Source organism: uncultured Metabacillus sp., from assembly GCF_947503125.1.
Lineage (GTDB): Bacteria > Bacillota > Bacilli > Bacillales > Bacillaceae > Metabacillus.
On record NZ_CANNCR010000005.1, the window covers coordinates 57,672 to 114,634 of the forward strand.

61 protein-coding genes (2 of these 61 cut by a window edge) are annotated in these 56,963 nt (G+C 36.2%); 11 read left to right on the forward strand and 50 right to left on the reverse strand.

Going from position 1 to position 56,963, the window contains the following annotated elements:
* The 5 genes from Q1B07_RS05750 to Q1B07_RS05770 all read right to left on the reverse strand — a co-directional run.
* Positions 1 to 252, reverse strand: partial view of a M14 family metallocarboxypeptidase gene (locus Q1B07_RS05750; RefSeq protein ID WP_299087939.1) — the 5' end (the start) only. It extends 873 nt beyond the left edge of the window; 252 of the gene's 1,125 nt are visible here — the first part of the coding sequence; its start codon is at positions 250 to 252; the stop codon falls past the left edge of the window.
* Positions 253 to 493: 241 nt separating this feature from the next.
* A complete protein-coding gene (locus Q1B07_RS05755; RefSeq protein WP_299087937.1) occupies positions 494 to 2,398 on the reverse strand; it encodes an LTA synthase family protein in 1,905 nt (634 codons plus the stop codon).
* A 392-nt stretch (positions 2,399 to 2,790) separates the two neighbouring features.
* Positions 2,791 to 3,753, reverse strand: coding sequence for an ROK family glucokinase (locus tag Q1B07_RS05760; RefSeq protein ID WP_299087933.1), 963 nt, complete (start codon positions 3,751 to 3,753; stop codon positions 2,791 to 2,793).
* Positions 3,754 to 3,908: 155 nt separating this feature from the next.
* A complete protein-coding gene (locus Q1B07_RS05765) occupies positions 3,909 to 4,103 on the reverse strand; it encodes a YqgQ family protein (RefSeq protein WP_299087931.1) in 195 nt (64 codons plus the stop codon).
* 272 nt (positions 4,104 to 4,375) lie between these two features.
* Positions 4,376 to 5,839, reverse strand: a complete 1,464-nt coding sequence (locus Q1B07_RS05770) for a spore germination protein (RefSeq protein ID WP_299087929.1) — start codon at positions 5,837 to 5,839, stop codon at positions 4,376 to 4,378.
* A gap of 180 nt (positions 5,840 to 6,019) precedes the next feature.
* Between Q1B07_RS05770 and Q1B07_RS05775 the strand changes: the two genes are divergently transcribed.
* Together Q1B07_RS05775 and Q1B07_RS05780 are read left to right on the forward strand one after the other, a co-directional pair.
* Positions 6,020 to 6,571 (forward strand): hypothetical protein, encoded by a 552-nt coding sequence (locus tag Q1B07_RS05775; protein ID WP_299087927.1) that lies wholly within the window; start codon positions 6,020 to 6,022, stop codon positions 6,569 to 6,571.
* A 107-nt stretch (positions 6,572 to 6,678) separates the two neighbouring features.
* Entirely contained in the window at positions 6,679 to 6,897 is a 219-nt protein-coding gene (locus Q1B07_RS05780) for a hypothetical protein (RefSeq protein ID WP_299087924.1), read from the forward strand.
* Here the strand turns inward: Q1B07_RS05780 and Q1B07_RS05785 are convergent.
* The 7 genes from Q1B07_RS05785 to Q1B07_RS05815 form a co-directional block, all read right to left on the reverse strand.
* The gene (locus Q1B07_RS05785) at positions 6,887 to 8,440 is read right to left on the reverse strand and encodes a rhomboid family intramembrane serine protease (protein WP_299087921.1); all 1,554 of its coding nucleotides are present in this window, start codon (positions 8,438 to 8,440) and stop codon (positions 6,887 to 6,889) included. The two genes, Q1B07_RS05780 and Q1B07_RS05785, sit on opposite strands and share 11 nt — an antisense overlap.
* Positions 8,441 to 8,638: 198 nt before the next feature.
* A complete protein-coding gene (locus Q1B07_RS05790; protein ID WP_299087919.1) occupies positions 8,639 to 8,806 on the reverse strand; it encodes a hypothetical protein in 168 nt (55 codons plus the stop codon).
* Between the two features lie 112 nt (positions 8,807 to 8,918).
* Positions 8,919 to 9,710, reverse strand: coding sequence for a DUF92 domain-containing protein (locus Q1B07_RS05795; protein ID WP_299087917.1), 792 nt, complete (start codon positions 9,708 to 9,710; stop codon positions 8,919 to 8,921).
* Position 9,711: 1 nt separating this feature from the next.
* Entirely contained in the window at positions 9,712 to 10,269 is a 558-nt protein-coding gene (locus Q1B07_RS05800) for a 5-formyltetrahydrofolate cyclo-ligase (RefSeq protein ID WP_299087912.1), read from the reverse strand.
* Positions 10,270 to 10,559: 290 nt separating this feature from the next.
* Positions 10,560 to 10,709: a 50S ribosomal protein L33 gene (gene rpmG / locus Q1B07_RS05805; RefSeq protein ID WP_046590706.1), complete on the reverse strand. Its 150-nt coding sequence runs from the start codon at positions 10,707 to 10,709 to the stop codon at positions 10,560 to 10,562.
* Between the two features lie 92 nt (positions 10,710 to 10,801).
* Positions 10,802 to 12,019, reverse strand: a complete 1,218-nt coding sequence (locus Q1B07_RS05810; protein ID WP_299087899.1) for a glycosyltransferase family 4 protein — start codon at positions 12,017 to 12,019, stop codon at positions 10,802 to 10,804.
* A complete protein-coding gene (locus Q1B07_RS05815) occupies positions 12,012 to 12,476 on the reverse strand; it encodes a hypothetical protein (protein WP_299087897.1) in 465 nt (154 codons plus the stop codon). The genes Q1B07_RS05810 and Q1B07_RS05815 overlap by 8 nt, the downstream gene beginning before the upstream one ends.
* Before the next feature lie 245 nt (positions 12,477 to 12,721).
* On the opposite strand from Q1B07_RS05815, the gene Q1B07_RS05820 reads away from it, so the two are divergent.
* Both Q1B07_RS05820 and Q1B07_RS05825 read left to right on the forward strand, forming a co-directional pair.
* Positions 12,722 to 13,081 (forward strand): hypothetical protein, encoded by a 360-nt coding sequence (locus tag Q1B07_RS05820; RefSeq protein ID WP_299087895.1) that lies wholly within the window; start codon positions 12,722 to 12,724, stop codon positions 13,079 to 13,081.
* The gene (locus Q1B07_RS05825; protein WP_299087892.1) at positions 13,078 to 13,587 is read left to right on the forward strand and encodes a hypothetical protein; all 510 of its coding nucleotides are present in this window, start codon (positions 13,078 to 13,080) and stop codon (positions 13,585 to 13,587) included. The genes Q1B07_RS05820 and Q1B07_RS05825 overlap by 4 nt, the downstream gene beginning before the upstream one ends.
* Before the next feature lie 92 nt (positions 13,588 to 13,679).
* On the opposite strand, the gene phoU is transcribed toward Q1B07_RS05825, so the two are convergent.
* The 9 genes from phoU to Q1B07_RS05870 form a co-directional block, all read right to left on the reverse strand.
* Entirely contained in the window at positions 13,680 to 14,339 is a 660-nt protein-coding gene (gene phoU, locus Q1B07_RS05830; protein ID WP_299087890.1) for a phosphate signaling complex protein PhoU, read from the reverse strand.
* Positions 14,340 to 14,445: 106 nt separating this feature from the next.
* Positions 14,446 to 15,258 carry a phosphate ABC transporter ATP-binding protein PstB gene (gene pstB / locus Q1B07_RS05835; RefSeq protein ID WP_299087888.1) on the reverse strand — a complete coding sequence of 271 codons (813 nt, stop codon included), beginning with the start codon at positions 15,256 to 15,258 and terminating at the stop codon, positions 14,446 to 14,448.
* A gap of 26 nt (positions 15,259 to 15,284) precedes the next feature.
* Positions 15,285 to 16,163, reverse strand: a complete 879-nt coding sequence (gene pstA / locus Q1B07_RS05840) for a phosphate ABC transporter permease PstA (RefSeq protein ID WP_299087886.1) — start codon at positions 16,161 to 16,163, stop codon at positions 15,285 to 15,287.
* 1 nt (position 16,164) lies between these two features.
* A complete protein-coding gene (gene pstC, locus Q1B07_RS05845) occupies positions 16,165 to 17,112 on the reverse strand; it encodes a phosphate ABC transporter permease subunit PstC (protein WP_299087883.1) in 948 nt (315 codons plus the stop codon).
* A 70-nt stretch (positions 17,113 to 17,182) separates the two neighbouring features.
* Complete coding sequence (locus Q1B07_RS05850) at positions 17,183 to 18,166, reverse strand: PstS family phosphate ABC transporter substrate-binding protein (RefSeq protein WP_299087882.1); 984 nt, start codon at positions 18,164 to 18,166, stop codon at positions 17,183 to 17,185.
* A gap of 298 nt (positions 18,167 to 18,464) precedes the next feature.
* Complete coding sequence (locus Q1B07_RS05855; RefSeq protein ID WP_299087881.1) at positions 18,465 to 19,754, reverse strand: MFS transporter; 1,290 nt, start codon at positions 19,752 to 19,754, stop codon at positions 18,465 to 18,467.
* A 209-nt stretch (positions 19,755 to 19,963) separates the two neighbouring features.
* Positions 19,964 to 20,572: a superoxide dismutase SodA gene (sodA, locus tag Q1B07_RS05860; protein WP_299087880.1), complete on the reverse strand. Its 609-nt coding sequence runs from the start codon at positions 20,570 to 20,572 to the stop codon at positions 19,964 to 19,966.
* Between the two features lie 162 nt (positions 20,573 to 20,734).
* Positions 20,735 to 21,217, reverse strand: coding sequence for a DUF456 domain-containing protein (locus Q1B07_RS05865; protein WP_299087878.1), 483 nt, complete (start codon positions 21,215 to 21,217; stop codon positions 20,735 to 20,737).
* A gap of 77 nt (positions 21,218 to 21,294) precedes the next feature.
* Positions 21,295 to 22,926, reverse strand: a complete 1,632-nt coding sequence (locus tag Q1B07_RS05870; protein ID WP_299087877.1) for a Na/Pi cotransporter family protein — start codon at positions 22,924 to 22,926, stop codon at positions 21,295 to 21,297.
* Positions 22,927 to 23,167: 241 nt separating this feature from the next.
* Here Q1B07_RS05870 and Q1B07_RS05875 point away from each other — a divergent pair, with 241 nt between their 5' ends.
* A complete protein-coding gene (locus Q1B07_RS05875) occupies positions 23,168 to 23,947 on the forward strand; it encodes a DUF1189 domain-containing protein (protein WP_299087875.1) in 780 nt (259 codons plus the stop codon).
* A 23-nt stretch (positions 23,948 to 23,970) separates the two neighbouring features.
* Here the strand turns inward: Q1B07_RS05875 and Q1B07_RS05880 are convergent, their stop codons facing one another.
* Complete coding sequence (locus tag Q1B07_RS05880) at positions 23,971 to 25,737, reverse strand: methyl-accepting chemotaxis protein (RefSeq protein ID WP_299087873.1); 1,767 nt, start codon at positions 25,735 to 25,737, stop codon at positions 23,971 to 23,973.
* Positions 25,738 to 25,975: 238 nt separating this feature from the next.
* Here Q1B07_RS05880 and Q1B07_RS05885 point away from each other — a divergent pair, with 238 nt between their 5' ends.
* Entirely contained in the window at positions 25,976 to 26,311 is a 336-nt protein-coding gene (locus Q1B07_RS05885; RefSeq protein WP_299087871.1) for a hypothetical protein, read from the forward strand.
* A 145-nt stretch (positions 26,312 to 26,456) separates the two neighbouring features.
* A complete protein-coding gene (gene ispG / locus Q1B07_RS05890; RefSeq protein ID WP_299088079.1) occupies positions 26,457 to 27,554 on the forward strand; it encodes a flavodoxin-dependent (E)-4-hydroxy-3-methylbut-2-enyl-diphosphate synthase in 1,098 nt (365 codons plus the stop codon).
* A gap of 77 nt (positions 27,555 to 27,631) precedes the next feature.
* On the opposite strand, the gene Q1B07_RS05895 is transcribed toward ispG, so the two are convergent.
* Together Q1B07_RS05895 and Q1B07_RS05900 are read right to left on the reverse strand one after the other, a co-directional pair.
* Positions 27,632 to 27,847, reverse strand: a complete 216-nt coding sequence (locus Q1B07_RS05895; RefSeq protein WP_299087869.1) for a hypothetical protein — start codon at positions 27,845 to 27,847, stop codon at positions 27,632 to 27,634.
* Between the two features lie 121 nt (positions 27,848 to 27,968).
* Positions 27,969 to 28,364, reverse strand: coding sequence for a DUF308 domain-containing protein (locus tag Q1B07_RS05900; protein ID WP_299087867.1), 396 nt, complete (start codon positions 28,362 to 28,364; stop codon positions 27,969 to 27,971).
* 143 nt (positions 28,365 to 28,507) lie between these two features.
* Between Q1B07_RS05900 and Q1B07_RS05905 the strand changes: the two genes are divergently transcribed.
* Positions 28,508 to 29,080, forward strand: a complete 573-nt coding sequence (locus tag Q1B07_RS05905; protein ID WP_299087865.1) for a hypothetical protein — start codon at positions 28,508 to 28,510, stop codon at positions 29,078 to 29,080.
* Positions 29,081 to 29,130: 50 nt separating this feature from the next.
* On the opposite strand, the gene Q1B07_RS05910 is transcribed toward Q1B07_RS05905, so the two are convergent.
* From Q1B07_RS05910 to Q1B07_RS05920, 3 genes are read right to left on the reverse strand one after another with little or no spacing between them, the layout of a single operon-like run.
* Positions 29,131 to 29,541: a Fur family transcriptional regulator gene (locus Q1B07_RS05910; RefSeq protein WP_299087863.1), complete on the reverse strand. Its 411-nt coding sequence runs from the start codon at positions 29,539 to 29,541 to the stop codon at positions 29,131 to 29,133.
* Entirely contained in the window at positions 29,538 to 30,380 is an 843-nt protein-coding gene (locus tag Q1B07_RS05915) for a metal ABC transporter permease (RefSeq protein ID WP_299087861.1), read from the reverse strand. The genes Q1B07_RS05910 and Q1B07_RS05915 overlap by 4 nt, the downstream gene beginning before the upstream one ends.
* 15 nt (positions 30,381 to 30,395) lie before the next feature.
* On the reverse strand, positions 30,396 to 31,157 hold the full coding sequence (locus Q1B07_RS05920) for a metal ABC transporter ATP-binding protein (protein ID WP_299087859.1): 762 nt from the start codon (positions 31,155 to 31,157) through the stop codon (positions 30,396 to 30,398).
* A gap of 188 nt (positions 31,158 to 31,345) precedes the next feature.
* Between Q1B07_RS05920 and Q1B07_RS05925 the strand changes: the two genes are divergently transcribed.
* The gene (locus tag Q1B07_RS05925; protein WP_299087857.1) at positions 31,346 to 31,600 is read left to right on the forward strand and encodes a DUF2624 domain-containing protein; all 255 of its coding nucleotides are present in this window, start codon (positions 31,346 to 31,348) and stop codon (positions 31,598 to 31,600) included.
* A gap of 143 nt (positions 31,601 to 31,743) precedes the next feature.
* Here Q1B07_RS05925 and Q1B07_RS05930 read toward each other — a convergent pair whose 3' ends face one another.
* Together Q1B07_RS05930 and Q1B07_RS05935 are read right to left on the reverse strand one after the other, a co-directional pair.
* Entirely contained in the window at positions 31,744 to 32,637 is an 894-nt protein-coding gene (locus tag Q1B07_RS05930; RefSeq protein WP_299087855.1) for a deoxyribonuclease IV, read from the reverse strand.
* On the reverse strand, positions 32,600 to 33,964 hold the full coding sequence (locus tag Q1B07_RS05935) for a DEAD/DEAH box helicase (protein ID WP_299087854.1): 1,365 nt from the start codon (positions 33,962 to 33,964) through the stop codon (positions 32,600 to 32,602). The genes Q1B07_RS05930 and Q1B07_RS05935 overlap by 38 nt, the downstream gene beginning before the upstream one ends.
* 206 nt (positions 33,965 to 34,170) lie before the next feature.
* On the opposite strand from Q1B07_RS05935, the gene vrrA reads away from it, so the two are divergent.
* A complete protein-coding gene (gene vrrA, locus Q1B07_RS05940; protein WP_299087852.1) occupies positions 34,171 to 34,818 on the forward strand; it encodes a VrrA/YqfQ family protein in 648 nt (215 codons plus the stop codon).
* Positions 34,819 to 34,976: 158 nt separating this feature from the next.
* Positions 34,977 to 35,918: a 4-hydroxy-3-methylbut-2-enyl diphosphate reductase gene (locus Q1B07_RS05945; RefSeq protein ID WP_299087849.1), complete on the forward strand. Its 942-nt coding sequence runs from the start codon at positions 34,977 to 34,979 to the stop codon at positions 35,916 to 35,918.
* A gap of 121 nt (positions 35,919 to 36,039) precedes the next feature.
* On the opposite strand, the gene Q1B07_RS05950 is transcribed toward Q1B07_RS05945, so the two are convergent.
* From Q1B07_RS05950 to yqfC, 21 genes are all read right to left on the reverse strand, one after another.
* Entirely contained in the window at positions 36,040 to 37,161 is a 1,122-nt protein-coding gene (locus Q1B07_RS05950) for a Nif3-like dinuclear metal center hexameric protein (protein WP_299087845.1), read from the reverse strand.
* Positions 37,158 to 37,874 (reverse strand): tRNA (adenine(22)-N(1))-methyltransferase TrmK, encoded by a 717-nt coding sequence (locus tag Q1B07_RS05955; RefSeq protein ID WP_299087842.1) that lies wholly within the window; start codon positions 37,872 to 37,874, stop codon positions 37,158 to 37,160. Before Q1B07_RS05955 ends, Q1B07_RS05950 begins: the two co-directional genes overlap by 4 nt.
* Positions 37,875 to 38,001: 127 nt before the next feature.
* Entirely contained in the window at positions 38,002 to 38,361 is a 360-nt protein-coding gene (gene cccA / locus Q1B07_RS05960) for a cytochrome c550 (RefSeq protein WP_299087839.1), read from the reverse strand.
* A 323-nt stretch (positions 38,362 to 38,684) separates the two neighbouring features.
* Entirely contained in the window at positions 38,685 to 39,227 is a 543-nt protein-coding gene (locus Q1B07_RS05965) for a hypothetical protein (protein WP_299087836.1), read from the reverse strand.
* Between the two features lie 196 nt (positions 39,228 to 39,423).
* Positions 39,424 to 40,539 (reverse strand): RNA polymerase sigma factor RpoD, encoded by a 1,116-nt coding sequence (gene rpoD, locus Q1B07_RS05970; protein ID WP_299087833.1) that lies wholly within the window; start codon positions 40,537 to 40,539, stop codon positions 39,424 to 39,426.
* A gap of 147 nt (positions 40,540 to 40,686) precedes the next feature.
* Positions 40,687 to 42,495, reverse strand: a complete 1,809-nt coding sequence (gene dnaG / locus Q1B07_RS05975) for a DNA primase (RefSeq protein ID WP_299087831.1) — start codon at positions 42,493 to 42,495, stop codon at positions 40,687 to 40,689.
* Between the two features lie 32 nt (positions 42,496 to 42,527).
* Entirely contained in the window at positions 42,528 to 42,980 is a 453-nt protein-coding gene (locus Q1B07_RS05980) for a YaiI/YqxD family protein (protein WP_299087828.1), read from the reverse strand.
* A gap of 722 nt (positions 42,981 to 43,702) precedes the next feature.
* Positions 43,703 to 44,518 (reverse strand): pyruvate, water dikinase regulatory protein, encoded by an 816-nt coding sequence (locus Q1B07_RS05985; RefSeq protein WP_299087825.1) that lies wholly within the window; start codon positions 44,516 to 44,518, stop codon positions 43,703 to 43,705.
* A 27-nt stretch (positions 44,519 to 44,545) separates the two neighbouring features.
* The gene (locus Q1B07_RS05990) at positions 44,546 to 45,178 is read right to left on the reverse strand and encodes a helix-turn-helix transcriptional regulator (protein ID WP_046590651.1); all 633 of its coding nucleotides are present in this window, start codon (positions 45,176 to 45,178) and stop codon (positions 44,546 to 44,548) included.
* Positions 45,179 to 45,394: 216 nt separating this feature from the next.
* Complete coding sequence (gene glyS / locus Q1B07_RS05995) at positions 45,395 to 47,458, reverse strand: glycine--tRNA ligase subunit beta (RefSeq protein WP_299087819.1); 2,064 nt, start codon at positions 47,456 to 47,458, stop codon at positions 45,395 to 45,397.
* The gene (glyQ, locus tag Q1B07_RS06000) at positions 47,451 to 48,341 is read right to left on the reverse strand and encodes a glycine--tRNA ligase subunit alpha (protein WP_299087816.1); all 891 of its coding nucleotides are present in this window, start codon (positions 48,339 to 48,341) and stop codon (positions 47,451 to 47,453) included. Before glyQ ends, glyS begins: the two co-directional genes overlap by 8 nt.
* 341 nt (positions 48,342 to 48,682) lie before the next feature.
* Entirely contained in the window at positions 48,683 to 49,435 is a 753-nt protein-coding gene (gene recO, locus Q1B07_RS06005) for a DNA repair protein RecO (RefSeq protein ID WP_299087813.1), read from the reverse strand.
* 33 nt (positions 49,436 to 49,468) lie between these two features.
* On the reverse strand, positions 49,469 to 49,612 hold the full coding sequence (locus tag Q1B07_RS06010) for a YqzL family protein (protein ID WP_066334717.1): 144 nt from the start codon (positions 49,610 to 49,612) through the stop codon (positions 49,469 to 49,471).
* Between the two features lie 192 nt (positions 49,613 to 49,804).
* On the reverse strand, positions 49,805 to 50,716 hold the full coding sequence (gene era / locus Q1B07_RS06015) for a GTPase Era (protein WP_299087809.1): 912 nt from the start codon (positions 50,714 to 50,716) through the stop codon (positions 49,805 to 49,807).
* Positions 50,709 to 51,140 carry a cytidine deaminase gene (locus Q1B07_RS06020; RefSeq protein ID WP_366945146.1) on the reverse strand — a complete coding sequence of 144 codons (432 nt, stop codon included), beginning with the start codon at positions 51,138 to 51,140 and terminating at the stop codon, positions 50,709 to 50,711. Before Q1B07_RS06020 ends, era begins: the two co-directional genes overlap by 8 nt.
* 154 nt (positions 51,141 to 51,294) lie before the next feature.
* The gene (locus Q1B07_RS06025) at positions 51,295 to 51,669 is read right to left on the reverse strand and encodes a diacylglycerol kinase family protein (RefSeq protein ID WP_299087803.1); all 375 of its coding nucleotides are present in this window, start codon (positions 51,667 to 51,669) and stop codon (positions 51,295 to 51,297) included.
* Positions 51,641 to 52,123, reverse strand: a complete 483-nt coding sequence (gene ybeY, locus Q1B07_RS06030; RefSeq protein ID WP_299087801.1) for an rRNA maturation RNase YbeY — start codon at positions 52,121 to 52,123, stop codon at positions 51,641 to 51,643. The genes Q1B07_RS06025 and ybeY overlap by 29 nt, the downstream gene beginning before the upstream one ends.
* Positions 52,120 to 54,246 (reverse strand): HD family phosphohydrolase, encoded by a 2,127-nt coding sequence (locus tag Q1B07_RS06035; RefSeq protein WP_299088078.1) that lies wholly within the window; start codon positions 54,244 to 54,246, stop codon positions 52,120 to 52,122. The genes ybeY and Q1B07_RS06035 overlap by 4 nt, the downstream gene beginning before the upstream one ends.
* A gap of 259 nt (positions 54,247 to 54,505) precedes the next feature.
* Positions 54,506 to 55,471: a PhoH family protein gene (locus Q1B07_RS06040; protein ID WP_299087798.1), complete on the reverse strand. Its 966-nt coding sequence runs from the start codon at positions 55,469 to 55,471 to the stop codon at positions 54,506 to 54,508.
* A gap of 3 nt (positions 55,472 to 55,474) precedes the next feature.
* A complete protein-coding gene (gene yqfD, locus Q1B07_RS06045; protein WP_299087795.1) occupies positions 55,475 to 56,662 on the reverse strand; it encodes a sporulation protein YqfD in 1,188 nt (395 codons plus the stop codon).
* Positions 56,663 to 56,784: 122 nt separating this feature from the next.
* Positions 56,785 to 56,963, reverse strand: partial view of a sporulation protein YqfC gene (yqfC, locus tag Q1B07_RS06050; RefSeq protein ID WP_299087793.1) — the 3' portion only. Its footprint extends 109 nt past the window's final position; only the last 179 of its 288 coding nucleotides appear in the window; its start codon lies beyond the right edge, outside the window; its stop codon occupies positions 56,785 to 56,787.

The following is a 56,963-nucleotide window of genomic DNA, read 5'->3' on the forward strand; positions in this document are numbered from 1 at the left end:
CTTTGTATTAAGAATTGTATCATGCCCGCTGTCATCCTGCACCATTGTCGCTGGTTTGTTCATAAGATCTACAAATTCACTTCTTTCAAGCTTCAAACCAGATTGAGAAGGGATCTTGATATGTGTATTTGCTTCAATTATACCTGTTTCAAGCTCTATTGTTCCATTACTATCTATAATTAGTTCTTTAGCAATACATAAGTGATTAGCAAGCCGTTCAAGCGAGAGTTCTTTCCTCGTACTTATGATCATTATAACTTCTCCCTCCTAATAGCCCATTTATGATTAGTTTATGTAGAAAGAGATGGAATGTTGATATCATGAAAAGTTAAAACAAAAGCTTAACACCTTGAACAGCCCCGACCTCGAGGCGTTAGACGCTGTAGGTGGATGCCGAAGCGCTTATCCTCAGATTAGAGCCATTCATAAACTCCTTATAAACAACAAAAAAGCTGACTTGAAGAACATCTTGCTTTCAAGTCAACTTTAAAGGTTATTTTGATTCTGTTGTTGATGTTTTTTGCTCAGCATCTTCAGCTTCGGCTTCTTTACCATAGAAACGTAGCAGATCGCCATAAATGATTTCATCAGAATAATTAAGCTCTTGCTTTGCTTTCTCCATATACGGATCGCAAACAGCTAAATCTGTTTCTTCACCAGTTGCCTTATCATAGCATACTCCGCGAGTATAGACATTGTTTTCTGTAATAAAGCTTCCGTCTCTTAGTACCGTAAATGAAAGTTTATCATCTGAGAATACATCGGTACCGAATTGAATTTGTTCACTAGTATCAATTCCAAGCAAGCTCATGATCGTTGGTCTGATATCGATTTGACCAGCAACCTTTGAGAAGGTTTGTGGGTTTTTATCTGTCACGCCAGGGATATGCACAATAAATGGTACCCTTTGTAATTGAATGGTTTCAAATGGCGTAATTTCTTTCCCCAGGAATTTTTCCATTGCAACATTATGGTTCTCAGAGATTCCGTAATGGTCACCATATAAAATGATTATTGAGTTTTCATACACATCTGTTTGCTTTAATTTATCGAAGAAATGTTTAACAGCTTCATCCATATATCGTACTGTTGGGATGTACTGATTTAATGTTTTACTATTCGAGTCAAATTCTTCAATCATTTTATCCTCTTCACCTAATTCAAATGGGAAGTGGTTTGTTAAGGTAATCAGTCTTGTATAAAATGGCTGTGGAAGCTCATCGATATGTTGAACGGTTTGCTCCATAAAATCGATATCTTTTAATCCCCAACCGACTGAATTTTCTTCAGTAACCTCATAATCATTCACATCATAGAAACGGTCATAGCCTAAAGTCTCATACATAATGTCGCGATTCCAGAAGCTTTTATTGTTCGCATGGAAAATCGATGAGTAATATCCATAATCCTTTAAAATCTCTGGGCTAGCTGTGTACTCATTGCTGCTATTGGTAAAATAAACTGCACCGCGACCTAATGGATAAAGAGAGTTATCAACAATAAATTCGGAATCTGACGTTTTACCTTGACCGGTTTGATGATAAAAATTTTCAAAATAATAACTTTCTTTAATTAGATCATTTAAAAACGGCGTAATTTCTTGACCATTTAATTTTTCATTGATCACAAAGTTTTGCAGTGATTCTAATGAAAGTAAAATAACGTTTCTTCCTTCAGCAATACCGTTCAAATCCTGTGAAGGTTCTTTACGGTTTGCATTGACATAGTTCTCAATCTCAGTAAGGCTATTGCTATCGGCTAAAGCACGTTGAGCCGAAGTTTTCGATTGTAAAATGACATCGTAAATATGAAAGTTGAACACACTAATATTTTTTACAAGCATTTCACGGTCAAAGGAACGAGTTAACAATTGTGGACGCTCTGTTTCGGCTAATCCAAGATTAAAGAAGAAGACAGCTGCAACTAATAAGAAGTATGCCGATCTTTCTTTTCTTGTTAGTTGTGATGAAGATTTAAAAGTTGGCTTTTTTAATAACCAGAATAATACGGCAATGTCAACAAACATTAAGAGGTCTGTCGGCAAAAATAAACCGCTTATACTGCTCCCTAAATCTCCCATATTGCTTGTCTGAAATAAAACAGGAATGGTTAAGAAGTCATTGAAGAAGCGATAGAAAACCATGTTTGCTAATAATAAACCTGTTACAAAAATACTGGCACCGAATATATACCTGTTTCGGTTCTTTTCTTTCATGAATAACCCAACCCCAAAAATTAACAACAGAAAGCTGATAGGGTTAATGAATAAGATAAATTCTTGGGTAAAGTTTTCAATTTTAATATCGAAGCTAGTTTTATAGACAATATATGTTTTGATCCACATGAATAACGTTGCTAATAGCAAGTATGAAATTTTCGAAAAAGATTTCTTACGCATCCAAATACCTCCTCATCCCTTGGAACAATCGCACTTACACTCTCTAATATCTCTAATGTAATTTTTTCCATATATTAGTCAGCACCAAATAACTAAATCATATCTTAATACTTCTTTTACAAAAAATCAATCATTTTTAACATTACCCCAACAATAGCATGCTAGAATTATAATGTTTAGCTTATTCTTTTTACCCTACTATTAGACGTATGAAACCTTAAAAAGTTTCGTTGGTGTTAAAGTTAAAAAATTCAGAAAACTATTATCGACATATTGAGATATTTATGTGCATCTACAACATCCTTTGGAACTTTGGAATTTCATATTTCAATGAACAAAAGGAGCACCCTGTCGTTAGAGGCTCCTTTTTATTATCCCGAATTAGTCATTGTTTATTTATCAGTTAGCTTAGTTTTTGCTAACCATGCACCACCAATTACCCCGGCATCATTCCCTAATGTTGCAATTGCGATTGTGGCAGCATCGCCTACTCTTGGGAATGCAAAGCGTTTAAAATAATGCTCCACTTTGTTTATTAATTGATCTCCTGCCTTCGATACTCCACCGCCAATAACGATTTTTTCAGGATTTAAGCCATTCGATATATTCGCTAGCATTAAACCTAGATGATATGTAACATAATCAATAATTTCCTCTGCTACCTCATCACCCTGCCCAAGTGCATCAAAAACATCCTTTGAAGTTAATTCAGATTGGTTTAGTTTATGTAAAACACTTTCTTTGTCAGTTGAAGCTAACTTTTCCTTAGCCACTCTCACAATTCCAGTTGCCGAAGCAATCGTCTCAATACAACCGTTCTTTCCGCAATTGCATGGTGCGCCTCCTTCTGGCACAACTGTGATATGGCCAATTTCACCACCAGCGCCGTTTACACCATGAATGACCTCACCATTTGCGATAAGACCTCCACCTACACCTGTTCCAAGTGTGACACAGATTAAGTCTTTTGCACCATCTCCAGCACCCTTCCACATTTCACCAATTGCTGCTATATTTGCATCATTATCAATAACAGCAGGAAGTCCTGTTTCCATTTCGAGATGATCTCTTAGAGGATAATCTTTCCAACCTAAGTTTACAGTTTCATAAATAAGTCCGCTTTCTAGGTTAACCGGTCCAGGAGCACCCATTCCAATGCCTGAAAGCTTTGATTTCGGGTACCCGAGTTCTTCCAACTTCGTATCAATTGCTTTTGCAATATCTGTCGTAATTTCTTTACCAGTTTTGTCTGTAGGAATCTCCCACTTTTCTACAATTTCTCCATAATAATTAATAAATGCCATTTTAATTGTCGTTCCACCTAAATCAATACCAACTAACCATTTTTCATTCAACAAAATCACCTTTTTCTACTATTATATATGCTTTTCGTAACCGTTTTCATTTGAGCTATTTTTACCTATCTTTTTAATATAAAATGTAGGATTCCTTATCATGAGGATAGGTATCTAGTCATGTCATATGACGAACGAATTACGTTTTTACTAAATTAACCTTTTAGTCTTTGAACTTCCTGTCTTAACAAAAGAATGGCCATTTGGAAGTCCTTTGGATCAATCAGATTTGATTCGTATAGCTGCCGTAATTCCTCTTCCATTAATTCTAAATCAGCGATTCGATCCCCAATATAAATGATCGTTCCAAATTTTTTTAGAAGCTGTTGTACATCGTAAACTGTTTTCATCTAATCACCTGCTTCCATTTGTCTTTCCTATTTCGCATTAATTTGGAATCGTTTCATTCCGCTAAAGAATGTAGCTCCTTCTTTAAAGTATAAAGGAATTGCACCCTGCGTCAAGAAAACGTTTTTTATTTTAAAACTTTTTAAAAATTATTGCTTTTTTAATTCAAGGTTTATATGTATTACTTAACAATTGAGTTAATGATAATTAAAACAAAACAAATAAAGCTGTCTCAAAAAGGTCAGAGCCTTTTGAAACAGCTTTAACTTTATTATTATCTATCTGGATCCTTAGGATGTAAAAATGGGGGACGTCTGTTTTTTAAGGGCATTGGAGCTCTTAATAAAACATCTCTCATTCCTCGATAATTAAATGGGATTAATGGATAAAGATATGGTACGTTAAATGATTTCATCCGTGCAAGCATAATCAGCCAGCAGGTGATTCCAGCAACAAAGCCAATAACCCCTAGCCATGCTGTAAAGAGCAAAAGAATAATTCGAAACATCCGATTTGCGAGACCAAGCTCATAGCTTGGTGTTGCAAACGTACCAATTGCGGCGATCGATAAATAAAGGACAACCTCGTATGTTAAAAGACCAACCTCAACTGCTACCTGACCAATCATTAAAGCGGCGACTAATCCTAAAGCAGTAGCTAATGACGACGGTGTATGGATTGCTGCCATCCTTAGCACATCAATCCCAATCTCCACGAGCAAAAATTGGATTAGCAGGGGAATTTGTCCTTTAACATTAACCCCGATAAAATCCATTCCTGGTGGTAACAACTCTGGATTTATCGCAAATAAATACCATAGGGGCAAAAGAAAAAGCGAGGCCCAGACGCCTATAAAACGTACAATCCGTAAGTAAGCTCCAACTACTGGCTTATTTCGATATTCTTCAACATGCTGAAGATGATGCCAAAAGGTTGTTGGTGTAATGATGGCGCTTGGTGAACCATCGACAAAAATAATCACATGCCCTTCGTACAAATGGGCTGCAGCGGTATCAGGCCTTTCCGTGTACCGAACCATTGGATAAGGGTTTAAATGCCTGCCAGCAATAAATTCTTCTATCGTTTTCTCTCCCATCGGCAATCCGTCAGTATCGATTGCTTTGAGCGATTTTTTAAGATCCTCGACATGATCTAAATCAGCAATATCTTCTAAATAACAAATAACCACATCAGTCTTAGAGCGTCTGCCAACCTGCATGTATTCCATTCGCAAAGAACGGTCTCTTATTCTTCTTCTTGTTAAGGCAGTGTTAAAAACGATTGTTTCCACATAACCATCTCTGGAGCCGCGTACTACCCGCTCCATATCAGGCTCTTCCGGACCTCTGACTGGATATGTTCTGGCATCAATTAAGATGACTTCGTCAATCCCATCAACAACTAGTGCGGTTGGGCCTGCTAAGACTGTATGAACAATTGAATTTAAATCATTTATTTTTTCTATTTCAACATATGGAATATATGTTTTTAAAAGCTTATCAAGTGTGTTTTCCTCAAGCTGCTCTGGCTCAAGCCGTGATAAATATTTCATTAAATAATGTAGAATATCATCCTTCACAAAGCCATCAACCATGAATAATGCCATTTTTCGTCCAGCATATTCAAGATCGAGGCGAATTACATCAAAGCTTTTTTTAACACCTAAACGTTCAGACAAATAATCGATATTTTCCTGAAAGTCTTTTGAAACGTATTTCTTTTCTCCCTCATATGTCATAAGATGTCTCCATTTCGTAACACAATTTGTTACTCATCCTAGACGAATAAATGGAAAAACATACCTTGAATAACGATTTTGTTTTGTTCTTTTTGTTAAGATAAAAATTAATGTTTAATCATATTTTAAATGGATTTCTCATACATTTTATCAACCTGTCCTACGTTGGAGTTGATGCAAATGCAGCCAAAATGGATCTTTCTTCTATTATTAGCCTTTATAACCTCAGGTTTTCTTTATGCTTATTATCATGGGAAATCGGTTCGTGAGAGCATTATTTTTTTCCCAATCGATGACTCAGTAAACTTCGAAAAAGCTTCTACTTCACTTCAATTTGTTGGAAAAAAAGATGCTGACGAATATACCATTGAATGGGAAGTTACCTCAATTACTAATAAAAAAATCTTTTTAAGACAAGATATTTCATTGTTATTTGCAGATGGTAAATTGCTGGATACTCTTTCTGAGTGGGAGGATCAAAGCCAAAAGCTTTCACAGTTCAAAAAGGTATCTGGAAAAGACAGCAGCCATTATCAGGCCATCAGCTTGCATTATGGAGAGATCCATTTAGAAAATAACCTTATTCGCAGTACACATTACATTACATATGATCATTTATATGTTATCGATTCTGAATTTACAGAACTGTTTTCATTTAAAAAACCGCATACAGAGGAAGAACAAGAGTGGAAAGATATTCTTGATAAAGTATCAAACAGCATCTTGAAGTAAGTTGGAAGCAATTAATTAATTTTTATGATATTAATCAAGCTGATTATGAAGCGGTACCGTTAATCGAGCTTGCCAAATACAATACAAAGCCTATATTAGGTCTAACTATGGCTAAAACACAGGAAGTGATTGGCAGTCTTTGGGAGGGATTATACAAGCATTATTTTCTTGGACTGAAAACAAAAGAAGGCAAGGTGATCTCCCCAATTGGCAGCACAATGCCTCTCCTCTTATTTGCTAAAGATTATTCACATATTGTCATTCTTATCCAAGCTGAAAATAGCCAGCCTTTTAAACTGTTGCAAAATATTCAGCTTAATGATTAATTTTTTCTTTAAAAGCCTGGTAATTTTCATTTGATGGATCAAGTTCCAATGCTTTGTTTACTTGTTCCAAGGCTAAAGATATATTCCCTTCGTTTGCATATAACACACTTAGATTATAATGTGCTTGGTGGTATGTATCATCATTAGCAACAATTTGTTTTAAATGGTCCTTCGCCTGATCATATTTTTTTAATTCAATTTCGGCAACTGATAACAGAAATAAGATATCATTTGAGTCATTATTCGTTTTGACCGCCTCACTTAAATAGCTATAAGCTTCCTCATATTTTTCATCCTGTATAAGCTCTTGTCCCTGAAGAGCCATATACTGCGAATGCTGGTCTTTGGCATCTTTGAGACCGTATTGAATCATGCCGCCCAATAATGCAATAGTTGCCATTACTCCTAAAAGTCGCAGGGAAATCTTTTTAGTCTTAGGCAGTTGTACAATAAGGGCCGCTAAAAATCCGCCGATTAAACCGCCAATATGTCCGGCATTATCAATATTCGGAATCGCAAACCCGATTGCAATATTAATGGCAATGATTACTAAAAGGTTTGATCCCATCGTTCTAAAAAATACTTTAGGATTTTGCACCCCGATGTATAATAGTGCACCAAAGCAGCCAAAAATCGCTCCTGAAGCTCCTGCAGAAAGGAATGGACTAAATGCAAAGCTGACAACTGAACCGGAAATGCCGGCAACTAAATAAATAAACAAAAACCTTAATGAACCATATGCCCGTTCCACTGCAGGACCAATATAATAAAGCGCAAAACTATTCATTAATAAATGAAGAAACCCAATATGCAGAACAATAGGCGTCACTAACCGCCACCATTCACCTTCATAAATAAGCGGATTAAATTTTGCTCCAAATCGAATTAATGATTCTGTATTGGTGCTTCCGCCAAATAGTTCAAGAACAAGAAACATGATAATTTGCAAGCCAAGAAATACATATGTCCAAAACGGTTTACCATATTGGAAAACTTTTCGTTCTTCTTCTCTTTGTTGATTATGATAAGAAATGACGTGATTCCTTATTTGCTGAATATCTTCCATTTCAATCGATTCTTGCAACCTCTCAAAGTCAACTCTAATCGGCACATGTAAAGCTTCTGATAAATCTGTCAGTCCTTCCTCCACTTCATCCTTTACCAGCAAAAAGGAGGTAATGTCTATCTTTCCTTTTGATCTGCTATATCCCTTTACAAATATCTCTGGTAAGTCATCTACAGGCGGCAAGGACGTTACATAAATATTCATTACCTGAATCGGGCCTCTAACACCGTTTCTTAACAGATGCTCAAACTTTTCCCCTGCTTGTTGAATATCTTGTGCAATTGTATTTCCCCAATCAATGTCCATTCTTCTCAACCGAACAAGTGTAAATTGCTTTTGCCGAAACGGTTCAAGCAAAACCTCATGACCATCCTGAGATAAAGCCAAAATGGTATACTTCTGTTCAATAACCAGCTGTTCGATTAATCTCCAATATAAATAATCCTGTTCTAACACCATATTATCCGCTCCGACCATCTGTTTTCTCCATTATATCAAGAGATTAAAACGAAAAGGAAGAATCCTGCTTAAGTCTAATTCAAAGAAAAGAGACTGCCTCAAAAAGGTCTGCCCCCATCAACTACGATTATATAGGACTACAGTTTTTTTAGATCCTATATACTCTAAGGGATTTTGATCCTTTGCCTATGAGGCAGCCTCTATTCAGACTTTTATTTAATGGAAAGCGCGATTGACAAAACGATCTCTCAAAAATGGAACTCGCAGTGATAATTGAATAAAAAATCGGCGGAGTTCCGGTTGACCTAATACAAAATTCACAATTCGATATCGATACCGATATATAGCAAATGATCCTACCGCTAGCATAATAAGTCGTCTCATTTACATCCCTCCTATTCATATCATGAGTAGGAAAGAGCATTTTTATCCTTTTTTAATCGTAATATTGTTATTAACATTAGATCTTATTATTATGTATGTTCATTATTGAAGCTTAGAAAAAAATGAATGCCATTAAAGTTGACAATATTATGGATAAGAAGTTAACCGCATCATTATTTAGGAAACTGAATTTCGTCTGTTTTATTCCAAGTGTTTCACAGTGATTTTGTTTTTCAGTTACTTTTTCACACACTATACATTTATATTTAAGTTGAAATGTTTGCCCAAGAAGTGTATCCAAAAGATTCCCAAGAAAGCCAAAGACGATGATCAGCAGGGTAAAAAAGAGTGGCAGGGAAAACATAATCCAAGCAACAACACTAATAAAAGCAGCTCCCCCAACAGCAGCACTAGTACCAAGTAATGATACGGCACCTGATGTACCTCTTTCAACCTTTTTCAACGTTAACAGCAATCTTGGCTCTTGTTTGCTTAGCGTGCCAATTTCTGAAGCCCATGTATCTGCATTTGCTGCAGCAATGGAGCTGCAAAAGCCTAGTAATATCGTTTGCTCTGAGGAAAATTGTTCAGAAAATTGCATTAGGCCAAGTAGTGCTGGAACACCGCCATTTGCCAGAACCTGAATGATATCTCTACGATCCCCTTTTACTAGCATGTCTTCGAGGGATGACTTTTTCGAACGTTGAAACTTACTAAGCAAACTTGAGCTTGCAAAGAAACTCCCTAATAATAGTAGCCCCTGAAAGGAAAAACCGAGATAAACTAGAAAACCAACAATAGAAGCACCAACTGCACCGCTGACAGTTAATGATTTCACTTTCAAACCGCCATAGGCGATCACCAGGATAAATAGTACAGCCAGTATGTGACGAGCATCGAGCATTTTAGCTTATTTCCTCACATTCTGTTAGTATTTTTGATACAGGGATATCATGTTCCTCTCTTGGAACCTTCTCAACCATTTGCATGGAAAATGCCAGTGATAATGTATCATTCGTATATTTTGTTAAATAGCGGTCATAATACCCGCCACCATACCCAATTCGGTACCTTTTACGATCAAAGCAGATCCCAGGTACAATTATCAAATCTATTTGCCTTGGGCCCATTTCAACCGTCTCTTCTATTTTTGGCTCTAATAATCCAAAGAAGGCAGGTTCAAGCTGGTCAAAGGAGGTAATTTGTCGAAAAGCCATTGTTTTTCCAGCAGGATCACATTTTGGAACAACTACACGCTTCTTTTCTTCCCACGCCATTTCAATGATCCTTTTTGTATCAACCTCTCGCCCAGTTGATATAGTCACTGCTATGGTATGTGCATTATTCCAAGCAGGCAAACAAAATAATCTTTGCTGGATGTCTTTTGAAAAATTCCAATACTCATCTTCCGTCATTTCAGCTAATTTATTTTTAATGAGCTTTCGCAGATCTTTCTTCTCCATTTAGTTTCCTCCTCTCCTTCATTATAGCTGGTAATGTGAATGCATATCACCGATTTTACACAATATGTACAACGTAAAGTTTAACCATAAGAAAAGTGCAAGCGCCTTGATCAGCCTAGGGCAAATAAGACGCTCATGAATAGAAGGCGTTCTTTGCCTTCAATTCCTGTTTGACTAGACCCTAGAGCCGATGGCGCCTGGAGCTAGATTCAGAAACGCAAGCTATGTTAAGAAAATATATAAATTCTGATATTATAAAAGAAAAACAGTAGGAATAAACATTCCTACTGTTACTTTGTTTCACGGTGTAAAGTCATTTTTTTCTCTCTTGAGCAATATTTTTTAAGCTCAAGACGATCTGGGTTATTACGTTTATTCTTTTTAGAAATATAGTTACGTTCGCCACAATCAGTGCAAGCTAAAGTAATATTCACACGCATGTTTCTTTCCCTCCAAACTTAAAAAACTAAATAAAACAAATCAGACTTTAATATAATAGCATTTTTACAAAACAAATTCCACATCATTTTCATTATATTTTATTTTCACTCGAAAAACCTTCAATTTTCACAGTTTTTGTATAAAATTCAAAAACCCTATGGATCAAATTTGACCAGTTATAGGTTGTATTTGCTGCCATATACCCTTTATGTGCGATCATTTGAAATCGTTTAGGATTTGTCAAATAATCACGAAGACACTCCATAAGGCTGACAGAGGTTGTTTCTTGGACTAATATGCCTCTGCCATCTTTAAGGATTTCAGTTAACCCCCCTATTTGAAATGCAACAACAGGCTTAGAAGCAATCATTCCTTCTAGTGCGATAATGCCAAATGGTTCATAAATACTTGGAACCACTACTAGTTCACAATTCTTTATTAATGTATTACGTGCTAACTCCTGAACAAAACCTGTAAAATAAACATTCTCTTCTATATGAAGGTTTTTTGTTAGTTCCTTTAGTTCATCTTCATAAGGTCCCTCTCCCGCAATAACAAGTTTAATTTCTGGGTAATCCTTATGAATATCAGCAAATGCCTGAATCAAAAGCTGAAAGCCTTTTTCTTTTACAAGTCTTCCCATGCCAAGAAAATACTTAGATCGCTTAAACGGAAATACATCCTTTCTATTAATTATGTCCAGATAGTTTACGGGGATGATCCCATTTGGAATGATTTCAAGTTTGTGTATCGGACAGGCAAATTCTTTTTGCAAGACAGTTCTCATAAACTGGCTGCATACGATAACTCGATCAGAAACCTGAATTAGCTTAGATTCATAATCAGTGATTTGTTTAGTTAAAAAATTGTCCACCCCTTGCTTTCTTCCCCTTTCAGTAGCATGAATTGTTGCAATGAGTGGTTTATGAAGGATTTGTTTTATTTGCTCTCCTGCGAGCCCTGTTAACCAATCATGTACATGGATAAGATCAAAGGATAACGGCAATTCCTGTATAACAAATTGAACAAAACGGAAATTCATATTTCGAATGTGATCAACGAAGTCATGCGGTCTTCTTTGCCATGATAACAGACGGAAAACATGAATTCCATTTTCAATCATATAGGATTCCTCATGTGTGTTCGATGATGTAACAACAATAAAGTTTATTCCCTGCTTAGAGCCTACTGAAGTTAAATCAGTCACATGCCGGCCAAGTCCGCCAATGATGTTATCTCGATACTCGCTTGTAAGAATTAACACAGTAGGATTAGACTCTTCTCCCATGATGACACCTTCTTTATTCATAAAGTGTATATCCAGCATAGCCCTTTAGCCAAACAGGATCTTCATGAATGACTTGCTTCCATCGATAATGATGATGGCCGTTTTCTTTAGATTGGATATAGTGCAATGAATTAGATCGTTTTACAGTAATCATTTCATTATGTGAATTGGAAACAACCACTTCACAATCATACACACCTGTTGATAGATGCTCCAAACGTAAAACCCCGCTCGACTCACTGATTGGAAAATCTGTTGTATACTGCTGTTCACAGTTTTTATAAAGAATGATTCTTATATATAAATCATCAAACTTTTCCCCTAACATATTCTCTAGTAAAATTTTCGTTGTATCTCCAATATTCCAAGTAATAAGCAGAAAAAAAGGATAAGCAATAATTTTTACGAGGTCCTCACAAATAGTCGACTGTGCTCGAATATTATAAATATTGGTATGACTGTTTTCATTTCTTTTCATAGCAGCCCTCTTCCTTCTGTTCACATGCTTATCTTTAACTTTTTCCCATCTTAACAGGAAGTATAATTATATTCTAAGATTCAATGGAAGTCTCACTTTATCTTATCATGTAGGCTAGGTTTAAATTGTGAACACATTTCAAAGAAAAATCGTCAAAAATCTACATTTTTAGAAAAATCCCTTCTTTAATTTGGCAATTTATGATATAAAGGTAAAGGGAAATAATCAATTAGAAGGTGAATAAAATGACAGTCATGATTATTATCTTGTTTATCATAAGCATTGCGCTTATCGGCATATCATTTTTCCAGCGTGACAATGTAAAAGAACTTGAACAAGAGCTAGATCATTTACAAATGTCATCGATGCAGGAAATCTACAAACTTAAAAAGAAAATGAGAGTCCTGGAAGAAGAGCTCTTACAAAATGATACGCCGCTTAAGGAAGATCCTAAATCAGCTTCAGAGGACAATCAACTTAACACATCACGTATTTTAGCTAAATATCGCCAAGGTATGTCTATTGAAGCAATTGCATTATCAGAAGGTACTTCCGTTAAGGAAATCCGTACAATTGTTGAAAAGAATGAGAGGGTTTTAACATGAGTAAAACAGGATTTCGAGCATTTGCAGCTGGCATGATTGTAGCTACATCTGTCCTTGGTGGAACATATTTATTATCTGATAACCAATCTGCATCAGCAGATGATGAGAAAAATGAAATGTCCCAAAGTGATGTTGAATCATACCTAACAAGTAATGGGAAAATCGCCATAACAACTGGAGAATATGAAGAATTATTAGCTGCAAAGGATAAAGCTGTACAACAACCTGCTGCAAATAATAATTCACAACAAAAAGAAAGTACTTCTACAGAGAATACGACTGAACAATCAAAAGAAGAGGTTATAAAATATAATCTAGTTGTTAAATCAGGTATGACAACTAGTGAGATATCTGATTTATTAGAGCAAAATGGGATCATCGAGAATTCCTTTAATTTTGATCAGTTTTTAATTAAAGGGAAATATCATCAAAGAATTCAGCTTGGAACCTTCGCTGTGCAAAAAGGGATGACTTTCCAACAGTTAGCAGATGTTTTAACAAGGTAAACAATAGAGCATATTAAAAACAGCCATTTAATTCGATGGCTGTTTTTAATATTTTTTATTAATTTGTAATCAACATATAAAAACTAACTTTTTTAACTATTTAAATCATATCGTTGACCTTTTACTAAGTACATGATATTTTCTGATATGTTTGTTGCATGATCTGCTGTTCGTTCAATATAACGGCAAATAAACAATAGCTGGGTAAGTTGTTGTGAATTTTCTTTTTTTGTTTCCATAAGATCTAAGATATCCCGGATTGTTTCCCCATATAGCTCATCAACTTGATCATCCATATCAGCTACTTTTTTAGCTAGGACAATATCCTCTTCATTAAAGGCTTTAATGGAGAGAGAAAGCATCTCAGATGCAATCTTATGCATCTTTTTTATACTATGAATCGGCTTTACCAAAGGTTCATCACCAATTCTAATTGTTGACTTTGCAATGTTCACCGCAAAATCTGCCATTCTTTCAATGTCACTTGATATTTTGATGGCAACAATTATCCTCCGAAGATCAACAGCTACCGGCTGTTGCTTAGCAATTAACAGGATGGCAATATCATTAATCTCCTCATCTAGCTCGTCCACCCTATTGTCATCATCAATAATTTCTAATGCTTGTTCAATATGTTGATTTTCCAGAGCATCTATTGCTTTGCTAAGTGCGATCTCTGTTAAACTTCCAATTTCAATTAATTTATCTCTTAAGTTTTTCAAATCAAATTCAAATCTTTCTCTTACAGACATTCTCATACCTCCTTATATTATCTTATTCCCTAAAAATGAGATTTCATAACATAGAAAGCTAGTAAAAAAGCCGTGCCAGTTGGGATTAGCACGACTTAATTTTTCATTAACCAAATCGACCGGTAATGTAATCCTCCGTTCTTTTATCAGAAGGATTTGAAAATAATCGATCTGTATCCGTATATTCAACAACCTCACCATTCAAAAAGAATGCTGTACGATCTGAAATACGAGCTGCTTGTTGCATGTTGTGAGTTACGATAATAATACTATAATTTTGTTTTAATTCTTGAATCAATTCTTCTATTTTCAATGTAGAGATTGGATCAAGTGCAGAGGTCGGTTCGTCCATTAGGATAACGTCAGGTTCAATCGCAAGACAACGTGCAATACATAAACGCTGCTGTTGACCACCTGATAGACCATAGGCATTTTCTTTTAAGCGGTCTTTCACTTCATCCCAAATCGCCGCACCTCGTAAACTTCTCTCAACAATTTCATCGATAATTTTTTTATCTTTAATTCCATGGATTCTAGGACCGTATGCGATATTGTCATAAATTGATTTAGGAAAAGGATTTGGTTTTTGAAAGACCATACCTACCTGTGTTCTAAGCTCTTCTACACCATAAGACTTATCAAAAATATTCTTCCCTCGATAAAGAATTTGTCCAGATGTACGAACAATTGGAATCAATTCAACCATACGGTTAAGTGTTTTGATATACGTAGATTTTCCGCATCCTGAAGGTCCAATAATAGCTGTTACATCATTTTCAAGAATATCTAATTCAATATTTTTTAGGGCTTGATCTTTTCCATACCACAAATTTAAATTATCAGTTTTATATACAACATTTTTATTTTGGTTTAATTGTTCATTTTGTGTAGTTTCTCTTTTAATTTTTACACTTTCCATATGAAAACCCCTCCAGATAAAGCTTTTTAATAACGTTTTTGGAACTTATTCCGAATTAACACGGCAACAGAATTCATTACAATTAAGAAAATGAATAGCACAATAATACCAGCAGCTGCAACATCCTGGAATTCAGGCTGCGGTCTCGCCGCCCAGTTATAAATTTGAATCGGCATGACTGTAAATGTGCTCATTACGTTTTCAGGCAGGTAGTTTACGAAAGCAAATGCACCAACTACTAATAATGGAGCTGTCTCCCCTATTGCACGTGAGAACGCTAAGATGCTTCCAGTAATGATACCAGGAATTGCTGCCGGTAACACAACCCTCATAATCGTTTGCCATTTTGTTGCACCCATTCCGTAGGAAGCTTCACGAAGTTCCTTTGGAACCGAGCGAATTGCTTCCTGTGAAGCTACAACAATTACTGGAAGTACAAGTAGGGCCATTGTCAATCCACCTGCTAAAATGCTTCGGCCAAAGTCAAAGAAACGAACAAACACAGTTAAACCTAATAGTCCAAAAACAATAGAAGGTACACCAGCAAGGTTTGAAATATTTGTTTGAATAAATGTATTGATTTTACTTTTCTTCGCATATTCTTCCAAATAAATGGCGGTTCCAACAGATAATACCAATGCAATTGGAATGGTAACTGCCATTACCCATAATGAGCCAACAATAGCAGCTTTAATCCCGGAACGTTCTGGTCTTCTTGATGCATAATTTTGGAAAAATTCAAGTGTAAAATAGCTAGATCCTTGAGTGAATATCCGATATAAGAGTACCGCTAAAACCACTAATGCTATAAAAGTAGCCGCAAAGAAAATCCATCTAAACGTCTGATTTAACGCTAAGCGTCCACCCATATTGTTTTTTACAATATTTTGATCTATTAATTTCATATTAGTATTCCTCCCTAAAGCGTCGAGAAATATATTGTGCTAAAAGGTTAAGAATGAGTGTAAACAAGAATAATGTCATCCCTACAGCATAGATGCTGTAATAAACCGTTGTTCCAAAACCAGCATCCCCTCCGCTAACCTGAACAATATACGCCGTCATTGTCTGAATTGATTCAGTCGGGTCAAAAGTTAGTTTAGGAGTAGCTCCGCCAGCTAAAGAAACAATCATTGTTTCACCAATAGCACGAGAAATACCTAATACGAATGATGCGACAATACCTGACATTGCAGCTGGAACAATTACCTTCATCGTTACTTCGAACTTAGTAGCTCCTAAAGCTAAAGCTCCTTCCCTCATGGAATTCGGAACTGAGCTCATTGCATCTTCTGAAAGAGATGCAATCATTGGGATAATCATGATTCCAACCACAATTCCAGGACTTAATGCATTGAATAAACCCAAGTCAGGAACCATTTTTTGCAATAATGGTGTGACGAAGGTTAAAGCGAAAAATCCATAAACAATTGTTGGTATACCAGCTAAAACTTCTAATATCGGTTTAATGATTCGTCTTGTACGATCTGATGCATATTCACTCAAGAATATAGCAGCTGCTAATCCAATTGGAACAGCTACAATGATGGCGATTACTGTAATTAATAGTGTACCTGATACCAATGCACCAATTCCATATGTTGCACTCTCTTCAAAGAAAGGATACCATTCCTTTGCAGTAAGGAATTCAACAACTGATACTCTACTGAAGAAGGTAACTGTTTCAAATATTAATGTTAAAACTATACCTATTGTAGTTAAAATAGATATTAGTGCTAAGATAAACAAAATTCCAGGAACCATTTTCTCTACGATTTGATTAGTGCTTTTTTTTGATTTTTTCTCTCTGATTAACTCTCGCACACTAATATTTTGCTGATTTGTTAAAGCCATTTGAAATACCCCTTTCCAAGCATAGGAAGAAAGATGAGAAGCAATGCTCCTCATCCACATTATTTAGTAATTATTTTAAACCTTCTAGAGTTTCAAGTTGTTTTGTATATTCTTCTTCTGGAAGAGAAACATAACCAACTTCTTCTGCTAATGCTCCAGCATTCTCAAGATAGAATTTCACATATTCATACACAGGACCATCTTCTTTAATAGAAGCATTGTTCACATAAATGTATAATGGACGTGAAAGTGGGTTGTACTCACCAGATTCAACTGATTCATTTGTCGGCTCAACAGCTTCCCCAGCTTCATTTACTATTGGAACTACCTTTAAGTTATCTTTGTTTTCTAAGTAATACGCATATCCAAAGTATCCAATTGCATTTGTATCACCAGTTACACCTTTAACTAATGTGTTATCATCCTCTGATAATGTTGCAGCTTTTACAATCGGTGCGTCTTCTAGAATAACTTCATTGAAATAATCGTAAGTACCAGAGTCAGCTCCAGGAGAGAAGAATTTCACTTCTTCAGCTGGCCATTCAGGGTTAATATCAGACCATTTTTTTGTTTTTCCATCTTCAACCCAAAGTTTCTTTAAGTCTTCAACTGTTAATTGATCAACAAAATCATTTTCTTTGTTTACAACAATTGAAAGACCATCGAAAGCAACTTTAAATTCTGTGAATTCAATTCCATTATCAGCAGCTGCTTGTTTTTCTTCTTCTTTAATTGGACGAGATGCTTGAGAAATATCTGTTTCACCTACTGTGAACTTTTCAAAGCCGCCACCAGTTCCAGATACACCGATTGGAGCTTGTACATTTGGGTTATCAATTGAAAATTCTTCAGAAATTGCTTCACCGATTGGAGCAACAGTTGATGATCCATCAATACCAATTTCACCTTCTAATTGAGCAGCTGAATCTTCACCTGCAGTTTCATTAGTTTCAGTTTCACCTGAAGCCGCATCATCACCGTTTCCACAAGCTGCAGCAAATGCTACAAGTGAAGAAAGGATGATTGATAATGCTAGAAATTTAAAGCTTTTCATTCTTTAATTCCCCCTAGAATATTGGTTGTTTTGTCCTACGTTTATTAGAATAACGCTTGAGTATTAATAACGTTTTAACTGAATGTAAAGGTTTTGTAAATTCGTGAAGCAGTTTGTCATATTTTGTATAAAATTGGGGATATAAGGCGTTAAAACAGTTATTTCTAGAAGCATTTTCATTAGTCTTTTACGTTTACAATGCTCTTATGCATTAATAAATGTAAAAAAGAATAGGGAGTAGTAATAACTTTCATCCTATTCCTTCCTACTTTTTATTCATAATTACTTTTAATACAAATTACCCACCGCTATCTCCATCTGCAAGATGCGGTTTACGAATAGGCTTTTGGTCTGTTTCTTCAATAGGTGCAGGACTATCCTCAACTTTTACATTCCTGACGAAAAAGTAAATAATGAAATGACCAGCTCCGATGATCGCCAATAAAATGGGGATGCTTTGTTTTTCATTGAAAAAGATTACAGCAAATAAGAAGCAAAGGATTGATAAAATACGGCCTGAGTTTAAAAAAATCTCTTTTACAACTATATATTCAATTCTTGCTTTCGCTGCATTCCATGCACGGCCGATAACATCATATGTTATTGATGAGTAGGGAACTAAAAGCATCGGGTATCCAAATGCAATTAATACCGCATATATTAGCAACTTGGTGTAGGTTAAATCGAAAAGAAGAACGAAGATGGACAAATAAAGAAAAATCCCTCCCATTAATATGAACATCTTTCTTTTTGATTTTTTAATAATTCTAGTTGCTAAATAATAAGCCAGAAACGCTGCACTTGAGTTTACCAGACCAAATTTACCAAGCGCTAATTCACTCCCGGTCGTAATAAAAACAAAGACGCCAATCACAAACGCAAATGTCCCTTCACGCAGTCCCTGAAAAAAATGAGCATGAAGAATGAGTCTCCAATTTTTATCCTTTTTTCTTTCCACTAAGATGCGTTTAAATATATACTCCCCTTCTGCAGGTCTTCTTTTTAAAAAAAAGCTAAGTACAACCGCACCTGAAAATAACAATAGTGATATGGAAAATATAATTGTATATCCTGAAAATTTTTCTAACCTTGAGATCACATAGCCTGCTACTATTGGCCCGACCATTCCAGCAGTTGAATTCAAAATCCCCATGAAGCCATTAAAAAAATCCCTTGTATCAGGTTCTGTTATTTCAAAGGTTAGTACATTAAAGGCTAACCAATAAAAGCCGTAGCCGACACCGAGAGTTCCACCTAATAAAATAAGATATTTTGCTGCTGAACCACCTATTATTAGTACGATGAGGAAAAAAATCGCCAAAAAAATTACGCCTAATCGTAATACAACGACACGGTCAACCTTTTTAGCAAGCCTCCCAGCAAATATAAACGTCAGCGGCTGCATAACAACGATTGATAAGTTGTAAATGCCTAAATCAACAAATTCACCTGATTGCTTCCATAAATACACATTTACGAATGTATTGGACAAAGCAATGCTTAAAGAATATAAACCGCCAATAACTAATAATAAAACTAAATCTTTACTGACATGCACATTACCAATAATCTTTTGCAGTTTTGACATAAGAACTACTCCCCTTCAACTTCTACTACATAGTCTGTCTTATCACTTTGGAGATATGTATTTTTATTAAAATTGATGTGTTTTGGGGAATGTTTCTTATATTGAAGTCAAATCCAGAGGTATGTTGTCATACATGACGGAGTTTGCCCAAACTTTTGAAAAAATAAAAAGAAGAGCCAACTAGTGGTCAGCTCTTCTATCAACAACAATTATTTTGCTGCGTTATAACGGTTTGCTACTTCATCCCAATTAACGACATTCCAGAATGATGCAATGTAATCTGGGCGACGATTTTGATAATTTAAGTAGTATGCATGCTCCCATACATCCAATCCTAGAATAGGTGTTTTACCTTCCATTAATGGAGAATCTTGGTTTGGCGTGCTTGTTACTTCTAATTCTCCATTATTAACAACTAACCAAGCCCAGCCAGAACCGAAGCGAGTAGTTGCAGCTTTTGCAAACTCTTCTTTAAAACTGTCGTAGCTGCCAAATTTGGCATTAATCGCATCAGCTAGTTCTCCAGATGGTGCTCCACCGCCATTTGGTGAAAGAATTGTCCAGAATAAGCTATGGTTAGCATGTCCACCACCGTTATTGCGTACAGCTGTACGAATTGCTTCAGGAACAGCATCTAAATTAGATACTAATTCTTCAACACTTTTGCTTGCAAGATCAGCGTGACCTTCTAAAGCTGCGTTCACGTTAGTGATATAAGTGTTGTGATGTTTTGTGTGATGAATATTCATCGTTTCTTTGTCAATATGTGGTTCTAGTGCATCATATGCATAAGGTAATTGAGGTAATTCATAAGCCATTTTTTATTTCCTCCTTTAATATGTACAATCTAAAGCATTGGATTTGCTTTCCAACCTAAGGTTACCAAATTTGGCCGTTACTTTCAATTGAAAAGCATGCAAGACATCTATCATTTTTTGCTTTTATCTGAAAATTATGTACTATATTTTTCAGCAATGTCCTTATAAAATGACGATTAAAAAATAACCAATCATGATAAGCTGCAAAACACCTTTTGCTACAACACCAGAAATAAAACCAATAAGGGAACCGACACCACTTTTCATTGATGATGAGAAATCCTTCTTATGAACAATCAATTCTGCAATGATCGCACCGATAAACGGTCCAAGGATAATTCCCAGAATTGGAATAACGAACGGGCCAATGATTAAGCCAATTGTGCTTCCCCAAATTGCAGCTTTACTCCCGCCAAATTTCTTTACGCCAACTAAATTTGTCAGATAATCTGCTGCAAACAAAATGGCCACAAACATCCCTTCAATGATCCAAAAGGTAATCGTAAGCTTTGAAAAATCAAATAAAAACCCATATAAAACAAATCCGGCAACAATAAAAACGACACTTGGAATTATAGGATATACCAAACCAACAAATGCAATTATGAACATTAATACGATCAGTGACCAATATAAATATTCCATTTAAAACCTCCTATAAAAAAGAAGCAAGGGAGCCCTTGCTATCCATTATACCTAATATAGTTTTCATTTCATAAGCTTTAGTTTCTATAACCTAAAACTGCCTCAGCAATATTTACAGAATGATCGCCGATTCGTTCTAAATTACTAATAATATCAACAAATACGACTCCTGCTGAACCGGAGCATTCACCTTCATTAATCCTCATAATATGCTTTTTACGAAGAGTACGCTCCATTTTATCGATTTGTTCTTCAGATTTTAACACCTTTGCAGCTAAAGAAGTGTCTTTATCGTCTAGAGATGTGATTGCATCCTTAAATGTTTGGATGGTTAGGTGGAACATATCCTCTAAATCTTGTTTTGCTGATTCCGTTAATTTAACTTTATTTGTCAGCTGGTAGCGAACTAATTCAATAACATTTTCACAGTGATCGCCGATCCGCTCAATATCACGAACTGTATCAAGGAGCATGCTATGTTCTTCAGATTCAGTATTAGACATTTGACTTCTTGAAATTAAAATTAAATAATCAGTAATTTTACGATCTAAGTTATTAATTGCCTCTTCCAATTGTAAAGCAGTATCAGCATGCTTTTGGGAATAGGTTTTTTGATATGAATTCGCCTCTTCCAATCCGAGTGCAGCAAAATTACCCATTCGCAGTACCTCTTCTTTAGCTTGCCCTAACGCAATAGAAGACGATTGCTCAATAAAAATTGGATCTAAATGCTTAGGTTTATAATCAATAAAAATATCTTCCCCTGGAATAATCTTTGTAACGATCCAAGCTAATGCTCCTATAAATGGAAATTGGATAATTGTATTAATAACATTAAACGACCCGTGAGCAAAAGCAATCGTCATTTCTGGATTTAACCCCATTACTAATTGTAAATATTGGATATAATTAAAATACAATGGAAGAAAAATCATAAAGATCGTTGTACCAATTAAATTAAACAGAACATGTGTCAGCGCAGCTCTTCTGGCTGCAACCGTTGCCCCAATTGATGCTAAAACAGCGGTAATTGTTGTACCAATATTATCACCAAACAAGACTGGCAAAGCTGCTTGTAAATCAATAAGCCCTTGCCCAAATAATTCTTGAAGAATTCCAATTGTTGCACTTGAGCTTTGAACGATTACTGTAAAAACTGTTCCAATAACGACTCCTAATAAAGGATTATCACTCATACTAACGGTTAAATCGTGAAATTCCTGTAAAGATCTTAATGGCTTCATTCCTGAGCCCATTAGCTCTAATCCATAGAATAACGCACCTAAACCTAAAATAATTTGGCCGATACTGTGTACTTGCTTATTTTTAAAAAAGAATAACATGACTGCGCCAATAAAAATAACTGGTAAAGCATACTCTGCAACATCGATGCCAATTATAAAAGCGGTAACGGTTGTTCCGATATTAGCTCCCATAATAACTCCGATGGCTTGTCTTAATGTCATAAAGCCTGCACTAACAAGCCCGACAGTAATAACCGTGGTCCCGCTGCTTGATTGAATTAACACTGTTACAATGATACCTGCTAATACTCCCATAAATGGGTTTGTTGTAAACTTATCTAGTATATCTCTTAATTTGTCTCCAGCAGACCTTTGAAGACCGTCACCCATGTATTTTATTCCAAATAAAAAGATCCCAAGGCCACCCAAAAATTCAAATATCATCTTTTGGATATCGAGTTCCACCGTTTTCAACCCCTCATTTATGTTCGTCTCATGTCGACAAATATCTACAACCCTTACAATTATTAACGATTTATTGTTTTTTTGTAAAGGTATTTCCTTCAATTCTTTACAAAATATTTATAGCTGAAATAGAAAACGTTTACATAAATCGTTTCATTTCATTCCTAACATTCTTTCTTGTATTCTTTTCTATGGAAATATAAAATATAGTCGTAAAATGAAGAAGGATGTGTCATTTCTAATGAATGTATTAAAACAGCTGCTTAGTAGTCTATACTCCCCAAAGATCATTTCCACTTTTCGATTTCAAGGGATCGGTAAAACAATACTTTATGTATTTATTTTATCAATACTAAGTACAATTCCTGCTGCCTATTATTTATCTAGTGGACTAACAGAAGGGTTAAAAGGGTTTGATCAAACGCTGAAAGATGAATTACCTTCCTTTTCAATTGAGGACGGCAAGCTTTCAGCTGAAGCAGACAAACCAGTTGAAATTAAAAAAGAAGATTTTATTATTATTTTGGATGATACTGCTACATATGGAGAAGAAGAAATTAAAACAAAGGAAAATGCAATCGGTATTTTGCACGATCGATTTGTTTTTGCAGCAAATGGACAGGCCCAATCATATGAATACAGCCTATTGAATATGTCTTTATCTAAACAAGACCTAATCGAAATTTCAAAGCAATTTAACCAGCTACTCCCCATCTTTATCTCAATTTTAATTGCTGGCATCTACTTATTTAGTTCTTTCATTAAATTTATTGAAGTAACAATTTTAGCGCTTTTTGGATTAGCCTTCAAAAACAGCCTTCAAAGAAGATTGAATTTCAAACAGGTTTGGGTCTTGTCAGCATACGCCACAACACTCGCAACTGTCTTTTTCTTCATTATGGATAGTTTACAGGTAATTGTCCCAAGCGGATTTTTATTAAATTGGTTTGTACATCTAATTGTTCTATACTTAGTAATAAAAGAGGTTCCGGCAACTAAAAAACCGTTAAAAACAGCTTAAAAAACGCGGTAGATCCGCGTTTTTTATTTAATAATATACTGCTTTGTATAATCAGATAATGTTTTTGATAAGTTAGTAAGGATTAGGCCCATTTCATGTGTACGTTTAATTTGTGTAATTTGCGCTTCTGATGAGGTAAGGATTTGCTCTGCACTTGCTAAGGTCTCTTGCGAAATCGATACAAAACTCTCTGAGGATTGTTCCATTTTTGGAAGTGTAAAATTAAGCTCATGCAAATGATCCTTCATTCCTGATAATTTTTGGTTAACGTTTGAAATTTCAGTCATTAACAGATCAAAAGCTTTTTTTGATTGGCCAGCAACCTGTAAATGTGAGTGGATTTTACTTACTATTGTTTCAAATTCATTATTCGCTTTATCTGAAATATCTTCCATCATTTTGATGGATTGAGTTATCTCCTCTGTTGCTTTTGAGGATTGATTTGCAAGTTTGCGAACCTCATTTGCAACTACAGCAAAGCCTTTGCCTGCTTCTCCGGCCCGTGCAGCTTCAATCGTTGCATTAAGTGCAAGCAGCTTTGTTTGTTCTGCTATTGATTGGATGATTCTTACTACATGTGTAATAATGACTGAATTGTCCTTTACCCCTTTGATTGTAACAGACATATTTGAAAAATCTTCTGCCACATCATACATGGACTGTATCATTTCTGAGATGCTTCTTTCCCCTATGACAGCTGATTGATTCATTTCGATTGCGCTTTTAAAAACATACTCCATATTTTGTAATATTAGATTAATCTCTCTTTTCATTTCTTTAAACGTCACAACATTTTCGTCAGAACTTGCAGCTGTTTGAGCTGCACCTTGTTTCACAATCTTAATTGCCTCAACTAATTGGCTGTTTTGCTGCATGACATCCTCTGATGCCTTTTTCAAATTGCTGCCTGTTGTAAAAAGCTCTGTCGTTGTTCCATTAATTTGTGAGATCATTTCTCTCATTTGATCCACCATTTGGTTAAAACTATTATGTAAGGAATGTATTTCAGGAATGTTTGTTGTTAGCTTTATCGTATTTGATAAATCTCCATTTCTCATTTCACTCATTGTGTTTCGTAATATAGTTAAAGGCTTTGTTAAGCTTCTTACAAGCAGGAAAAGCATAATGGTTGTAAGAATCACACTTATTATTACGATGATTCCAATAAATGCTGCAAGATCATTAACTGGCTCCATATATTTATCAGTTGGAACAACAATAAGATAAAAACCTTTTAATTCTTGAATTTCTTTAAATGCCATCGTGTAGTCAATTCCAGCTATCTTTTTATATAAAACACCATGATCTTTTTCACGGATTTCGCTAACGAGCTGATTTGATAGAGAAATATTTGCATTTTTATTGATTTGCATTGGTTCTGTAGACTGCTCAGTAACTAGAAAAAATTGCGCAGGCAATCCATCCTGAATTAATGCCGAAGCTTGTCCTGGTACAACCACCTCATTCACTCGTTCCAAAAATTTCTCTTGATCACCGATATAAGCAAAGGCAAGATTCTCAACAATGTCTGAGGTGGTGTTTACTTCTCTATATAGTCTTTCTTCGATAATCTCCATTGTTGTGTCTTTAGACTTACTATAAGAGGTAAAACCAACAATGCTAATTGATGTTAATAATAACGATAGAACCAAAATCATTAATCTCGTTTGCAGGGTTATTTTTGAAAAAATTGCTTGTTCTGCCGTTTTCCATTTTGCTTTTAGCTTAACAATAAAAAGTTTTAGCTGTGGAATTTGTTTTAGTTTCATTACCTTTTTACCTTTTTGCATGTTAGCACCCCTATTTCCAATTCCTCTAAAATTATGGCAGGGAAATATTAAGAAAGTGTAAATTACATGTAAACTTTTATTATTTTTTAGTCGAAAAGTCCTGATTCATTTTCAGTACCAATCTTTTTTCTTTTTATTTCCTACTACTGGAATATTTTACTTGGACAAGCCATATGTATAAGAGTAAATGGAGTAATTATTTTTATTCTAATATTAAACTAGGTATGGAGGACAAAAAATGAAGCGACTTTTTCTCTTCTTATTAGTTATTTTTCTTTGTTATATCGTGTATTACGATTTTCAAATTGGTACTTTACCAGCTCTTAGTATAAGTAAAAATCCTCCAGAATCAGAAAAAGCGTTAAAAATAAAAGAAGAGTCAGCTTCTATTCCCTATTTTGAAGTTGAAATAAAACAAGGCGACACTGTATTAACTATTATTGAAAGACATCATAACGGACTTCCTGCCTCAATTGAGAAGATCATCAAAGATTTTGAAGTATTAAATTCAGATGTAAAAGCAGAAGAGATTTTACTAGGTGAAACGTACCGTTTTCCAAATTATGAACAGTAGATGGTCCTTGTCATTTATATGCCCTCCCTGTAAAATGAGGGATGGAAGGTCAATTAGTAGAATAAATAGCCAAAGTCAAGTATCATTATAATGATAAAGTTTTTGCATTAAACTTAACTTAAGGAGCGATTTACACGTGAGTGAAATCATACATCGTACTAAAACCCGACCAGTTAAAGTTGGGAATTTAACAATTGGCGGAAATAATGAAGTTGTTATTCAAAGTATGACTACAACAAAAACACATGATGTAGAAGCAACAGTTGCCGAAATCAAACGTTTAGAGGAAGCAGGCTGTCAGATCGTACGTGTTGCCTGTCCTGATGAACGTGCGGCAAATGCAATTGCTGAAATAAAAAAAAGAATCAATATCCCACTTGTTGTGGATATTCATTTTGATTATAAGCTAGCGTTAAAAGCGATTGAAGGCGGAGCAGATAAAATCAGAATTAACCCGGGGAATATTGGGAGAAGAGAAAAGGTTGAAGCTGTTGTAAAAGCGGCAAAAGAACGAAAGATTCCAATTCGAATTGGTGTAAATGCCGGTTCCCTTGAAAAGAGAATTCTTGAAAAATACGGATATCCAACAGCAGATGGCATGGTGGAAAGTGCCTTACATCACATTAAAATTTTAGAGGATTTGGATTTTCACGATATTATCGTTTCCATGAAGGCTTCCGATATTAACCTGGCAATCGAAGCATATGAAAAAGCGGCAATGGCATTTGATTACCCGCTTCATTTAGGGATTACCGAGTCAGGCACCCTTTTTGCCGGCACAGTAAAAAGTGCAGCAGGATTAGGTGTTATTTTAAACAAAGGGATCGGAAACACACTCCGTGTCTCATTAAGTGCGGATCCTGTTGAAGAGGTTAAAGTGGCCCGTGAGCTATTAAAATCATTTGGTTTAGCGGCAAATGCGGCAACTTTAATTTCATGCCCAACATGCGGCCGTATTGAGATTGATTTAATCAGTATTGCAAATGAAGTGGAAGAATATATTTCAAAAATTAAAGCACCAATTAAAGTAGCTGTATTAGGTTGTGCTGTTAACGGACCTGGTGAAGCCCGTGAAGCTGACATTGGGATTGCAGGTGCCCGTGGGGAGGGACTTCTTTTCCGCAAAGGAGAAATAGTACGTAAAGTTCCTGAAGAAACAATGGTTGAGGAACTAAAAAAAGAAATTGATAAAATTGCCGAAGAATACTTTGCCAAGCAAGAAGCTGAAAAATTAAAAGCTTAACCTTTATAAAAAAGGGTCTGACCTCCTTACTACGTTTCGGGGACTGACCCTTTCTTATTTCCTCTAAAAAGTCCTTACTAACGACGATCATTATTCACTGGGAGCAAAACAGCACCGATATTATTGCTGGTAGATATAGTGGTTTCAATATCATCTTTCACTTCTTTTTCTTCATAAAAACGATTATTGATAGCAAAATTGGCTGAATCAGCATCATTAGCCTGTCTCTCAGGATCAGGGCCATTATCCCCTAATAATTTTTGAATCTTTATATTTGCATTCTTTTCATTCATATTCTTTTCCTCCCTTACAAATAAGAACCATTCTAAAAATAAAGAGACAGACCCCTCAAACACAAAATTGTGTTTATTGAGGGGTCATTGCCATTAAGTCAACCTCAATATTTTAGTCGTTTTAGAAAAATGGTGTAATAAATATTCCTAAAACGAGGGAAACAGCACCAATACCAATTGCCCATGCTCCTAATGCATTTGCTCCTCTTCTACGGGCAATGAATCCAACAATGATACCTGCTGCTCCTAAAATAACAGGTAAGATAAAAAGCGAGATAATGGAAAGTGCTAAAGCTAAATATCCCATTCCTCTGCCTTCGCCTACTACTTCATTGCGGTCATCGACTCTTTCATCTGCAGCATAGTCTCTGTCCACATTTACTGGCGCCGCTATTTCAGCCGCAGCTTCTGTTTGATAGTCATCGTCAATTTCTTGATCTAGTGGCGTAAATCCCTTGTAATTAGGGTTGTCTAAACGATCTCGTTCTTGTCGATCGAACTTATTTTCGTCTGCCATTTTAGATCCCTTCCTTTCTAAAATAAAGGAGCATTTATAGTATAGACATTGAAGGTTGAACTATTACTGTAAAACTTTTCTGTCCGTTAAAATTTCATTATGGTACACTACTATTAGGCAATCAGCGAAGGAGTTGGCAGAAAATGTTACGTCTTGGAATTGATATAGATGGTACCATTACAGACCCTAAAACATTCATTCCATATTTAAACAAATCATTTCAGACACAATTAACATACAATGATTTAAAGGAATATGATTTAACAAAGGTCTTAAACATTACTGAGGAAGATTTTTGGAATTGGATGGATGAATTTGAACCTATTATATATAAAGAAGCTCCACTTTCCTTACATGCTAAACATGTACTAGACGATTGGAAGGATCGCCATCAGCTCTTATTCATTAGCGCCAGAAGAAAACATTTGCTTGATGTAACGTACAATTGGTTTAAAGAAATGGACGTATTTTATCATCATATTGAATTAATTGGAAGTCATGATAAGCTTGAAGCGGTGAAACGAAATGAAATTTCGATCTTTTTTGAGGACAAGCATGATAATGCTTGTATGATAAGTGAGGAGCACCAAATCCCCGTTATTTTGTTTAATACTCCTTATAATCAAGACCCTGTACCTAAAGGTGTTGTTCGGGTAAATCATTGGCTTGAGGCGAGAGACTGGGTAAATCAATGGTATGAAGCAAAAGTAATCTAAATAGCAGTAAAGGCTGTCTCATAAATGCTTTGGTTGAGACAGCCTTTTGTTTAGTGGCATTGCGGACATGTTCCATAAACTTCAAACTTATGACCGCTTATATCATAACCGGCTAAATTTTCTTCTAAATTTCCCATAGGACACCCAGGGATTTCCTTAGTTTTTCCGCATTGTAAACAAATAAAATGATGATGGTGATGATTTGCATTGCAGGTGAATCGGAAATGCTTCTCCCCTGACAATTCAGTCATTTCAAAAATGCCTAATTCAGCAAACAATGATAAATTTCGATAAATGGTATCAAAACTAAGTCCAGGATAATCGTCCTTTAGGGATTCTAAGACATCTTTTGCCGTCAGGTATTTGTCGTGATCAGCAAATAATTGCAGCATTTCCTCTCTTTTACTCGTATATTTATAGCCTTTTTCTTTTAATAAGTCGAGAGCTTCTTGAACATTCATGAAACTTTCCCCTTTGTAAATTTTGTCCATAAAATAGTAAAAATAAGAATGAGTACTGATAATATTACAATGGTTCCACCTGGCGCTAAATCCAAATAATAAGCTAGGAATAATCCAATAATAACAGAAAGTTCACCAAATAGTACAGAAAAGAAAATGGTTTGCTTAAAGCCTTTTGCAATCCGAATGCTTGCAGCAACAGGTAATGTCATTAACGATGAAACAAGCAATATTCCGACAATCCTCATAGACCCGGCTATCACTAAAGCGACAATCAGAATAAACATAAAATGAATCCACTTTGCATGAATACCTGATGCCGTTGCATGTTCTTCATCAAATGAAAGCAAGAATAATTCTTTGTATAAGATAAAAACGATTGCTATCACGATGATTGTAATCGCAATAATAACATATAGGTCTGTCCTGCTAACAGCACTTATACTACCAAATAAATAGCTTAATAAGTCTGTATTAAATCCATCCGCTATCGAGATAAAGATAACACTGATTCCTACTCCGCTGGATAAAATAATAGGAATCGCAAGCTCCTGATAATGCTTATAAACAGTGCGGAGCTTCTCAATAAAAAGCGAACCTGTTACCGAAAAAGCCATTCCTAAATAAATCGGGTTAAGACCTGCAAATGCAGCAACTTTTTTTTCAAGTAATAAGCTTGCAGCAATTCCAGCCAATGTAACATGACTTAAGGCATCAGCAATAAGAGACATCCTTCTCACAACGACGAATACCCCTAGAAGCGGCGCTATGATTCCAATTAGCATTCCAGATAAAAATGCATTTTGTAAAAACTCATACGTAAAAAGACTGCTTAACATTGTTTACATCCTCCATTAATGGGAGTGATCATGTGTTAACACATGTAATGAATGTCCATAGAACTCGGACATCTCATCATCCTTCAATAATTCAAATTCTTTAGAGTTACCATGAAAATGCAGATGTTTATTAATGCATGCCACGTGCGACACTTTATCTGTAATTGTACCGATATCATGAGTAACTAAAATTAAGGTAATTCCTAAATCCTTGTTTAGATGTGTCAGCATTTCATAAAAATTTTGAACGGTTTTCGCATCGACCCCTACTGTCGGTTCATCCAAAATTAAAAGCTTAGGATTTGAGACAATCGCTCGAGCAATAAATGCCCGCTGTTGCTGTCCTCCTGAAAGCTCACCAATGTTTCGCTTCGCAAACTTAGCTAATCCTACTGCTTCAATGGCATCTGTTACATTTTTGCGGTCATTAGGGCCCATAAATTTAAATAACCCTAACTTTGATGTTAAGCCACTCGAAACCACTTCAAAAACCGATGCAGGAAACCCTGTATTAAAGCTATTTGCTTTCTGTGAGACAAAGCCAATTTCATGCCAGTTTTTGAATTTTTGTATCGGTTGTCCGAATAACTTTATTTCACCTTGCTGAGGTTTTAATAAGCCTAGCAAGCATTTTAATAATGTTGTTTTCCCAGAACCATTTGGACCAACAAGTCCAACAAAACTTCCTTGTTCAACTGTCATATTAATGCTCTCTAACACTCTTTGCCTGTCATATGTGAAGTTTAAATCGTTTATTTCGATTATAGGCTGGTTCATTGATCTTCTTCACCCTTTTCAATTTAAGAATCGTTACGATTTACAAAAAGTAAAACAACGATCCTCTATAACATAAAAATTATACAGAATAATATCTTTCATGTAAAGTTTAAAATTAAAGGGATTAAGGGATAAAAATCGCACATTTTACCAATACCTCCATACATTGTGTTAGAGGAGGTTTGAAAATGATCTTATTTCAAAAAATTATCAATCAAAAACTTAACAATATATCCGTCGAGGAGCTTATGCAGTATGCGAAACAATTTAATATTTCCATTGGTCGGGCCCAAGCCGCTGAGGTTGTAAAAGCCATGAATGGCCAAAATATTAATATTTTTAATCAGAATGAAAGAAAGAAACTACTGGCGAAAATCGCCAAGATAACATCCCTAGAAACCGCTCAACAGGTTAATCAAATTTTTCAAAAGTTTACGAACTAACAGTACTTAATGTAAGAAGGCTGTCCCATGTAAGACCCCTAAACTCAAAATAGGACCCAACCAGATGGAATCCTATTTTAATCATTTCTTAAAAGGGGACTGAACTGAATGAGACAGCCTTTTATTTCTTCAAACTCTACAGATTACTGATTCATAATCTTTTCTAATAATCCTTCATCAAAGGTCTGTTCCTTGAACATATTAATCTCGAATTTATACGGAGGCTTTTTATATTTTTTATCTTCCCCTACAAACGGTGTTTCAAGGATTTTGGGGATCTCTGTTAGTGACGGATGATGCACTATATTATTCAATGCTTGAAAACCGATATGACCTAAGCCGATATTCTCGTGGCGGTCTTTTGCGGCACCTGCTGGATTTTTACTATCATTTATATGCAAAACCTTTAAACGATCTAATCCTATGATTGAGTCAAACTCATTCAAAACTCCATCGAAGTTACCTACAATATCATACCCTGCATCATGTGTATGGCATGTGTCAAAGCAGATGGATAGATGCTGGTTATGCGTAACTCCATCAATGATTTTAGCTAACTCATCAAAGGAGCGGCCGCATTCAGAACCTTTACCAGCCATTGTCTCTAATGCAATTTGTACTTCTTGATTTTGCTCAAGCACTTCATTTAAGCCTTCAATAATTTTCTTAATGCCTGCCTCTGCACCCGCTCCTACATGTGCACCAGGGTGAAGAACAATCTGTTTTGCACCGATCGCCTGCGTTCTCTCGATTTCTGAACGAAGGAAGTTTACACCAAGCTCAAACGTAGCGGGATTTGTTGAATTTCCAATATTAATAATATACGGTGCATGAACAACGATTTCATCAATACCATGTTCTTTCATATGAGCATTGCCTGCTTCAATATTTAAATCCTCGATTTTCTTTCGTCTAGTGTTTTGCGGTGCACCGGTATAGATCATAAATGTTGATGCTCCGTATGAAACAGCCTCCTCACTCGCTGCTAAGAGCATTTTTTTACCGCTCATCGATACATGTGAACCTATTTTTAGCATCTTTCTTCCCCCTATTTACTTTTCTTGATAATCTTCTTTTTCTCTTTTTAATTTGTTCCATCTCCCGGCTCATTTTCTTTTTATAGCCAGGCTTAACCTTTTTCGGCTTTTGGACAATGCTTTTCGCCAGAGCATCAACCTCATCAACCGTTTTTTTTCGTTTTTGTCGTCGTTTACGGTCATCAATATCCTTCCATTCTCCACCAACAAAGTCACGATTAATAAATTCAATACCCAGCTTCTCCAATTTATTTAATGCATCTTCATCAGCAGCTTCAAAAAGCGTAACAGCAATACCTGAACTGCCGGCACGCGCTGTTCTACCTACACGATGAATATAAAAATCCAAGTCAGTTGTAGGAAGCTCATAGTTAATAACATGACTAACACCTTTAATATCAATTCCTCGTGCCGCTAAATCTGTGGCAACGACATATTGAAACTCGAGATCATTTATTTGCTTCATCATTTTTTTACGATCACGAGGAGTCAAGTCTCCGTGTATTCGGCCAATCTTTAAGCCTTTTTCAATCAAGGCATCAGCTACTTCGTCTGCAGCCTTTTTCGTATTTGTAAAGACGATCGCTAAAAAGGGATTGAAATTAACCAGTATATCATGTACCAGTTTTATTCGATCCCGGTGCCTAACTGGTACTAAAACATGATCAATTTTTGCTGCGGTTGCCTGTTTTGGTGCAACATGTGTAAATTTCGGATTTTCTAAATATTTTTTTAGAAATGGTTTTAGCTTTTCTGGAATCGTTGCGGAAAAGACAAGAATTTGCAAATCTTCAGGCATTTGACCTGCTACCATATCAACTTCTTTAATGAAGCCCATATCAAGCATGAGATCCGCTTCATCGACAACCAACGTTTGTACTTTTCCGACGTTTAATGCATGCTCTCTCACTAAGTCGTTAATTCTACCAGGGGTTCCTACAACAATATGCGGTTGTGTTTTAAGCTTTTCGATTGCCCGTTGCTTATCAGTTCCACCGATAAAACATTTAGCAGAAATTGCTTCTTTTGAAAATGTGATTACTTTGACAGCCTCATTATAGATTTGTGTCGCTAACTCTCTTGTCGGTGCTGTTATGACAACTTGAACCTCTTTACGTTCAGGTTCTATCATATTTAATAAAGGTAATAAGTAAGCATGTGTCTTACCCGTCCCAGTTTGTGATTGTCCAATTGCACTTTCACCTTTTAAGATCGATGGAATTAATCTTTCTTGAATTTCTGTTGGTTCAAAAAATTTTAATTCCTTAGTTATTGCTTCTATTATAAATGGTTTAAACAAAAATCGCTCAAATTTTGTTTGTTCCATACATATCATCTCCTTTTTGATAAAGCTTTATATATGCATTCTTTATCAGCCCATCATTAAATTATATCAAATAAATGGGAAAACTCAAATTTTGTAACGCTAAAAGTTTTTAAAATGGATTATGCAAAGGTAAATGTTGAGAAACCATTCTCTTCCTTAATGCATAAACTATTGATAGGGCAACAAACTAAGGAAGGAGGATTTATATGTTTCCACAAAGACCAATGCCTCCAATGAATTCAAGAGGTTTTTTTCCACAGCAAGGCCGGATGCCGATAGGACGCCACCCTTTTCAAGGACCTGTCATGGGCAATAGACCATTTACTCCTCAAATGCAGGCTAGAGGCGGAGGATTAAAAGGTTTACTTTCCCGCATCATGCCTGGAAGTCAAGGGGCAGCTCGTGTTGCAAACCCTCAAAGTTTTATTCAAGGTGCGTCAGGGGCTACAAGGGCTACAGGTGCTATTCAAGGGTTAGCAAACCCTGCTAATATCTCAAAAATGCTTGGCAATGTCCAAAAGGCTTTAGGCGTGGCCCAACAGGTTACTCCAATGGTTCAGCAATACGGTCCATTAGTAAAAAATTTACCGGCAATGATCAAAATATATCGTGAATTAAAAAATAGTGACGCCACCGATGATGTTCAAAATGAAGACGATAATACTTTGGAAAAGACAGAATCTGACTCTATAGAAACTCCATCGTCAAATTTAGAAAAGGAAAAACAAAGACAGAAGAAAAAACGCACAACCTCACAAAATACAGAGACTGACACAGCAGAAGAAAAGCCTGCTAATGAAGCTAAGAGCCTTCCATCTGCTTCAAAACGTTCCAAGCCGAAAATGTATATCTAATTTTCTTCTTTGTAATCTTATCAAATGTTCGTTATAATATTAAGAGATTATAAGAGTATAAAAGCCGGATTTTCGGCTTTTTTAAGTAGGAAAAAGGGACGAAGCCCACGGACTAATACTCCGTTTAACCTTTTTTGATCTCTTAAGGAGGCAAAATAATGGACGTAATTAAAATCGCTCCACGTGGTTATTGCTACGGCGTAGTAGACGCAATGGTGATTGCCAAAAATGCTGCATTAGATAAATCCTTACCAAGACCAATCTACATTTTAGGTATGATTGTTCATAATAAACATGTGACAGATGCCTTTGAAGAAGAAGGAATTATCACGCTTGATGGTAAAAATCGCTTAGAAATCCTGGAGAAGGTTGATCAAGGAACCATTGTATTTACCGCACATGGAGTTTCACCTGAAGTAAGAAAGATTGCAAAAGAAAAAGGGCTTGTGACAATTGATGCAACCTGCCCAGATGTGACAAAAACACATGAGCTTATTCGTGAAAAAGAGGCACAAGGCTATCATGTCATCTATATTGGAAAGAAAGGACATCCTGAGCCTGAGGGTGCAGTTGGTGTTGCACCACATGCTGTTCATTTAGTTGAGACCACTCAGGATGTTGAGCAATTAGAAATTGACAATGAGAAAATTATCGTGACAAACCAAACGACAATGAGTCAATGGGATGTTGCTGATATTATGGAGAAGGTTAAAGATAAATTCCCGCATGTTGAGATTCACCGCGAAATTTGCTTAGCCACTCAAGTACGCCAAGAAGCTGTTGCCGAGCAAGCAAAAGATGCAGATTTAACCATTGTAGTAGGAGATCCGAAAAGCAATAACTCAAATCGTCTCGCTCAGGTATCAGAACAGATTGCAGGAACAAAAGCATACCGTATTTCAGATTTAAGTGAGCTAAAACTTGAATGGTTAATTGATGTGAAAAAAGTTGCGGTTACAGCAGGTGCATCAACACCAACGCCAATTACAAAAAAAGTCATACAATTTCTTGAACAATACAACCCTGAGGACAAGTCTACCTGGAATTTGGATCACCAAGTTCCATTAGCGAAAATACTTCCTAAAGTTAAAGTTAAATAAAAGAAAAGCGCAAGCGCCTTGCTTAGCCTAGGGGCTAGGCGCTTGAGCTAGACGTAAAAAGTTTATACAAAAAGTTATACTTCTTATCGATTAAAAAATGGGCTGAGTGACAGCCCATTTTTTAAACAAATGTAAATGGATCTGTATTAACCTTTGATCCAAATACTTGTACCTCATATTTTTTTTCTTTACACATATCTCCTAATTTTGCAGAGACTCCTTTGATCATTACCTTCTCAACATGATGACCAGGGTCGATCACATTTAAATTCATCATTAAGGCGTCCTGAGCAACATGGAAATATAAATCGCCAGTAACATAGACATCAGCACCTTTAAATTTTGCTTGCTGAATATATTTATTCCCGTCACCACCTAAAACCGCAACCTTTTTTACTCTTGAGCTTGGGTTTCCTACCATTCTAACATGTTCAACTTGAAGCGATGTTTTAACATGCTCGGCAAATTCTTGAAGGCTCAACTCCGCATTCAACTTTCCAATTCTTCCCAGACCTAAGGTGGTACCAGGTTGTTCTAATGGGTAAAAATCATAGGCAACCTCTTCATATGGATGGGTTTTAAGCATTGTTTGGACGACCTTTTTTTGGATTGACTCAGGGAAAATTGTTTCGATTCTCGCTTCTTTTACAAATTCGAGTTGTCCTTTTTCTCCTATAAATGGTTCTGCCCCATTTAGCGGAAGAAAGCTGCCTTCCCCACTCGTCGAAAAGGAACAATGACTGTAGTTGCCAATATGACCTGCACCTGCATTTCCCAATGCATCTCTCATTTCCTTTTCATGAGCTTCTGGTACGAACACAACTAGTTTTTTTAACTTATCTTCATATGTAGGAACAAGAACCTCTAAATCAGATAACGCTAGCGCTTCAGCTAGCATATCATTTACACCGCCATATGCAACATCCAGGTTTGTATGTGCAGCATAAACAGCGATATCATGCTTAATACACTTTTCCAGCATTCGACCATATGTGTTATCTGTTGTGAGTTTCTTTATCGGACGAAAAATTGGCGGATGATGGGCTATAATTAGATCAACTTTCTTTTCGACGGCCTCATCAATAACTGATTCCATCACATCCAATGTAATCATTACTTGGTTGACCTGCTTATTAAGATTGCCGATTTGAAGACCAATTTTATCGCCTTCAACTGCATATGATTTTGGTGAGAACTGCTCAAACAGCTCAATCACTTCATAACCATTTGGAATTTTGCTCATAATAGCAATACCTCCTCAACAAGCTTCATTTTATTCGTTAATTCTCTAAACTTTTCGTTATTTTCATATGTATGTCCTGCCTGTTCAAGCTTTTGAACGATTGTTTTCCAATGGTTGTATTCTTGAGACCATTTTTTCACAAACACAGGAGATTTTTTTCTAGCTAAAATTGGACCTAGCAGCAGGTTCGCTTCTAGTGAATAGGTTTGATATGGAAGCAGTGGGTCACCTATTTCGGCCACTAGTATTTCATAGATTTTTTGATCTTCCTCAATAATTTCTTCGTTAATAAGCACCCAACCATTATCAAGTAACCATTTTCTAATGGAAATAGCATGGATATTCGGTTGTAAAACAAGCCGTTTCACTTGATTTAACTTCGAGCTGCCATCTTCTAATATTTTTTTTATTAGGCTCCCCCCCATCCCTGCAATCGTAATGCAGTCGACGGTATCCCCTTCATTAATAACGGATAAACCATCACCTTGACGTACAGAAATTTTATCTGTTAATTCACATTTCTGCACTTGGCTTTTGGCAGATAAAAAAGGTCCGTCCGTAATTTCTCCGGCAATTGCTCCTTTTGCAATGCCTTTTAAGATTGAGTAACAAGGTAGATAGGCATGATCTGAGCCAATGTCGGCAAAAACGGCCCCTTTTGGAATGTAGCCAGCAACTGTCTCAAGCCTTTTTGATAACTTCAATTCATTCATTTTGTCACCACTTTTTTGTATTTTGCGTTCTAATAAGCACTACTAAGTATAAAAAAAGTCCTTCACAAATGCAAAGGACTTTTTTATACACAAGATTTTAAAAAGCTATTCAAGAACAAATGTTCCGTTATTTAATTTGAGAAACCCATTCCGCCATTTCATCAAGCTTTTCATCTGGCACTAGACCAGCAGGCATGATTCCTCTACCATTTTTAATGGTTTCTTTAATTTCATCTGCACTAAGCTTTTCCCCTACACCTGTAAGCGCGGGACCTGCTCCGCCTTCATAATTTTGACCGTGGCAGGAAACACAGCTTTGTTGGTAGATATCCTCAGGTTTAGCGTTTGCAAGATCATCTGTTTTTGGCTCTTCATCACCTTTTGCTAATTCTTCATGATCGCCAATACCTTTAAATGATAAAAGGAACATAAGGCCGATACCTAAAACGGCGATTAATAAAAATGGTATAAGTGGATTGCGATTCATCATGTAACCTCCCTTATGTAAATAAGTGAATCTTCATTAGTCCGGCATGCTTTGCCACCTAATGTCGTTTAAATTATCTAGCTTTTACAGGCAGTTCATACATAAGAATTTTAATTTAACGCTTTCAATGATTGCTGCCCGTTACTGCGGGATAAAATTTATAAGTACTTGTTTTTGTAAACAACCTCTATTTTACTGTAATTTTACAATAAGTAAAAGACCTATCTTCTAACATCCCCATGTTTTTCACAGTTTAGACAAAATTGCGAAAAGAGATTTATTTCTTTTCATAAATCCATTGACATTTCGCCTTATTAATATTATCAAAATATAATACTCGCCACAAAGATTAAGAATCCACTGATGCCGCTAATAAATAGATATAACAAACGATACACAGCCCCAATAAAAATCCACAACAAGCAATTTGCCACAATCATTCCACCAATCCAACGAGTATCTCCATAGGTATAGAACTCTGTTAAATTAAGTGAGAGGATTAATAATTGGATCAGCAAGACGGTCAATGGCACTTGAAAAAATGCTCTTTTTCCGATAAAGTAAGCGGTAACAGCAATTGAAAATAATAGAGAAAAACCTACTATGGTCATTTGCAAAACGAAAGGCAATTCAGTAAAATAAACAATAAGAAGCATTAAGCTAAAGAAAGAAAACAATAAGCCATATAAAACCCAATAAGTAGAAATAGGCAGATTACGCTTTTTATGTGATTGACTTTCTTTGTCTTTTTGGTTTCCTTCTGTATAAAGCGCTAACAAAAAATCGCAGTATGTTTCGGGAAGCAATTTATTGCTTCTCCATTGATAAATTTCATTAATGATAATCGCTCTTTTTTCTGTATTCATATAGGTTATCCTTCATAGTCGATTGTTCGATACATTAGAAAAGCGCAAAGCGCTTAGCATTCGGCGACAAGCATAAGGCGAATAGGTATAGAAGGTGTTCTTTACCTTCAATTTCTATTTGACTAGACCCTAGAGCGCCTGGAGCTAGACACAAAAGATAGTATAAAAAGACGGACAAAGTGATGTCCGCCTCATTTTATTCAAGAAAGTCTTTAAGACGTTTACTGCGACTAGGATGACGCAATTTCCGAAGTGCCTTCGCTTCAATTTGACGAATACGTTCACGCGTAACGCCGAAAACTTTCCCAACTTCTTCCAGCGTTCTTGTTCTGCCATCATCAAGTCCGAAGCGGAGACGCAAAACATTTTCTTCACGGTCTGTTAATGTATCCAACACATCTTCCAGCTGTTCTTTTAAAAGCTCATATGCTGCATGCTCAGATGGTGAAGTTGCGTCCTGATCTTCAATAAAATCACCTAAATGTGAATCATCTTCTTCACCAATTGGTGTTTCCAGCGAAACAGGCTCTTGTGCAATTTTTAAGATTTCTCTTACTTTATCAGGGGTTAATTCCATATCTTCCCCAATTTCTTCTGGAGTCGGTTCTCTACCTAAGTCTTGAAGTAATTGACGTTGAACCCTAATCAGCTTGTTTATTGTTTCAACCATATGAACAGGAATCCGGATCGTACGTGCTTGATCGGCAATGGCACGAGTAATTGCTTGGCGAATCCACCAAGTTGCATACGTACTAAATTTGTACCCTTTTTGATAGTCAAACTTTTCGACGGCCTTCATTAAACCCATATTACCTTCTTGTATAAGATCAAGAAATAACATCCCTCGACCGACATATCGTTTGGCAATACTGACAACTAAACGCAAGTTAGCTTCGGCAAGCCTTCTTTTTGCTTCTTCGTCGCCCTCTTCAATACGTTTAGCAAGATCAATCTCTTCATTTGCAGATAGGAGATCGACACGACCGATTTCTTTTAAGTACATTCTTACCGGGTCGTTTATTTTAACTCCAGGCGGGACACTTAAATCATTTAGATCGAATTCTTCTTCTTTGGCAAGATCTTGAATATTCGGATCATCATCACCTTCACCAGCTTCTCCTATTAATTCAACACCTTGTTCACCAAGAAATTCATAATACTCATCCATTTGGTCTGATTCAATTTCAAAGTTTGACATGCGTTCTGCTATTTCTTCATATGTCAAAACTCCACGTTTTTTCCCAATTTCAGTTAATTGTTCTTTCACCTGTTCAAAGGTTACTTCTGTTTCATGGGTTTGTTTATCAGCCATTGGATCCCCTCCTTCCAAAACTTATCACATGTTAAGATAAGCTATCGGATTACTGTTTACCGGCAAAATCCTATTTAAATTAAGAATGTGTTTATGTAGATACACTATACACACATCCACTATAAACGTTAATCTTTAGCTTATTAACTATGTCTTGAGCGCTTGTTTTAATTGAATGATTTCCATTGCAATTTGAGCTGCTTCTTTAAACTGCTTATTTCTTTCAGCTTCATTTTTTTCAGCTTCTTTTTCTTTTATCATTAACATTTTTTGATGATTCAACACCTGTTTTATATAATCTGATAGTTCTTGTTCACTTACATCAGTGTTTAATGAGATCATCGCAATGTTGGAAACAATATGTTGGAGCTCTGGACTTGGCAGCTTTGAAAGAAAGGCACTTACATTTTCTTCATTTCCCTCTTCATAATATCCATATAAATAAGTAACGATTGCTTTATGTTCTTCAATATTAAATTGAAGACCAAGTCGTTCGAGCACCTTTTCTGCAATGTCCTTGCTCCTTAGCATATGGCCGATTAACATTCGCTCAGCAGTGTGAAACGCGGGCAACAGCCTTTTTGATTGAATAGGAGCTCTTTTAAACTGCTGTTCAGTCCGCTTTTGCTGCGGTGCCTGCTGTGGTTTTGTTTGCTGTTCCTTTTGATGGAGCTGGTCTTTTAGAACCTCCATCGAAAGATCAAACTCTTTCGAGAGTTGTTTTAGATAAATTTCTTTTTCAACTGCACTTTCAAGCTTGCTAAGTTCTAAAATGACATGATCGATATACTGCAGCCTCTCACCTTCATTATGAAGATTTTTCCCTCTGCGGTAATAATTCATCTTAAATGTCATTAACGGTACGCTTGCCCCTATTACATCGTTTTTGAATTTTTCTGGTCCTTGCTTTTTGATGTAGTCATCAGGGTCTAATCCATCCGGAATCATGGCTACTTTTATTTGACAACCAAACTCCTTCAGCAATTTTGAAGCCCTCATTGTTGCTTCAATCCCGGCAGAATCTGAGTCATAACATAGGATAACCTCTGATACATTTCGACGGATTATTTTTGCTTGCTCCTCAGTAAGGGAGGTTCCCATCGTAGCTATAGCATGTTCGACGCCAGCCCGGGTCGATGAAATAACATCTGCAAAGCCTTCAAAAAGAACGACTTGTTGATTTTTACGAATATGTACTCTTGCACGGTGAAAATTATAAAGCAATTTACTTTTGTTAAAGACTTTCGTTTCAGGGCTGTTTAAATATTTTGGTTTCTCATCGCCGAGAACTCTGCCGGAAAAGGCAATTGTCATACCGTGATGATCTGTTATTGGGAACATGATTCGATTGCGAAACCGATCAAAATATTCATCAGCATTGTTTTTCTTTATTAATAGCCCCGCTTCCTCCATCAAGGAAGGATTAAAGCCCCGCTTCACTAAAAACTTTGATATAAAATCCCATGAATCAAGTGCATAGCCGATCTCAAACGAATCAATAATTTCTTTTGTGAATCCACGATTTAATAAGTAATCTAAAGCAGGCTGCCCCTCTTTTGTATTAACTAATAAATGGTGGTAAAATTTCTTTAGCAGCTCGTGTGCTTCAATCATTTTTTCAGCATCTTTTGAAACAGTTCTTCCTTGTTCTGGAGCAATTGCCGGTAATTCAATATTCGCTTTATCTGCAAGATGTTGTGCTGCTTCTATAAAGGAATACCCCTCATGCTGGATGAGAAAAGAAAAAACATTTCCTCCTGCACCACAACCAAAACAATGAAAAATTTGCTTATCGGCGGAGACAGAGAATGATGGAGACTTTTCTCCATGGAATGGACATAACCCAAAATAGTTACGACCTTGTTTCTTCAATTGAACATATTCACTTATCACATCAACAATGTCAGAAGTTCGTTGTATTTTTTCGATTAATTCTTCGGGAATTCGATTTCCCATGGTAACAACTCCGTGTTAATGTTATTCGAGATTCAAATAAAATCTCCTGCATCTTTCGACAAATTTTTTTCTAATGCTGTGATAAAATTTAAGATGTCTTCGTCTGTGAATTTTTTGGGACCTTTTGTATACTTACCGCTGCGTCTTTCCTTTGCTGATAAATAGCGAAACTGCAGAGCGGTGTCGATATTTTCTTCGGTATACTGCTTACCTCTCGGAGTAACAACAAGAACGTCCTTTCTAAGTAAAAGACCAGCCAATCCAATATCCTGTGTGATCACAAGATCATTTTTTTGCACATGGTTGACTATGTATAAGTCTGCCTCTTCCTTTCCTGTATCAACAAAGACCCAGCTTCCGCCATATGTTTTGTCTGAGTTATGATTGTAGGAGGCAACAAAAATGACTTCTATATTGTATTTATTAGCCACCTCCATTATTTGCTGCTTTACAGGGCAAGCATCGGCATCAACGTAAATTTTCATTGTTTTTTCGTCATGAATTTCTATTCTACATCACTCCGACAGAATCCTTCTTAATACTCGCTAAAAACTAAAAATTTGTGACAAACACAAATACAGCTTTTGTCGAAAAATATTTACCATTTAATCTTGACAGTTTACAATTTATAGTTTATTCCTACATGTCAAGTTCTAAACCTAAAAAAAATATTTTATCACAATTTTTTATTATAATATAAAAAAAGTTAAATATCTATTGTTTTTTATAAGAAAAGCGCAAGGCGCTTAGCATTCGGCGACAAGCATAAGGCGAATAGGAATAGAAGGTGTTCTTTACCTTCAATTCCGATTTGACTAGTCCTAAAGGCAGTTAAAAACGCGACGTCCTGTCGCATTAACTGCACTTGCACGTCCTGTGCTTCGCCGATGGCGCCTAGAGCTAGACACTAAAACTAAATACAAAATTTTATACTTTCTTAAACTTTAAGAAAAGCGCAAGCGCCTTGCTCAGCCTAGGGCAAATAAGACGCTCATGAATAGAAGGCGTTCTTTGCCTTCAATTCTAAATTGGCTTGACCCTAGAGTGGCTAGGCGCTGGCAGTCAAAAGCGCGACGTCCTGTGCTCGGAGCTGGATGTCAAAGCGCAGATCAAATGTATAAGTATTCTTCATTTAAAAACGAAGAGGCTGGCTCTAGTTATCGATGTTCATACTATCTAGGGAGCCACCCTCATCGCTTATAACCTGTTATCCATTTTGTTTGTTCATAAAATTCGCGATAATATTAGCTGTTTCCTCCACTGCTTTATTTGAAACATCAATTACTTGGCAGCCAATCTTATCAACAATACTGTCAAAGTATTCTAATTCCTCTTTAATGCGGTTAATATTGGCATAGAATGCTTCATCATTAAGTCCTAATGATTTTAAACGTTCTCTGCGAATATTGTTTAGCTTATCCGGACTAATTCGCAAACCGATGCATTTTTGTGCCGACACTTTGTACAATTCCTCTGGAGGTTCGACTTCAGGTACAATTGGAACATTGGCCACTTTAAAGCGTTTATGGGCAAGATATTGAGATAAAGGAGTTTTGGATGTTCTGGATACGCCAATCAATACAATATCAGCCTTTAAAATACCTCTTGGGTCACGACCATCATCATATTTAACTGCAAACTCTATTGCTTCAACCTTTTTAAAGTAATCATCATCAAGTTTACGTACTCGACCAGGCTCATATTTAGCGGCAGTACCATAAGATGCTTCCATTTTATCAATTAACGGGCCGATAATATCATAATAGATAACCCCTTGTTTTGAAGCCTCTTGGATTAAAAACTCCCTTAATTCAGGAATAACGAGAGTAAAACAAACAATCGCTTTGTCTTTTTTTGCTAACGCAATAACCTCAGTTATGGTACCTTTATCCTCCACATATGGAATACGTTTAATTTTTGTGTTTGCAGATACACCATTAAATTGACTTGCAGCTGCTTTTACAACAAGCTCAGCAGTTTCACCAACTGAATCTGATACAACATAAATCATACGGTAGCTCATCGTTTTTCCCCATTTCCTTTTTCTTAGCTAAAATTCCTGCGCAAAACCAACCAGGATTTTTGTCATATTTGTCTTCGTTATTCTCCCTATTACTTCGAGACCTTCATCAGTGTCTTTTACAACAGGTAAAGCATCTATTTGTTTTTCAATTAGCGCCTTGGCCACATCTAAGATAAGATCATCTGGCCTGCAAACTGTTATATTCGGCATTCTAGTCATAATAATATTTACCGGTATCGATGTGAGCTCCTGTTTCCCTATACTTGTACGTAATAAATCTTTTCGTGAAAGGACTCCAACCAAATGAGATTGATCATCAACAACAAATAATGTTCCAACATCCTCTAAAAACATGGTGCAGATTGCATCGTAAACGGAAATTTTCACACTTACAACAATAGGGATGGATTGAAAATCCTTTACCCGAAGCTTTTTTAACTCATCTGTTAAACGTTGTGTATCTGTTTTGCCTGTATAATAATAACCAACTCGAGGTCTTGCTTCCAAATATCCAGCCATAGTTAAAATCGCTAAGTCTGGTCGTAGGGTTGCTCTTGTTAGATGAAGCTGGTCAGCAATTTGCTCCCCAGTAATCGGGCCGTTTTCCTTAACAATTTCCAAAATTTGCTCTTGCCGTTTATTAAGTTCGATTTTACTCACCACCCTTGCCTCATCTATTTCATCGCCTTTTAAGTCACCAATTATAAAAAGAATACGTACTGCTTTATAAGCAAATAGGTTATACTATATAAAATTATTATATACTTTAATATTATTTTGAAAAGTAGTTTGTTTTATCTTTCTTTAAACCGTTTATGAATAAAAGAAAGAGGTCTGACATATCTGCCAAACCCCATTTGATTTTCAAGAGCTTTATTATTTTACTAGGATTACACTCATTTTTGCAAACGATTCGATAAGCGTTGAAAGCTTTACCATTTGAGCTAAGCGGTTTGCTTTGATGTTTTCATCCTCTGACATGACCATCGTATGTTCAAAGTAATCATTTATGACACTTTTTAAGCTTGCTAAAATATGATAAACTTCTCGCTCATTACCGGCAGTTTTTTGTGTGTTTATCCTTTCTGCTGCATCTACATATGCCTCATAAAGTGATCTCTCATATTCGCTATCGAACAATTGTACATTTATTTCTTGATCAGCGCCTTTTTTCGCGATGTTCATTACGCGTGCAAGTGCCTCTACTGTTTCTTTAAAATCTTCTTCGCTTGAGGCTGCTTCAAGAACCTTTGCCCTTTCTACCATTGACGTCACTTCAAATGTAGAAGAGTCTAAAACAGCTTCAACTAAGTCATAACGAATTTCTTCTTCTGCTAATAAATATTTTATGCGAAGTTTAAAGAATGCTTGGAGCTCTTTGCTTGCTTCAACTGTTTCTTTATCCCCAAATAATGTAAGGGCCATTTGAATCAATTCAGGTAATTCAATCTTCCATTTCTTATGAAGAAGGATTTGCACGATCCCGCTCGCTTGTCTTCTTAATGCATATGGGTCTTGAGAACCTGTTGGAATTTTGCCGATTGCAAAGAATCCCGAGATGGTATCAAGCTTATCTGCTAAAGCAACAACTGCTCCGACTGTTGAAGCAGGTGCTTCATCCTCTGCATGACGCGGCATGTAATGTTCATTAATAGCAATAGAAACAGCTTCTTTTTCACCACTTATCCGAGCATATTTTTCACCAATTTTCCCTTGAAGCTCAGGAAATTCATAAACCATATTTGTCACTAGGTCAAACTTACAAATAGATGCAGCGCGTTTTATATCCTGTTTTTCTTCACTGCCGACTCCTAGTTTTTCTGCTAGTAAGCCTGAAAGCTTCACAATTCGGTTAACCTTTTCTCCTAACGTTCCCAACTCTTCATAAAAAACAATTTTATTTAGTTTCTGAACCGCATCTTCAATTTTCAGCTTTTGGTCTTCTTTATAGAAGAAGTTTGCATCAGAAAGTCTTGCCCGGAGTACTTTTTCATTTCCCCTCGCCACATTTTCAAGGTGATGATGATCACCATTACGAACTGTAACAAAAAACGGTTGAAGTTGGCCGCTTTGATTTCTTACTGGGAAGTAGCGTTGATGCTCCTTCATCGTTGTTACTAACACTTCGTCAGGCAAAGCTAAATAGTCCTCTTCAAATTTTCCGAATAATGCAGTTGGATATTCAACTAAATTATTGACCTCTTCAAGCAAGTCTTTATCAACAGGAATGACCCAATCCTGTTCTTTCTCAAGATCAGTTAATTGATTAACAATCGCTTCTTTCCTTTTTACAGGATCAGCGATGACAAATTGCTCTAATAAAGCCGCTTCATATAATGACGGTGCAGCAATTTCAACCTTAGCACCTAAAAAACGGTGTCCATAGCTAAAGGAATTTGTGTGTACACCTGCGATTTCAAATGGGATGACATCCTTGCCAAATAAAGCCACAAGCCATTTGATCGGCCTAATATACCGCATTTCCTGACTTCCCCAGCGCATATTTTTAGGAAATGTTAAGCCTGTGATGATTTGACGCATTTCCGTCAATAGCTCTTTCGTCTCTTTTCCCGCGATAAATTTCTGCACATGGGCGTACTCGACACCTTTAATCTCTTTAAAATAAATATCGTCTACAGAAGCACCTTGACCTTTTGTAAAGCCGATTGCCGCTTTGGACCAATTGCCGTTTTCATCAAGCGCGATTTTTTTCGCCGGACCTTTTGCTTCCTCTTCAATATCTGGCTGTTTATCTGCAACATCCTTAACTAATACGGCTAATCTTCTAGGAGTTGAATAGGCTTTTACCGTTCCAAAAGAAAGCTTCTGATCCTTTAACCAATTTGTTACCTTTTCACTGAACTGATTCATTGCATCTGTTACATAATGTGCCGGAACTTCCTCTAAGCCAATTTCAATTAATAGATCCTGCTTACTCATCCTTTGCTCCTCCTTCCTTATTTAACATTGGGAAACCAAGTTTTTCCCTTTCTTCATAAAAGGTTTTTGCTACTTTACGTGCTAAATTACGGACCCGGCCGATATAACCTGTTCGTTCTGTGACAGAAATAGCCCCTTTTGCATCAAGCAGGTTAAACGTATGGGAGCATTTTAAAACATAATCATATGCTGGGTGGACAAGCCCTTCGTCCATTTGACGATTTGCTTCTTTTTCATAGATTGAGAACAATTGAAATAACATGTCAGTGTCAGATGTTTCAAATGTATATTTTGAATGCTCATATTCAGGCATTAAGAAAATATCCCGAATCGTAAAGCCGTCTGTCCACTCTAAATCAAAAACATTTTCTTTATCTTGGATATATGATGCCAATCTCTCAATTCCATACGTAATTTCAGCTGATACTGGTTTACATTCTAAACCGCCGACTTGTTGAAAATATGTAAATTGTGTGATTTCCATTCCATCAAGCCACACTTCCCAGCCCAAACCGGCACAGCCTAGTGAAGGATTTTCCCAGTTATCCTCAACAAAGCGAATATCATGCTCTAACGGGTCAATTCCAAGAGCACGTAATGAATCCAAATATAATTCCTGAATATTATCCGGGGATGGCTTCATGATCACTTGAAACTGATGATGCTGATAAAGTCTGTTCGGATTTTCCCCATATCTTCCATCAGCAGGTCTTCTTGATGGTTCCACATATGCGACCTTCCATGGCTCTGGTCCAATACTTCTTAAAAATGTATATGGACTCATTGTTCCCGCACCTTTTTCAGTATCATAGGCTTGCATCAGCACACAGCCTTGATCAGACCAATGCTTTTGCAGCGTTAAAATCATGTCTTGAATATTCATTGATTCCTTACACCTCCATAATAAATAAAAGCATAATGCTTTTGTCATTCTTTTATGATGACAAAAAAACAAAAAGCCCTCATCCTTATGCCACCATTCATGACATAGGGACGAGAGCATACCCGCGGTTCCACCCTAATTGCTTATCATTTTAAAAAAGATAATAAGCCACTTAAAAATACTGCTCCGGAATGCCTTTCGTTACGAACCAATCCTTAGCTCTCACCGTCCTAAGGTCGCTTTCATTGGGTTATTCGTAAGTACTCTTTTCCTTCAACGCAAAATGTTAAATTATACTTGCATATTAATCGAAAAATGATCGGATGTCAACAGCGCACATACTATAGTTTTCCTTTTAAGGAATCTACTTGATCTAAAAATCGTTTAGACTTCAGTGTCAGACCTGAATATTCTTGATAATAGGCTTGGATCACCGATTTTAATTCACTTTTCGTTTCAGGCTTTACTGAAATATTCCCTAGTCGGCTTAAATCAAAATAATAAAACAGGCGTAATAATTTTACCGTTATTCGAGATATTTGTAACCTGTAAGGATCATGCTCAAAGCATCTATGGCAGATAAATCCGCCTTCTCGGATTGAAAAATGAAAAGTGCCATCCTTACTTTCACATAAAACACAACCGTCAAGCAGGGGGTGAAGACCTAAAACGGTCAACATTTTCATTTCAAAAATATTAACCAAGATATCCGGGTCGACTCCGTCATCTAAATATTCAAAAGTCTGTTTTAACAGTTCAAATAAGTAGGGATTACGCTCATGATTTTCTGTGCTTTTATCCAGTAATTCAGCTATGTAAGAAGCATATGCGGTTAGGAAAATATCCTCGCGAATTCCCCTTAAAGAACGAATCGTCTCCCCTTGCTGAAGACTGCCTAAACCAGTTGTTTTTTGAAATAAAAATGTTCCATACGTAAAAAGTTGGGTAATGGACGTAAGGCGACTATTTGTTTTTTTCGCGCCCCTTGCCATTACCCCAACTTTTCCAGCTTCACGGGTATATATGGTAATGATTTTGTTTGTTTCACCGTAATCCGTTGTTCGAATTACAATTCCTTCACATTTTTGAAGCAAATTTCCCTCACCTTCCAAAGGTTTAGGCAAGATTTAGGAAATTGGAAAATCCATTTCAGCTAGTTCATCATCTTGAGAATCGGGTCCGTCATCATTCTCCTTTTCTAATTCTTTAAAAAGAAGATACGTATCAATGCTACCTGTTTGCGAAAAGACCTTCCAGGTAAAATCCAACATAAAAACCCCACCTTTCAGTTGTTAACACTAGCAAGCAATTTATATCCAATTTCTTTATAGTTATCTTGACCTTCTTTAGTCCGATTCATGTTAAACAATTTTTGCTAATACATTTTATGAATAGGAAAAGTATTTGTTTAGTAGATCGTTATGAAGCACATTTAATTGGCTGATCAGAGCAAAGGAAATGGATTAATATTCATCTTCCCTAAATCCATAATCTCTTAACTGTGAAGCTTTATTTCGCCAATCCTTCTGAACCTTCACCCATAACTCTAAAAAGACCTTAGACCCTAGCAATGCCTCAATATCAGCACGAGCCCTTTTACCAATCTCTTTGAGCATGCTTCCTTTTTTTCCAATAATAATCCCTTTTTGAGAGTCACGCTCTACAATGATTGTAGCTCCTACAAAAATAGCTTGATTATTTTCGCGTCTTTCAAGTGTGTCCATGACAACTGCAACTGAGTGTGGGATTTCCTCCCTCGTTAAGTGAAGAACTTTTTCACGAACCAACTCCGTAATGATAAAGCGCTCGGGATGATCTGTTACTTGATCCTCAGGATAGTATTGAGGACCTTCCGGTAAGATTTCCTCAATTTGCTTCAAGAGCCTTTCTACATTATTCCCCTGCAAAGCAGAGATCGGGACAATTTCTCTAAAAGGATATAGATTTTTATATTGCTCGATTAAAGGTAAAATCTCATCTGGATGAATTTGATCAATCTTGTTAATGATCAAAAAAACAGGTGTATTAGTCTGTTTTAATCGTTCAATGATAAACTCATCCCCTCGACCATAGCCTTCTTCGGCGTTAATCATAAAAAGAATGAGATCCACTTCTTTTAAGGTGTTATGAGCTACCTTCATCATAAAATCTCCGAGCTTATGCTTTGGCTTGTGAATACCCGGTGTATCGATAAAAATCGTTTGTGAATTGTTTGTTGTATAAACACCTTGGATTTTGTTTCTAGTTGTTTGCGGTTTATCACTCATAATCGCAATTTTTTGACCGATTACCCGATTAATAAACGTTGACTTTCCGACATTTGGCCTTCCAATAATTGAAACAAATCCTGATTTATATCCTTGACTATTACTCATGTAAATCCTCCGCTGAAAATGCTCCTGGTAGTAAATCTTGTACGGTTAATTCTTCAATATCACCATGAAGGTTTGTTAAAATGACTTTCATATCCTTTGGACAAAGTTCTGAAATGACTTGACGGCATGCTCCACATGGCGGAACTGGTCTTTTCGTATCAGCAACAACTGCTATTGCAGCATACTCTTTGTCACCTTCAGAAAAAGCTTTAAAAAGGGCTGTACGTTCAGCACAATTGGTCATGCTGTAGGCAGCATTTTCAATATTACAGCCTCTATATATTTTACCATCTTTTGTTAACAAAGCGGCGCCTACATTAAATTTTGAGTAGGGAGTATAGGCCATATCACGTGCTGCTTTAGCTTCTTTGATGAGTTGTTCAATGTTCACTAACTTTCTTCCTTCCCTAAAGGCAATTTCCATTGCCTACCTTTATTTTACCTAATTTTCACAGTGAATTCACGTTTTCAACGATTTTGTAATTTAAATGTAAGAATTTTCGGAATACATTCGCAATAAACTTAAAATATGTAAATATAACCTTAAAAATTTAAAACGTTCAAGTTTCGATTAAAAATCAAATATGATTGAACATAATGATAATTCCTATTATAACAGAAAGAATTGCATAAACCAAAACGGCACCCGCAGCAGCATCTTTTCCCGCCTTTGCCAACGGCTTAAATTCATCAGTAACTAAATCAACGACATGCTCGATCGCCGTATTCATTAATTCCAAAGCCAGCATTCCACCGATTAAGAACAGGATGATCACCCACTCCATTAATGTGAATTCAAAGAAAAAACCAACGATAAACACCAAGATCGAAATTATCACATGAATTTGAAAATTCCGTTCTGTTTTCAACGTTTGGATAATTCCACTCCACGCAAATATAAAGCTTTTAGAAAACCTTCTCCACTCAGAGATCGGCTGATCTTTTAAGCCCATAGCTATCTAAAATTTCCTTTTGCTTAGTAAACATTCTTTTTTCATCTTCATCATTCATATGGTCATACCCAAGTAAATGAAGAAAACCATGGACAGCAAGAAATCCCAGTTCTCTCATAAATGAATGGCCATATTCAATTGCCTGTTCCCTTGCGCGAGGAATGGAAATGATAATATCACCTAACATAGGGGGTTGTTCCAATCCGACAATTTCGATTTCCCCCTCCCCCATTTCTTCTAAAGCAAAAGAAATGACATCTGTAGGTTGATTCTTATCACGGTAATCCCGATTTATCTCTTGGATACGCTCGTTTGTTACAAACGTAACAGATAACTCAGCATCTTGCTTTACATTTTCGACATCTGCTGCAAATTGCAGCAAATCCTCTACTTTTGTTTGTTCTTCTTCTGTTAATTCATTTGTTTCGTCAATACAATCGATGATTAATCTCATGCTTGCTTCACCTTCTGTTTTTTTGTTAATTCAGGATACTCAATTCTAGAATGGAAAATCCCTTTTAGCGATTCACAAAAAGACTTTGCAATAATATCAAGTTCTCTTAACGTTAAATCACATTCATCTAATTGATGGTCCTGCAATCGGTCCGAAATAATCGACCGAACAAGCTTTTCTATTTTTTCAGGTGTAGGGTTTGCCATTGAACGAACAGCTGCTTCCACACTATCAGCGATTGAAATAATCGCAATTTCCTTTGTTTGCGGTTTTGGACCAGGATAGCGGAATTCCTCTTCATAAATAGACGGGTTTGTTTGTTTCGCTTGATGATAAAAATATTTTAATAAGGATGTACCATGATGCTGTTCAGCTATATCAATAAATTCCTTAGGCATTTTATTCTTTTTTAACATCTCCACACCATCTGTTACATGTGAAATAATAACATTTTTACTTAGCTGTGCGGAAAGTTTATTATGTGGATTTTCAATATTCATTTGATTTTCAATAAAATACTGCGGACGCTTTGTTTTTCCAATATCATGATAATAAGCTCCTACTCGTGCCAAAAGCCCATTTGCCCCAATTGCTTCACAAGCAGACTCCGACAAATTTGCAACCATGACACTATGATGATATGTACCTGGTGTTTCTGTCAAAATTTTCCGAAGCAATGGATGATTTGGATTTGAAAGCTCTATTAACTTCATCGTCGATAAGATTCCAAATCCGGTTTCAAAAAATGGCATAAAACCAATTGTCAAAACGGAAGAAACTAATCCTGATACACATGCCATAATAAAATATGAACCAATTTCAACATTTGAATAGCTGCTGTTTCGAATGAGCATAATTGCTGTTATGACGAGCACATTCATCCCGGCAACAAATAATCCTGCTTGTAAAATTTTCGATCTAAGATTGTGCTCACCGAAAAATAAAACTGCTGCAAGACAACCAAATAAATAATAAATCCCTACTGAAAAGTTAAAGCTGCCTGTAATACCTTCATTAAATATAACACTGCCGCAAATTGCAAATATCATACATGTCAAAATCGCTAAACGTTCATTAAGCAACAGCTTAACGAGCATAGCTCCCATTGCTACTGGCACAAGATAACCTATATGGGTGTAATCAATCTTTTGAAACAGACTAACAATTTTCATCAAAAGAATGGTAATGGCGAAAATTAAGCAATACAAAAGTAAAGAATTGTTCTTTTTAGCAATTGGTCGATCCTTCTTTTCGAAATAGTAGATAACCCCTATCAAAATTAAAAGAATTAATATTCCTAATCCTAAAAAAGGTTTATATGATTGCTGATTGTCCAGCAGTCCTACTAATCCTAGCTTGCGATAAACTTCCCGGTTGATCAGTTCATTCTCTTCAACAAGGATTTGTCCTTGTTTAATTTGAGATTCCTTCACCGCATCAACAGCTTGCTGTCTTTTTTCCTCTGTCGCTTCCAGGTCGAAAACAACATTTGGTGTAATCGCAAAACGGGCTAGTTCTGTAGCCGCTTGAAGAACGTCTGGTTTCAGCGAAGTATATTGCAGTTCCTCAACAACCTGTTTTTTCGCTTCTGTCAATTGAATAATCGGTATTTCCTTGCTCATAATATTATTGACCGCTGTTACAACTGCATCCTTAGCAAGTATTAGTTCATCTTTGGTCGTAGTAAGCAGCGGAATGAACGTTTCCTTTGAAATTTTGTCGTTTATTGATGGTGTTAATTTATCTTGTAAACGTTTTACCTTTTCTTCAGGAGTTAATATAGCTGATGAGGTGTTTTCCTCATTTTTATTTGCTTCTTCCTCCTGATGAACTTCAATAATCGCATCGAAAATTGACGAAATAAGATCAACTTGTTTTTCGGAAATTTCCTTCTTTAACACATATTGATCTTCAACCGAATCATATGCCTCTTGTTTTTTTCGATCCGTTTCAACTTTATCCTCAACTGTAGTTGGCGAGTAAATCGTTTGATCGGAAACAGTAAAAAGCTCAATGTCTAATGTTTCTGGCTTCACATTACTATAAAGTGATACAAATAAGATAACAGCTAAAATGGCATATAAAAAAACATGGAGGAACTTATAATTATTTAGTTTTTCGATGAATTGATTTGGTTTTTGTTTCTCAGTCTTTTTCTTCTTCACAAAAGGCACCACCTTTTACTGCACATAAATCAAAAATTTTTAATACTTTACTGTTCACTTCTTTCATTATTTCTTTTTATCGAAAAATGTTCAACCTTTAAGACAAAATATAACAAAAAAAGCACCTTTCCAAGGGTTTTTCCGATTATATTTTACAATAATCTTTTGTTTTCAACACCTCTAAAAAAGAAGTGACCCGAATTCAGGCTCGGGTCACTTAACCTTCATTGGCACTTTCATATGCTGAAATAATTTTTGCAACAAGCGGATGTCTTACTACATCTGATTGTTCCAGTTCTACAAATGAAATGCCGGAAACCTCTGCAAGAATATCTCTTGCAACCGTTAAACCTGATTTAACACCCTTTGGCAAATCAACCTGTGTACGGTCACCTGTGATAACCATTTTAGAGCCGAAGCCCAGCCGTGTCAAAAACATCTTCATTTGTGCTGGTGTTGTGTTTTGTGCTTCGTCTAAAATAACGAATGCATCATCTAACGTCCTGCCTCTCATATAGGCAAGAGGAGCGATTTCGATAGTACCTCTCTCAATAAGCCTTCCGGTATGCTCCATTCCTAAAACATCATGAAGTCCATCATATAAAGGTCTTAGGTAAGGATCTACCTTTTCTTTTAAATCTCCAGGTAAAAAGCCTAAGCTTTCACCAGCCTCAACAGCTGGTCTTGTTAAAATAATTCGTTTAACACTTCCGTTTTTTAAAGCATTAACAGCCATCACAACTGCTAAATATGTTTTACCCGTTCCAGCTGGCCCTATCCCAAAAACTAAATCCTTGTTTTGTATAGCAGCAATATAATGACGCTGACCCAAAGTTTTAACCCTGATGGATTTTCCTTTGGCTGTTTTTGCGATTTCTTGTACATACAGATGTTCAAATTGATCTAATCGTTGTTCTTTAGCCATGGTAATCCCATAGATCACATCACGTTCGCTAATATTTATCCCTTTGCGGATAATAACGAGCAGTGATTTTAACAGTTCATCCACCAGCTTAACGTGTTCGGAGTCACCTGAAACAAAAACGGCTCCGCCTCTCGTTACAATCGATACATTTAATTCTTCTTCGATTCGTTTAAGATGAACGTCATGATTTCCAAATAAAGCGATGGCTTCATTTGGATTTTCTAATTCTTGACTCAATGTCACTAATTCTTCTGGCATTCTTTAATCTCCCTGAACAATTGGTGTAGTTTTTACGATATTTTCTATGACTTGGTAATGAACGGTTAATTTTACTTTACCATTCTCAATCGACTCGTGCAAAACTTTTTCTCCAATTACTTTTTCACCTTCGCCCAGTTTATCCTCAATATTTTTACGGCCTCGATCTAATGCGGCTTCCTTTGCTTGTAATGCCGTATATTCTCTGGTGACTTTTTCATTCTCACGATACGTTTCTTTTATATATGCGATCGGCAAGGTAAAATTTAAAAATTTTACATACCTGACATCATCTTCAACAATATAAGAGGAAAATTCAGGATCTTTAAATCCCCAAATCGGAACCTTAAAGGAACCAAATTGAAGATAATGCTTATGTTTATCTTCCCCAGTTAATACATGAAAAGTCGTCTTTAATGGAAGAGTAATCGTCGATAAATGCCATGTCTCACCGAAAATTTCTGCTTTCGCAGCCACTTTTTTCTGTTCATCCTCTTTTCCAATTAAACCAGAGACTAATATTTGCCCTTTTTGCACATTTTCATGTAAGGTTGTTAGTGGCTGCCCTTGCTCAACAAACATTTTCGTAATGGTTGCTTTTTTCTTTGCGACAATATGCCTTGGGCTTACAAGCTTTTCTTCTTCAGGTTGATTTTTTTCCACTACCTTTAAATGATAGGTTGTACCCGTTAGCTCTACACCCACCCATGTGATTTGTTCAATATTATCTGTTAAGCTTTTTTGAATTTCATCTGGATTTTCTACAAAAAATTGAAATTTGCCTGTTTTAACCCCGATACGTGATAGTTCTTTTTTAATTAAATGCTCTGTTTCAGGAGAGGCACCTTCAACTTTTATACCCCAAATCATATTTGATAAAGCAAAAATAACAAGCAAAAATGCTAACAGACCTAATACAAAACCGCTGTTTCGCCAAGATCTTCTTATGAAAAATGGGAAACCCAATCTTTTTTCAAAATGGCATTTGCATTCATTTTTCCTCACGACTCTCCTTAAGGCATGTACATCTTGAAGGCGAATGAAAAAATTCATTCCTTCCTTGTGATTTCTGCTAACATTCCAAACAACGATCTTTTCACGAATGCAGTCATTTAAAAAACGTTCGGTTCCCCTTCCCTGAATACTTACTTTTACAATCCCAAACAAAAAACTTGTCCATTGATTTTTCATGCTCATCCCCCTATATAAACAGCATAGATATGGCTTATACTAGTCCATTGTTTGCCTGCTGTGTAAAAATTTAGTTTCCCTACACAGCAGACTTACCATCATGATTGAATTAAAGTTATTCGTCACGTTCCTTCAAGATAGAGAACCTGACTTATTTTCCCTTCAAGAAGGATTTCTTCTGGTAAGATCGTCTTTATGACAAAGGCTTCTCCTTTAATTAAAAGTTGTCCTTGCTTTAATAGAAGACGAAGCTCCGTATCAGTGAATGTAAGGAGACCTCGATGATTTTCTATGTAAATAT

What these genes read in the sequence shown, in the direction of transcription:
- Q1B07_RS05770 (WP_299087929.1), bottom strand. Translation starts at nt 5,839, where the DNA reads ATGACATATGAGGGAGAAAAGAAATACGTTTCAAAAGACTTTCAGGAA.
- Q1B07_RS05905 (WP_299087865.1), top strand. Translation starts at nt 28,508, where the DNA reads ATGTTACGTCTTGGAATTGATATAGATGGTACCATTACAGACCCTAAA.
- rpoD (WP_299087833.1), bottom strand. Translation starts at nt 40,539, where the DNA reads ATGGCTGATAAACAAACCCATGAAACAGAAGTAACCTTTGAACAGGTG.
- sodA (WP_299087880.1), bottom strand. Translation starts at nt 20,572, where the DNA reads ATGGCTTATGAATTACCTCAATTACCTTATGCATATGATGCACTAGAA.
- Q1B07_RS05930 (WP_299087855.1), bottom strand. Translation starts at nt 32,637, where the DNA reads ATGCTAAAAATAGGTTCACATGTATCGATGAGCGGTAAAAAAATGCTC.
- Q1B07_RS05815 (WP_299087897.1), bottom strand. Translation starts at nt 12,476, where the DNA reads ATGAAAAGAAATGAAAACAGTCATACCAATATTTATAATATTCGAGCA.
- Q1B07_RS05865 (WP_299087878.1), bottom strand. Translation starts at nt 21,217, where the DNA reads ATGGAATATTTATATTGGTCACTGATCGTATTAATGTTCATAATTGCA.
- yqfD (WP_299087795.1), bottom strand. Translation starts at nt 56,662, where the DNA reads ATGAAAAATCAATGGACAAGTTTTTTGTTTGGGATTGTAAAAGTAAGT.
- pstA (WP_299087886.1), bottom strand. Translation starts at nt 16,163, where the DNA reads ATGAAATTAATAGATCAAAATATTGTAAAAAACAATATGGGTGGACGC.
- pstC (WP_299087883.1), bottom strand. Translation starts at nt 17,112, where the DNA reads ATGGCTTTAACAAATCAGCAAAATATTAGTGTGCGAGAGTTAATCAGA.
- Q1B07_RS05900 (WP_299087867.1), bottom strand. Translation starts at nt 28,364, where the DNA reads ATGGCAGACGAAAATAAGTTCGATCGACAAGAACGAGATCGTTTAGAC.
- Q1B07_RS05980 (WP_299087828.1), bottom strand. Translation starts at nt 42,980, where the DNA reads ATGAAAATTTACGTTGATGCCGATGCTTGCCCTGTAAAGCAGCAAATA.
- Q1B07_RS05850 (WP_299087882.1), bottom strand. Translation starts at nt 18,166, where the DNA reads ATGAAAAGCTTTAAATTTCTAGCATTATCAATCATCCTTTCTTCACTT.
- dnaG (WP_299087831.1), bottom strand. Translation starts at nt 42,495, where the DNA reads ATGGGAAATCGAATTCCCGAAGAATTAATCGAAAAAATACAACGAACT.
- Q1B07_RS05945 (WP_299087849.1), top strand. Translation starts at nt 34,977, where the DNA reads ATGGACGTAATTAAAATCGCTCCACGTGGTTATTGCTACGGCGTAGTA.
- Q1B07_RS06010 (WP_066334717.1), bottom strand. Translation starts at nt 49,612, where the DNA reads ATGTTGGATTTTACCTGGAAGGTCTTTTCGCAAACAGGTAGCATTGAT.
- Q1B07_RS05855 (WP_299087881.1), bottom strand. Translation starts at nt 19,754, where the DNA reads ATGTCAAAACTGCAAAAGATTATTGGTAATGTGCATGTCAGTAAAGAT.
- Q1B07_RS06020 (WP_366945146.1), bottom strand. Translation starts at nt 51,140, where the DNA reads ATGGAAATTGCCTTTAGGGAAGGAAGAAAGTTAGTGAACATTGAACAA.
- Q1B07_RS05885 (WP_299087871.1), top strand. Translation starts at nt 25,976, where the DNA reads ATGAAGCGACTTTTTCTCTTCTTATTAGTTATTTTTCTTTGTTATATC.
- era (WP_299087809.1), bottom strand. Translation starts at nt 50,716, where the DNA reads ATGAGTAATAGTCAAGGATATAAATCAGGATTTGTTTCAATTATTGGA.
- Q1B07_RS05765 (WP_299087931.1), bottom strand. Translation starts at nt 4,103, where the DNA reads ATGAAAACAGTTTACGATGTACAACAGCTTCTAAAAAAATTTGGAACG.
- Q1B07_RS05985 (WP_299087825.1), bottom strand. Translation starts at nt 44,518, where the DNA reads ATGAGCTACCGTATGATTTATGTTGTATCAGATTCAGTTGGTGAAACT.
- ybeY (WP_299087801.1), bottom strand. Translation starts at nt 52,123, where the DNA reads ATGAGATTAATCATCGATTGTATTGACGAAACAAATGAATTAACAGAA.
- Q1B07_RS05800 (WP_299087912.1), bottom strand. Translation starts at nt 10,269, where the DNA reads ATGGAGAAGAAAGATCTGCGAAAGCTCATTAAAAATAAATTAGCTGAA.
- Q1B07_RS05965 (WP_299087836.1), bottom strand. Translation starts at nt 39,227, where the DNA reads ATGAATACAGAAAAAAGAGCGATTATCATTAATGAAATTTATCAATGG.
- Q1B07_RS05780 (WP_299087924.1), top strand. Translation starts at nt 6,679, where the DNA reads ATGGCTAAAACACAGGAAGTGATTGGCAGTCTTTGGGAGGGATTATAC.
- Q1B07_RS05755 (WP_299087937.1), bottom strand. Translation starts at nt 2,398, where the DNA reads ATGCGTAAGAAATCTTTTTCGAAAATTTCATACTTGCTATTAGCAACG.
- Q1B07_RS06025 (WP_299087803.1), bottom strand. Translation starts at nt 51,669, where the DNA reads ATGGGCTTAAAAGATCAGCCGATCTCTGAGTGGAGAAGGTTTTCTAAA.
- Q1B07_RS05775 (WP_299087927.1), top strand. Translation starts at nt 6,020, where the DNA reads ATGCAGCCAAAATGGATCTTTCTTCTATTATTAGCCTTTATAACCTCA.
- Q1B07_RS05935 (WP_299087854.1), bottom strand. Translation starts at nt 33,964, where the DNA reads ATGGAACAAACAAAATTTGAGCGATTTTTGTTTAAACCATTTATAATA.
- Q1B07_RS05910 (WP_299087863.1), bottom strand. Translation starts at nt 29,541, where the DNA reads ATGAATGTTCAAGAAGCTCTCGACTTATTAAAAGAAAAAGGCTATAAA.
- glyQ (WP_299087816.1), bottom strand. Translation starts at nt 48,341, where the DNA reads ATGAATATTCAAGACATGATTTTAACGCTGCAAAAGCATTGGTCTGAT.
- phoU (WP_299087890.1), bottom strand. Translation starts at nt 14,339, where the DNA reads ATGTCTGTAAGAGAAAGATTTGAATTTGATTTGAAAAACTTAAGAGAT.
- Q1B07_RS05880 (WP_299087873.1), bottom strand. Translation starts at nt 25,737, where the DNA reads ATGCAAAAAGGTAAAAAGGTAATGAAACTAAAACAAATTCCACAGCTA.
- pstB (WP_299087888.1), bottom strand. Translation starts at nt 15,258, where the DNA reads ATGGAAAGTGTAAAAATTAAAAGAGAAACTACACAAAATGAACAATTA.
- rpmG (WP_046590706.1), bottom strand. Translation starts at nt 10,709, where the DNA reads ATGCGTGTGAATATTACTTTAGCTTGCACTGATTGTGGCGAACGTAAC.
- vrrA (WP_299087852.1), top strand. Translation starts at nt 34,171, where the DNA reads ATGTTTCCACAAAGACCAATGCCTCCAATGAATTCAAGAGGTTTTTTT.
- Q1B07_RS05795 (WP_299087917.1), bottom strand. Translation starts at nt 9,710, where the DNA reads ATGCTCGATGCTCGTCACATACTGGCTGTACTATTTATCCTGGTGATC.
- Q1B07_RS05915 (WP_299087861.1), bottom strand. Translation starts at nt 30,380, where the DNA reads ATGTTAAGCAGTCTTTTTACGTATGAGTTTTTACAAAATGCATTTTTA.
- Q1B07_RS05785 (WP_299087921.1), bottom strand. Translation starts at nt 8,440, where the DNA reads ATGGTCGGAGCGGATAATATGGTGTTAGAACAGGATTATTTATATTGG.
- Q1B07_RS05810 (WP_299087899.1), bottom strand. Translation starts at nt 12,019, where the DNA reads ATGAATAAAGAAGGTGTCATCATGGGAGAAGAGTCTAATCCTACTGTG.
- Q1B07_RS05820 (WP_299087895.1), top strand. Translation starts at nt 12,722, where the DNA reads ATGACAGTCATGATTATTATCTTGTTTATCATAAGCATTGCGCTTATC.
- Q1B07_RS05955 (WP_299087842.1), bottom strand. Translation starts at nt 37,874, where the DNA reads ATGAATGAATTGAAGTTATCAAAAAGGCTTGAGACAGTTGCTGGCTAC.
- Q1B07_RS05920 (WP_299087859.1), bottom strand. Translation starts at nt 31,157, where the DNA reads ATGAACCAGCCTATAATCGAAATAAACGATTTAAACTTCACATATGAC.
- Q1B07_RS06040 (WP_299087798.1), bottom strand. Translation starts at nt 55,471, where the DNA reads ATGCCAGAAGAATTAGTGACATTGAGTCAAGAATTAGAAAATCCAAAT.
- glyS (WP_299087819.1), bottom strand. Translation starts at nt 47,458, where the DNA reads ATGAGTAAGCAGGATCTATTAATTGAAATTGGCTTAGAGGAAGTTCCG.
- cccA (WP_299087839.1), bottom strand. Translation starts at nt 38,361, where the DNA reads ATGAATCGCAATCCACTTATACCATTTTTATTAATCGCCGTTTTAGGT.
- Q1B07_RS05790 (WP_299087919.1), bottom strand. Translation starts at nt 8,806, where the DNA reads ATGAGACGACTTATTATGCTAGCGGTAGGATCATTTGCTATATATCGG.
- Q1B07_RS05895 (WP_299087869.1), bottom strand. Translation starts at nt 27,847, where the DNA reads ATGAATGAAAAGAATGCAAATATAAAGATTCAAAAATTATTAGGGGAT.
- Q1B07_RS05825 (WP_299087892.1), top strand. Translation starts at nt 13,078, where the DNA reads ATGAGTAAAACAGGATTTCGAGCATTTGCAGCTGGCATGATTGTAGCT.
- Q1B07_RS05925 (WP_299087857.1), top strand. Translation starts at nt 31,346, where the DNA reads ATGATCTTATTTCAAAAAATTATCAATCAAAAACTTAACAATATATCC.
- Q1B07_RS05950 (WP_299087845.1), bottom strand. Translation starts at nt 37,161, where the DNA reads ATGAGCAAAATTCCAAATGGTTATGAAGTGATTGAGCTGTTTGAGCAG.
- Q1B07_RS05875 (WP_299087875.1), top strand. Translation starts at nt 23,168, where the DNA reads ATGAATGTATTAAAACAGCTGCTTAGTAGTCTATACTCCCCAAAGATC.